The sequence below is a fragment of the Paeniglutamicibacter sp. MACA_103 genome, assembly GCF_045798555.1.
Classification (GTDB): Bacteria; Actinomycetota; Actinomycetes; order Actinomycetales; family Micrococcaceae; genus Paeniglutamicibacter.
In genome coordinates this window covers 1-57,050 of record NZ_JBIXLN010000032.1, presented here as the reverse complement: position 1 = coordinate 57,050, position 57,050 = coordinate 1, and the positions used below count along the sequence as shown (strand labels likewise).

Annotated in this window: 51 protein-coding genes and 1 riboswitch; of the genes, 37 read left to right on the top strand and 14 right to left on the bottom strand. The window is 65.4% G+C overall.

Translation table 11 applies throughout. The annotated features are described in order from the left end of the window. Positions 1-32 precede the first annotated feature (32 nt). The 9 genes from ACIPVK_RS15245 to ACIPVK_RS15205 all read left to right on the top strand — a co-directional run bounded on the left by ACIPVK_RS15245 (position 33) and on the right by ACIPVK_RS15205 (position 10,163). A complete protein-coding gene (locus tag ACIPVK_RS15245; protein ID WP_407612827.1) occupies positions 33-1,076 on the top strand; it encodes a LacI family DNA-binding transcriptional regulator in 1,044 nt (347 codons plus the stop codon). Then, entirely contained in the window at positions 1,073-2,047 is a 975-nt protein-coding gene (locus tag ACIPVK_RS15240; protein WP_407612826.1) for an ABC transporter permease, read from the top strand. The genes ACIPVK_RS15245 and ACIPVK_RS15240 overlap by 4 nt, the downstream gene beginning before the upstream one ends. 7 nt (positions 2,048-2,054) lie before the next feature. Then, positions 2,055-3,014 carry a carbohydrate ABC transporter permease gene (locus ACIPVK_RS15235; protein WP_407612825.1) on the top strand — a complete coding sequence of 320 codons (960 nt, stop codon included), beginning with the start codon at positions 2,055-2,057 and terminating at the stop codon, positions 3,012-3,014. A gap of 81 nt (positions 3,015-3,095) precedes the next feature. After that, positions 3,096-4,703: an ABC transporter substrate-binding protein gene (locus ACIPVK_RS15230; protein ID WP_407612824.1), complete on the top strand. Its 1,608-nt coding sequence runs from the start codon at positions 3,096-3,098 to the stop codon at positions 4,701-4,703. A gap of 98 nt (positions 4,704-4,801) precedes the next feature. Then, entirely contained in the window at positions 4,802-6,310 is a 1,509-nt protein-coding gene (locus ACIPVK_RS15225; protein ID WP_407612823.1) for a glycoside hydrolase family 32 protein, read from the top strand. Positions 6,311-6,335: 25 nt separating this feature from the next. Beyond that, positions 6,336-7,277: a carbohydrate kinase family protein gene (locus ACIPVK_RS15220; RefSeq protein ID WP_407612822.1), complete on the top strand. Its 942-nt coding sequence runs from the start codon at positions 6,336-6,338 to the stop codon at positions 7,275-7,277. A 147-nt stretch (positions 7,278-7,424) separates the two neighbouring features. Beyond that, entirely contained in the window at positions 7,425-7,970 is a 546-nt protein-coding gene (locus ACIPVK_RS15215; RefSeq protein WP_407612821.1) for a ferritin, read from the top strand. A gap of 462 nt (positions 7,971-8,432) precedes the next feature. Next, positions 8,433-9,620 (top strand): TerC family protein, encoded by a 1,188-nt coding sequence (locus ACIPVK_RS15210; protein WP_407612820.1) that lies wholly within the window; start codon positions 8,433-8,435, stop codon positions 9,618-9,620. A gap of 54 nt (positions 9,621-9,674) precedes the next feature. Continuing rightward, positions 9,675-10,163, top strand: coding sequence for a universal stress protein (locus ACIPVK_RS15205; protein ID WP_407612819.1), 489 nt, complete (start codon positions 9,675-9,677; stop codon positions 10,161-10,163). Between the two features lie 54 nt (positions 10,164-10,217). Here the strand turns inward: ACIPVK_RS15205 and ACIPVK_RS15200 are convergent, their stop codons facing one another. The 3 genes from ACIPVK_RS15200 to ACIPVK_RS15190 form a co-directional block, all read right to left on the bottom strand. Continuing rightward, positions 10,218-12,980 carry an aminotransferase class I/II-fold pyridoxal phosphate-dependent enzyme gene (locus ACIPVK_RS15200; RefSeq protein ID WP_407612818.1) on the bottom strand — a complete coding sequence of 921 codons (2,763 nt, stop codon included), beginning with the start codon at positions 12,978-12,980 and terminating at the stop codon, positions 10,218-10,220. 50 nt (positions 12,981-13,030) lie between these two features. Next, entirely contained in the window at positions 13,031-14,311 is a 1,281-nt protein-coding gene (locus tag ACIPVK_RS15195; protein WP_407612817.1) for a serine hydrolase domain-containing protein, read from the bottom strand. A gap of 126 nt (positions 14,312-14,437) precedes the next feature. After that, complete coding sequence (locus ACIPVK_RS15190; protein ID WP_407612816.1) at positions 14,438-16,321, bottom strand: biotin carboxylase; 1,884 nt, start codon at positions 16,319-16,321, stop codon at positions 14,438-14,440. Between ACIPVK_RS15190 and ACIPVK_RS15185 the strand changes: the two genes are divergently transcribed. Further along, positions 16,314-17,018, top strand: a complete 705-nt coding sequence (locus ACIPVK_RS15185) for a hypothetical protein (protein WP_407612815.1) — start codon at positions 16,314-16,316, stop codon at positions 17,016-17,018. The genes ACIPVK_RS15190 and ACIPVK_RS15185 overlap by 8 nt on opposite strands. 987 nt (positions 17,019-18,005) lie before the next feature. Here the strand turns inward: ACIPVK_RS15185 and ACIPVK_RS15180 are convergent. Next, complete coding sequence (locus tag ACIPVK_RS15180; RefSeq protein WP_407612814.1) at positions 18,006-18,521, bottom strand: peroxiredoxin; 516 nt, start codon at positions 18,519-18,521, stop codon at positions 18,006-18,008. A gap of 270 nt (positions 18,522-18,791) precedes the next feature. Here ACIPVK_RS15180 and ACIPVK_RS15175 point away from each other — a divergent pair, with 270 nt between their 5' ends. The 5 genes from ACIPVK_RS15175 to ACIPVK_RS15155 all read left to right on the top strand — a co-directional run bounded on the left by ACIPVK_RS15175 (position 18,792) and on the right by ACIPVK_RS15155 (position 23,908). Next, positions 18,792-19,784 carry a pyridoxal-phosphate dependent enzyme gene (locus tag ACIPVK_RS15175; protein WP_407612813.1) on the top strand — a complete coding sequence of 331 codons (993 nt, stop codon included), beginning with the start codon at positions 18,792-18,794 and terminating at the stop codon, positions 19,782-19,784. Beyond that, positions 19,781-21,394, top strand: a complete 1,614-nt coding sequence (locus tag ACIPVK_RS15170) for an FAD/NAD(P)-binding protein (RefSeq protein WP_407612812.1) — start codon at positions 19,781-19,783, stop codon at positions 21,392-21,394. Before ACIPVK_RS15175 ends, ACIPVK_RS15170 begins: the two co-directional genes overlap by 4 nt. After that, positions 21,394-22,806 (top strand): alanine racemase, encoded by a 1,413-nt coding sequence (locus ACIPVK_RS15165; protein ID WP_407612811.1) that lies wholly within the window; start codon positions 21,394-21,396, stop codon positions 22,804-22,806. Before ACIPVK_RS15170 ends, ACIPVK_RS15165 begins: the two co-directional genes overlap by 1 nt. Before the next feature lie 153 nt (positions 22,807-22,959). Then, positions 22,960-23,583, top strand: coding sequence for a methyltransferase family protein (locus ACIPVK_RS15160; protein ID WP_407612810.1), 624 nt, complete (start codon positions 22,960-22,962; stop codon positions 23,581-23,583). Between the two features lie 58 nt (positions 23,584-23,641). After that, on the top strand, positions 23,642-23,908 hold the full coding sequence (locus tag ACIPVK_RS15155) for a hypothetical protein (protein ID WP_407612809.1): 267 nt from the start codon (positions 23,642-23,644) through the stop codon (positions 23,906-23,908). Between the two features lie 32 nt (positions 23,909-23,940). Here the strand turns inward: ACIPVK_RS15155 and ACIPVK_RS15150 are convergent, their stop codons facing one another. The 4 genes from ACIPVK_RS15150 to hutH form a co-directional block, all read right to left on the bottom strand. Beyond that, positions 23,941-24,546 carry a HutD family protein gene (locus ACIPVK_RS15150; RefSeq protein ID WP_407612808.1) on the bottom strand — a complete coding sequence of 202 codons (606 nt, stop codon included), beginning with the start codon at positions 24,544-24,546 and terminating at the stop codon, positions 23,941-23,943. A gap of 55 nt (positions 24,547-24,601) precedes the next feature. Further along, positions 24,602-25,258, bottom strand: a complete 657-nt coding sequence (locus tag ACIPVK_RS15145; protein ID WP_407612807.1) for a LysE family translocator — start codon at positions 25,256-25,258, stop codon at positions 24,602-24,604. Between the two features lie 225 nt (positions 25,259-25,483). Continuing rightward, a complete protein-coding gene (locus tag ACIPVK_RS15140) occupies positions 25,484-26,107 on the bottom strand; it encodes a HutD family protein (RefSeq protein ID WP_407612806.1) in 624 nt (207 codons plus the stop codon). Between the two features lie 269 nt (positions 26,108-26,376). Further along, the gene (gene hutH / locus ACIPVK_RS15135; RefSeq protein ID WP_407612805.1) at positions 26,377-27,960 is read right to left on the bottom strand and encodes a histidine ammonia-lyase; all 1,584 of its coding nucleotides are present in this window, start codon (positions 27,958-27,960) and stop codon (positions 26,377-26,379) included. Between the two features lie 208 nt (positions 27,961-28,168). Here hutH and ACIPVK_RS15130 point away from each other — a divergent pair, with 208 nt between their 5' ends. Then, positions 28,169-28,897, top strand: a complete 729-nt coding sequence (locus ACIPVK_RS15130) for an IclR family transcriptional regulator (protein WP_407612804.1) — start codon at positions 28,169-28,171, stop codon at positions 28,895-28,897. Between the two features lie 144 nt (positions 28,898-29,041). On the opposite strand, the gene ACIPVK_RS15125 is transcribed toward ACIPVK_RS15130, so the two are convergent. Then, positions 29,042-30,241 (bottom strand): CaiB/BaiF CoA transferase family protein, encoded by a 1,200-nt coding sequence (locus ACIPVK_RS15125; RefSeq protein WP_407612803.1) that lies wholly within the window; start codon positions 30,239-30,241, stop codon positions 29,042-29,044. A 141-nt stretch (positions 30,242-30,382) separates the two neighbouring features. Between ACIPVK_RS15125 and ACIPVK_RS15120 the strand changes: the two genes are divergently transcribed. Next, a complete protein-coding gene (locus ACIPVK_RS15120) occupies positions 30,383-31,222 on the top strand; it encodes an IclR family transcriptional regulator (RefSeq protein ID WP_407612802.1) in 840 nt (279 codons plus the stop codon). 161 nt (positions 31,223-31,383) lie between these two features. Here ACIPVK_RS15120 and ACIPVK_RS15115 read toward each other — a convergent pair whose 3' ends face one another. Further along, the gene (locus tag ACIPVK_RS15115) at positions 31,384-32,838 is read right to left on the bottom strand and encodes a purine-cytosine permease family protein (RefSeq protein WP_407612801.1); all 1,455 of its coding nucleotides are present in this window, start codon (positions 32,836-32,838) and stop codon (positions 31,384-31,386) included. A 208-nt stretch (positions 32,839-33,046) separates the two neighbouring features. On the opposite strand from ACIPVK_RS15115, the gene ACIPVK_RS15110 reads away from it, so the two are divergent. The 15 genes from ACIPVK_RS15110 to ACIPVK_RS15040 all read left to right on the top strand — a co-directional run bounded on the left by ACIPVK_RS15110 (position 33,047) and on the right by ACIPVK_RS15040 (position 49,486). Then, the gene (locus tag ACIPVK_RS15110; RefSeq protein WP_407612800.1) at positions 33,047-34,234 is read left to right on the top strand and encodes an acyl-CoA dehydrogenase family protein; all 1,188 of its coding nucleotides are present in this window, start codon (positions 33,047-33,049) and stop codon (positions 34,232-34,234) included. Between the two features lie 173 nt (positions 34,235-34,407). Next, positions 34,408-36,084, top strand: a complete 1,677-nt coding sequence (gene hutU, locus ACIPVK_RS15105; protein WP_407612799.1) for a urocanate hydratase — start codon at positions 34,408-34,410, stop codon at positions 36,082-36,084. Between the two features lie 159 nt (positions 36,085-36,243). Beyond that, the gene (locus ACIPVK_RS15100) at positions 36,244-37,515 is read left to right on the top strand and encodes an allantoate amidohydrolase (RefSeq protein ID WP_407612798.1); all 1,272 of its coding nucleotides are present in this window, start codon (positions 36,244-36,246) and stop codon (positions 37,513-37,515) included. Continuing rightward, positions 37,512-38,771 (top strand): formimidoylglutamate deiminase, encoded by a 1,260-nt coding sequence (locus ACIPVK_RS15095; protein ID WP_407612797.1) that lies wholly within the window; start codon positions 37,512-37,514, stop codon positions 38,769-38,771. The genes ACIPVK_RS15100 and ACIPVK_RS15095 overlap by 4 nt, the downstream gene beginning before the upstream one ends. Next, entirely contained in the window at positions 38,768-39,967 is a 1,200-nt protein-coding gene (gene hutI, locus ACIPVK_RS15090; protein WP_407612796.1) for an imidazolonepropionase, read from the top strand. Before ACIPVK_RS15095 ends, hutI begins: the two co-directional genes overlap by 4 nt. Before the next feature lie 45 nt (positions 39,968-40,012). Further along, positions 40,013-40,513 (top strand): thiol peroxidase, encoded by a 501-nt coding sequence (gene tpx / locus ACIPVK_RS15085; RefSeq protein ID WP_407612795.1) that lies wholly within the window; start codon positions 40,013-40,015, stop codon positions 40,511-40,513. A gap of 307 nt (positions 40,514-40,820) precedes the next feature. Further along, entirely contained in the window at positions 40,821-41,699 is an 879-nt protein-coding gene (locus ACIPVK_RS15080) for an SIS domain-containing protein (RefSeq protein WP_407612828.1), read from the top strand. Positions 41,700-41,725: 26 nt separating this feature from the next. Next, positions 41,726-42,655, top strand: a complete 930-nt coding sequence (locus tag ACIPVK_RS15075) for an ROK family protein (RefSeq protein WP_407612794.1) — start codon at positions 41,726-41,728, stop codon at positions 42,653-42,655. After that, a complete protein-coding gene (locus tag ACIPVK_RS15070; protein ID WP_407612793.1) occupies positions 42,652-43,587 on the top strand; it encodes a 1-phosphofructokinase family hexose kinase in 936 nt (311 codons plus the stop codon). The genes ACIPVK_RS15075 and ACIPVK_RS15070 overlap by 4 nt, the downstream gene beginning before the upstream one ends. A gap of 48 nt (positions 43,588-43,635) precedes the next feature. Beyond that, positions 43,636-44,478, top strand: coding sequence for a ketose-bisphosphate aldolase (locus ACIPVK_RS15065; protein ID WP_407612792.1), 843 nt, complete (start codon positions 43,636-43,638; stop codon positions 44,476-44,478). 35 nt (positions 44,479-44,513) lie between these two features. Beyond that, on the top strand, positions 44,514-44,936 hold the full coding sequence (gene arfB / locus ACIPVK_RS15060) for an alternative ribosome rescue aminoacyl-tRNA hydrolase ArfB (protein WP_407612791.1): 423 nt from the start codon (positions 44,514-44,516) through the stop codon (positions 44,934-44,936). A 344-nt stretch (positions 44,937-45,280) separates the two neighbouring features. Further along, a complete protein-coding gene (locus ACIPVK_RS15055) occupies positions 45,281-46,546 on the top strand; it encodes an extracellular solute-binding protein (RefSeq protein WP_407612790.1) in 1,266 nt (421 codons plus the stop codon). Positions 46,547-46,710: 164 nt separating this feature from the next. Beyond that, a complete protein-coding gene (locus ACIPVK_RS15050) occupies positions 46,711-47,634 on the top strand; it encodes a carbohydrate ABC transporter permease (protein ID WP_407612789.1) in 924 nt (307 codons plus the stop codon). A gap of 7 nt (positions 47,635-47,641) precedes the next feature. Beyond that, positions 47,642-48,499 carry a carbohydrate ABC transporter permease gene (locus ACIPVK_RS15045; protein WP_407612788.1) on the top strand — a complete coding sequence of 286 codons (858 nt, stop codon included), beginning with the start codon at positions 47,642-47,644 and terminating at the stop codon, positions 48,497-48,499. Positions 48,500-48,682: 183 nt separating this feature from the next. Then, positions 48,683-49,486: a DeoR/GlpR family DNA-binding transcription regulator gene (locus tag ACIPVK_RS15040; protein ID WP_407612787.1), complete on the top strand. Its 804-nt coding sequence runs from the start codon at positions 48,683-48,685 to the stop codon at positions 49,484-49,486. Here the strand turns inward: ACIPVK_RS15040 and ACIPVK_RS15035 are convergent. After that, complete coding sequence (locus ACIPVK_RS15035; RefSeq protein WP_407612786.1) at positions 49,483-50,325, bottom strand: phosphotransferase family protein; 843 nt, start codon at positions 50,323-50,325, stop codon at positions 49,483-49,485. The genes ACIPVK_RS15040 and ACIPVK_RS15035 overlap by 4 nt on opposite strands. Positions 50,326-50,388: 63 nt before the next feature. On the opposite strand from ACIPVK_RS15035, the gene ACIPVK_RS15030 reads away from it, so the two are divergent. The 3 genes from ACIPVK_RS15030 to ACIPVK_RS15020 all read left to right on the top strand — a co-directional run bounded on the left by ACIPVK_RS15030 (position 50,389) and on the right by ACIPVK_RS15020 (position 51,998). Next, a complete protein-coding gene (locus tag ACIPVK_RS15030) occupies positions 50,389-51,201 on the top strand; it encodes a CPBP family intramembrane glutamic endopeptidase (protein ID WP_407612785.1) in 813 nt (270 codons plus the stop codon). A 140-nt stretch (positions 51,202-51,341) separates the two neighbouring features. Continuing rightward, positions 51,342-51,635, top strand: a complete 294-nt coding sequence (locus tag ACIPVK_RS15025) for a hypothetical protein (protein WP_407612784.1) — start codon at positions 51,342-51,344, stop codon at positions 51,633-51,635. A 93-nt stretch (positions 51,636-51,728) separates the two neighbouring features. Further along, positions 51,729-51,998, top strand: coding sequence for a hypothetical protein (locus ACIPVK_RS15020; RefSeq protein WP_407612783.1), 270 nt, complete (start codon positions 51,729-51,731; stop codon positions 51,996-51,998). A gap of 75 nt (positions 51,999-52,073) precedes the next feature. On the opposite strand, the gene ACIPVK_RS15015 is transcribed toward ACIPVK_RS15020, so the two are convergent. Next, positions 52,074-52,718, bottom strand: coding sequence for a VOC family protein (locus tag ACIPVK_RS15015; RefSeq protein ID WP_407612782.1), 645 nt, complete (start codon positions 52,716-52,718; stop codon positions 52,074-52,076). Between the two features lie 167 nt (positions 52,719-52,885). Next, positions 52,886-53,001: riboswitch (SAM riboswitch) on the top strand. 73 nt (positions 53,002-53,074) lie between these two features. Here ACIPVK_RS15015 and ACIPVK_RS15010 point away from each other — a divergent pair. Both ACIPVK_RS15010 and ACIPVK_RS15005 read left to right on the top strand, forming a co-directional pair. Continuing rightward, positions 53,075-54,418, top strand: coding sequence for a bifunctional o-acetylhomoserine/o-acetylserine sulfhydrylase (locus ACIPVK_RS15010; protein WP_407612781.1), 1,344 nt, complete (start codon positions 53,075-53,077; stop codon positions 54,416-54,418). A gap of 14 nt (positions 54,419-54,432) precedes the next feature. Further along, a complete protein-coding gene (locus tag ACIPVK_RS15005) occupies positions 54,433-55,593 on the top strand; it encodes a homoserine O-acetyltransferase (protein ID WP_407612780.1) in 1,161 nt (386 codons plus the stop codon). 72 nt (positions 55,594-55,665) lie between these two features. On the opposite strand, the gene ACIPVK_RS15000 is transcribed toward ACIPVK_RS15005, so the two are convergent. Both ACIPVK_RS15000 and ACIPVK_RS14995 read right to left on the bottom strand, forming a co-directional pair. Next, a complete protein-coding gene (locus ACIPVK_RS15000) occupies positions 55,666-55,833 on the bottom strand; it encodes a hypothetical protein (RefSeq protein WP_407612779.1) in 168 nt (55 codons plus the stop codon). Between the two features lie 201 nt (positions 55,834-56,034). Continuing rightward, positions 56,035-56,895, bottom strand: a complete 861-nt coding sequence (locus tag ACIPVK_RS14995) for an SGNH/GDSL hydrolase family protein (RefSeq protein WP_407612778.1) — start codon at positions 56,893-56,895, stop codon at positions 56,035-56,037. Positions 56,896-57,050 lie beyond the last annotated feature (155 nt).

Sequence of the window (57,050 nt, the reverse complement as noted above, 5' to 3'; positions counted from 1 at the left end):
CTGTTGAACACCAATGAACCAAGGAGGTAACCATGGCTGGATTGCGGCCCAATGCGGGACCGACAATGCACGACGTCGCTGCCGCTGCAGGCGTTTCCCAGGCCACGGTCTCGTTGGTGCTGAATTCGGCTCCGGGTTCCCGTTTTTCCGATGACACTCGCCAGCGAGTGCACGATGCCGTTGACAAGCTTGGGTACCGCACCAACGCCCACGCCAAGGTCCTTCGCGAAGGTGTTGCCGGCATGATCGGCTTCATCGGCGACTCGGTTGCAACCTCGCCGTTTGCCGGCGCCATCATCGAAGGCGCCCAAGAGCGGGCCTGGGAGGAAGGGCTGCTCCTTCTGACCGTCAACACCGGCGGCGACAAGGCGCTTGAAGCCGCATCGCTGGACACCATGCTTTCCTACCGCGTGGCCGGTGTCGTCTACGCCGCGATGTACCACCGCCGCCTCGACGTTCCTCAGGCGCTGGCCGGGGTCCCGGCCGTGGTGCTGAACTCACAGGACCGTGCGGGGAAGCTTCCCAGCGTCGTTCCGGACGAAGTGCAGGGTGGTTATGCGGCGACGCGCCACCTGCTGGAAGCAGGACACACCCGCATCGGACTCATCAATATCGAGAGCTTGGACAGCGAACTTCCGGCTGCTGTTGGCCGTTATGCCGGCTACGAGCAGGCCCTTGCGGAATTCGGAACGGAAGTGAATCCTTCGCTGGTCCGCTTTGGCCAGGGCGGCGAGATTCACGGCTACCAACACGCCATGGAACTGCTGACTTCTCCGCATCCGCCAACCGCAATTTTTTGTGTGAATGACAGGACGGCCTGGGGCGCTTACCAAGCGGCCTCGGAACTGCGGCTCTCGATCCCGAACGATGTTTCCATCGTCGGGTTCGACAACCAGTCCACCCTGGCTCCGCATCTACGTCCTGGGCTGACAACCCTTGAACTTCCGTTCGTCGCCATGGGCCGGCGCGCGGTGGACATTCTCCTCCAAGGAGCGGAGCCCGATGGTCGGGTCGAGCTCATGGACTGCCCCCTCGTTGAACGTAAATCCGTTACTCATCCCAAGGAGATGCCATGAGCCGCACCGATACGGCCAGACGCAGGCGTGGATCGGAGGTCATCGTGCCGAATCGGAGGATTTCCTTCTTGAATCGCCGGAAAAAAGTCTATGGGGCATGGCAGTTATACGTATTACTACTACCGGCCCTCATCTATGTCGCGGTCTTCAAGTACTGGCCCATGTACGGCGTCCAGATCGCTTTCAGGAACTACAACCCCGTTGACGGCTTCACCGGCAGCCCATGGGTTGGGCTGCAGCACTTCATCCGCTTCGTCAATTCCTATCAGTTCGGGCAAGTCGTCGAGAACACCCTTTGGGTCGCCGTTCTGGGCCTGCTGATTGCCTTCCCGATTCCGATCATTCTGGCCCTGTTGGTCAACCAGCTCCAGAGTGAGAATTTCAAGAAGTTCACGCAGACCGTCCTCTATTCGCCGGCGTTCATTTCTACCGTGGTCGTAGTGGGCATCATGTTTGTGCTCCTTTCCCCGCGGTCGGGCCTGGTGAACAATGCGATCCAGCTCGGTGGCGGAGAACCGATCTTCTTCATGGGGTCGGCGGAATGGTTCCGACCGATTTATGTCTTGTCCGATGTCTGGCAGAACGCCGGGTTCTCGATGATCGTGTACCTGGCGGCATTGGCCGGAATCGATCCGGCGCTGCATGATGCGGCCAAGGTCGATGGTGCCTCGAAGCTCCAGCGCATCAGGCACATTGACTTGCCGGGCATCATGCCCGTGGTCACGGTGCTATTCATCTTGGCCATCGGCAATCTGCTCAACGTTGGTTTCGAGAAGGCGTTGCTGATGCAGACGCCACTGAATCTCTCCAGCTCCGAGATCATTCAGACCTACGTTTACCACGCGGGCCTGCAGCAGGCCCAGTTCAGCTACTCGGCCGCCATTGGCCTATTCAACTCCGTCCTCAACCTGGCTCTGCTGTTGTTCTTCAACACTGTGGCTCGCCGGGCAAACCAAGCGACCCTGTGGTGATGCCGAAATGTCCCTGAAAACCATCCCCGTGAAAATCAGCTCCCCGCAGGGAATCAACCGCCCGGAGGCCAAGCGGCCTAAGTTGAGGGCCAGATACGGCGACCGCGCCTTTTCCATCGCTGCCACTTCGATCCTGATCCTGTCCATTGTGGCCGTGGTCTATCCGCTGTACTTCATCGTGATTGCCTCCATCAGCGACCCCAACGCCGTCTACGAAGGCAAGGTCTGGCTGTTCCCCTCCGGTGTGACCCTCGAGGGCTACCAGCGAATCCTTGCCGACAGCCGGATCTGGACCGGGCTGGGCAACACCATGGTGTACACCATCCTTGGAACGGCAATCAGTGTCAGCACGATCCTTTGCGGGGCCTATGCGCTCTCGCGCAAGGACATGCCAGGACGAAAATTCCTGATGCTGCTGTTTGTCATCACCATGTTTTTTGATGGCGGACTCATCACCAAGTACCTGGTCGTTCGCGACCTTGGCATGCTTAACACCATCTGGGCAGTCGTCTTGCCCGGAGCAGTGGGCGTGTGGAACCTGATCATCGCGCGTTCGTTCTTCGAACACACCATTCCGCACGAGCTGCGCGAAGCGGCCCAGATGGATGGTGCAAACGACTTCCGGTTCTTTTTCCAAATGGTGCTGCCCCTGTCCAAGCCGCTGATCATGCTCATGATCATGATCCACGTGGTGGCGCACTGGAACTCGTTCTTCGATGCGCTGATATTCCTCAACGACGATTCCAAGTACCCGCTGCAATTGGTTCTGCGCAACATCCTGATCCAGTCGGACGTCTCGTCATCGGGAACCACCGGCGGCGACATTGCCTCGTATGCAGCAGCGCAGCGGATCGCCGAACTCACCAAGTACGCCATGATCGTCGTCTCGAGCCTGCCGCTCATGATCGCCCTGCCGTTCATGCAGAAGCATTTCACCAAGGGCACCTTGATTGGCGCCGTCAAATAACGTCCCACCCCCCTCCGCACTACATCCATGGCTCGTGGCATTCGCTGCGCGTCAAAAGCACATCCCAGAATAGGAAAGACCATGGCAATCAGCCGCAGATATTCCTTCTTCACCGTCATCTTGGCCGGTACCTTGGCGCTTACCGCTTGCGGTGGCGGCAAAGCCGGCGACACGGAAATCAAGGATGCCTCCGCCGACTTCGGATTCCAGCAGACCGGATTCCCGATCGTCGACCAGCAGTTGAGCTTGACCTTCTCCGGATCCAAATCTGCCTTGGCGCCTGATTTCAACACCATGACCGTGGTGAAGAACTGGGAAAAGGACACCAACATCCACATTGACTGGGAGAACCTGCCCGAGACGGTCTTCCAGGAAAAGAAGAACCTCATCCTGGCCGGCGGGGACTTGCCCGACGCATTCTTCAACACCGGTTTGACCGACTCGGAAATAGCCACGTACTCCGCTAGCGGAACACTGATTCCCCTGGACGGATTGATCGAGAAGAACGCGCCGAACCTTTCCAAACTGCTCGCTGAACGGCCTGAGATCAAGGCGGCCATCACCTCCTCCGACGGGCACATCTACTCACTGCCGTCCGTGGAGGAACTTGGCCTGGTCCAGTTCCCCAACGAACTGGCCATCAACACCGCATGGCTGGACAAGCTGGACATCCCGATGCCCAAGACCGTTGATGAATTCCACGACGCCCTGGTTGCCTTCAAGGAGAAGGATGCATCCGGAACCGGCAAGACGATTCCGCTGAGCTTCATGCCGGGTTCCTGGTGTGGGGACATCGTTGACCTGATTGCCGCCCTGGGCGGCGTCCCGGACAATATGGATCACCGCATCGTCCAGGACGGCAAGGTCATCTACACACCCACGCAGGAAGGCTACAAGAAGGCGATCCAAACCCTGCACGAGTGGTATCAGGAAGGGCTGATCGATCCTGAGTCCTTCTCCCAGGACGACAAGGCCTACCTGGCCAAGGGCAAGGCCGCCAAGGAAAACCTTGGCTCCTTCGTCTGGTGGGAGATCCCGGAGATGGTGGGTGCCGACCGCGCCGACGACTACGCCCTGGTGCCGGTGCTTGAGGGAGTGGACGGCCAACGCATCGCGAGCCAGGCCAACAACCAAGAGATTTCCCGCGGTGCCTTCGCCATCACCAACGCCAACAAGTATCCTGCGGCCACCATGCGCTGGGCCGACAACCTTTATGACCCCCTCCAGTCGGCCCAGGCCAACTGGGGCCCGATCGGTGAAACACTCAAGAAGGATGCCAACGGGCTGCTGGTCCAGATCCCGGCGGCTGCCGGAACCAGCGAAGGCGAGCGCCGGCAGATGGTTGCACCGAGCGGACCGAAGGCCAACACGGCTGAGAACTTCAAGACCGTTGTAGCCCCCGAACCGCGTGCCGCCGCCCGCCAGAAGATCGTCGCCGAGAACTACAAGCCCTACGCCGGCAACGACGGTTACCCGCCCGTGGCACTGTCCAACGAAGAGCTTCAGCAGATCAGCACCATCGAGACCGATTCCGCTTCGCTCGTGGAACAGAACGTGGCCAAATGGATCGTCTCCGGTGGCATCGAGCAGGAATGGGACGGCTATGTCTCCCAGCTCCAAGGCATCGGTGTCGACAAGATGATCGAGGTCTACCAGCAGGCCTACGACCGTTACAAGTCGAACTCCTAACTCCACCCGCGTTGGGGTTGGCCGTAGCCACAGGCCTCGGCCGACCCCAACGCCAGCCGCCCTTGCTGCACCAACAAAGAAACGAGATCCGCCCCCTCATGACTGCCTCGACCGCAACAACGGCCGACACGTTCCGTCCCGCCCTGCACTACGCAACGCGGAACACCTGGCTCAATGACCCCAACGGCCTGATTTTCCATGGGGGGCTCTACCACCTTTACTACCAGAACAATCCGCTGGACAACGTCTGGGGCAACATGTCCTGGGGCCACGCCACCTCGCCCGACCTGCTCACCTGGACCGAACATCCCGTCGCGATTTCCTGCGACGAGCAGGAAGACATCTTCTCGGGCAGCATCGTCTTCGACCGGCACAACACCAGCGGATTCGGCACGGCCGAGACGGCGCCGTTGGTTGCCATGTACACCAGCGCCTTCAAACCCGCCTCCGCACACCATGGTGTCCAGGCACAGTCCCTGGCCTACAGCCTGGATGGCGGCTACACCTGGACCAAGCACACCGCCAATCCGGTGCTGGACCGCGGGTCAGCCGAATTCCGCGACCCGAAGGTCTTCCGCTACACCGGCGAGGACGGCAGCTACTGGGTGATGGTTGCCGTGGAAGCCACCGACTTCCAGGTGGTCTTGTACAAATCCGAGGACCTGGCCAAATGGGAGCTGCTCAGCACCTTTGGCCCGGCCAACGCCACCGGCGGCGTCTGGGAATGCCCGGACCTCTTCGCGCTTCCCTTGGACGGAGAAGCGGACAACCTCAAGTGGGTCCTTACGGTGAACTTGAACCCCGGCGGACCCAATGACGGCTCCGCCGGTCAATATTTCGTCGGAGAATTCGACGGGACCACATTCACCTCGAGCACCACGGTTACCGAAGGCCCCCAGGATCCAGCCCGTTTGGCCGAATACCAATGGCTCGATTGGGGCCGGGACTACTACGCCGCCGTTTCCTTCAGCGACGCCCCCGATGACCGCAGGTTGATGATCGCCTGGATGAACAATTGGCAATACGCCAATCAGATCCCCACGTCTCCGTGGCGAAGCCCCATGTCCCTGGCCCGCGTGGTGTCCCTGCGGACCGTCGACGGAAAGCCGCGCCTGGTCCAGCAGATTGCCGAGGATCCCGCCTCCATCTCCAACCTTGAGCCGTCATTCACTCTTGAATCGGCCGAAATCTCCAACGAAACACGGATCATCGATGGTGCGTCCGGCAGCGTCCAACGCATCGAACTCACGTTCACGCCGGGAACGGCCGACGACTTCGGGCTGATTGTCCGCGGCGACGAAACGCACGGGACACGCGTCGGCATCCTGCCTGCGCAGGGACGCCTCTTTGTCGACCGCACGGCATCGGGACAGTCCGACTTCCACGAGTCCTTTGCCTCCATCGACTCGGCGCCGATCCTGCCCATCGGCGGTTCATACCGGCTGACCGTCGTCGTGGATCACTGTTCCGTCGAGGTCTTTGCGCAGGGCGGACTCGTCACGATGACGGAGCTGATTTTCCCGTCCTCCACGAGCACCGACGTATCCCTCTATGCCTCCGGCGGCACGGCGACCGTGAGCAGCCTGAACCTGACGACCTTCTCGTGAGCGAGCATCCTGAATGAGACATGAAATGAACAACGCCGACCACCCCTCCGTGCCCCGGAACCCCCTGGACGTCATCGTCATCGGCGAAGCCCTCATCGACGTCGTTACAACACCCCAGGGAACCATTGAGCATCCCGGAGGATCACCTGCCAACGTCGCCTATGGGCTGGGCCGGCTCGGAGTCGAGGTCGACCTGCTGACGGCCATTGGGCCAGACGAGCGCGGCGTCGCCATCGAGGCGCACCTGGGGAGCGCCGGAGTGGGGCTGCTGCCGGGATCCACTTCGCTGCAAAGAACATCATCGTCCACGGTGACCCTGGCGGACGACGGGTCCGCCAACTACGAATTCGACGTTGCCTGGGAACTGGACCCTATTGCTCCGGCCCTGGCACCCAAATTGGTTCACACGGGTTCAATCGCCACGTTTCTGGCACCGGGTGCCGGTGCAGTCAAGGAACACTTGCGGCACTGGCACGGCGACTGCGCGATCACCTACGACCCCAATATCAGGCCTTCGTTGCTCGGCAGCCATTTCGAGGCGCTGTCGATCTTTGAGGACCTCATCAACCTCATCGACGTCGTCAAGCTCAGTGACGAGGACGCGAAGTGGCTGTATCCGCGCAAGGACATGGACGGGATCGCTACACACCTGCTGTCGATGGGCGCAGGATTGGCGGTCATCACCCGCGGCCCGCACGGGTCTCTGCTCGCGACGGCTTCGAACACCGTAAACGTCCCATCGGTGAGTTCCGTCGTCGCGGACACGATTGGTGCCGGCGACTCGTACACATCGGCCCTGATCATGGGGCTGCTCTCCCGCGGGATCGATGACTTGGCACCCGAAGACCTCGAGCAACTGGGGCGCACGGCATCGCTGGCCGCTGCCATCACCGTGCGGCGTCCGGGCGCAAATCCACCGACCATGGATGAGCTGCGGTCGCATCTGGGAGCGCCTGCAGCCAACTAGCCGCCGGATGCAGGAAACGGGTGTGGCGCGGCCCTTGACTCGGGGATCAAGGGCGGGGGACGCTCGATGTAGGTCCTCCGCCACCCCGACCGGCCGGCCGTGGAGCTACAGGTCCGCACCCGTGCACGCCTATTGAAGGAGAGCATCATGAGCCACCATTTCAACGAGCTGCTGACCCGCCAGTTGGGCAACGAATTCGCCGCTTCCCAGCAGTACATCGCCATCGCCACCTGGTTCGACGGGCAGGACCTGCCCCGGCTGGCCAAGCACTTCTACCGCCAGTCGCTGGAGGAGCGGAACCACGCCATGATGATGGTCCAGTACATGCTGGACCGCGGCATCAAGTTCGCCATCCCAGGAATAGGCGAGGTCCGCAACGACTTCGAATCGGCGGAGGAACCGCTGAAGCTTGCGCTCGCCCAGGAGCTCGAGGTCACCGAAAGCATCAAGGCGCTGTTCGCCGCGGCTCGGGCCGAGAGCGACCCGTTGGGCGAGCAGTTCATGCTCTGGTTCCTCAAGGAACAGGTCGAGGAGGTGGCTTCGATGTCCACGCTACTGAATATCGCGGAGCGGGCGAGCAGCCTCTTTGAGGTCGAGACGTTCCTGGCCCGCGAGTCCGTGGGCGATGCCGGGCAGTCCGATGGTGCAGGCGGGAGCGCAGGTTCACCGGAGGCCGCCGGGGGAGCGCTCTAGGATCTAGGCACGGCTGTCGCGGGAGAACTGCCCGTGGCTTGGTGCCGAGGTTCCCAGCGACCCCGATGACCAAGCATGGAGAAAGACCGAAGCCGCGGGTGTGCGGTGCCCGGGTCAAGCAACGACTCCCGGGGCACCGGCCCCTGCCGCGTCGCCAGATGCTTCCCGGCCGGACGGAGGCGGTGTCCAATGTCGGGGGCAGAGGCCGGGCGGGCGCGAGAAAGCACGGTGCGCGACAGCGCCCCGCACGGTTTCGCGAAGTCGTGACAAGGAACAGTTGCCCTTGGCAGGGGTTATCAAATGCCCAAGCGAGATGCTAGTTTCGTCGCATAGGCATTTCTCGGTTGCTGGTGATCGAGGATGCCGGATACGGCCCGACACCAGGTAAGTCCCGGCATCGGAAAGGGCAACGTCAAGCAATGCGCCGGGCCAGCTATCACCGCCGTCCGAAAGCAGGGACACATGAGCGTTTCACCCCTCATCTGGGGCATCACCATCGTCGTCATCCTTGCCCTGCTCGCCTTCGACTACTTCTTCCACATCCGCAAGGCCCACGTGCCCACGCTCAAGGAAGCCTCGATCTGGTCATCGGTCTATGTGGGGATTGCCATTCTGTTCGGAATCCTGGTTCTGGTCTTCGGCGGGACCACGATGGGGTCCGAGTACTTCGCCGGCTACATCACGGAGAAGGCCCTTTCCGTTGACAACCTGTTTGTCTTCCTTATTATCATTGCCAGCTTCAGGGTTCCCCGCGAGGACCAGCAGAAGGTGTTGCTCTTCGGCATCGTGTTCTCGCTGATCGCCAGGACGGGATTCATCTTCCTGGGCGCGGCGCTGATCAATTCCTTCGCCTGGGTCTTCTACCTCTTTGGCCTGATCCTGCTGATCACCGCCGGAAACCTGCTCAAGCCCGGGGACCACGCGACGGACCAGTCGGACAACTTCATCATGCGCCTGGCCAAGAGGTTCCTCCACACGACCGACCACTTCGATGGAGACAAGCTCTTCACCATGCACCACGGCAAGCGGGCGCTCACGCCCATGCTGTTGGTCATGGTGTCCATCGGCGGAACCGACATCCTGTTCGCGCTGGACTCCATTCCCGCGATCTTCGGCCTGACACAGAATGTCTACATCGTCTTCACCGCCACGGCGTTTTCCCTGATGGGACTGCGCCAGCTCTACTTCCTCCTGGATGGGCTGCTGGACCGCCTCATCTACCTCTCCTACGGCTTGGCCGCCATCTTGGCCTTCATCGGCATCAAGCTGGTGCTACACGCGCTTCACGAAAACAACCTGCCCTTCGTCAACGACGGCGAGCCCGTCCCGGTCATCGAAATCACCACGGCACTGTCACTGGGCTTCATCATCGGCGTCCTCGTCGTCACCGTTGTCGTCTCCCTGCTCAGCAAGGCCGGAAAGGCGCAGACCGCCATCAACAGTGCGCGGCGGCATGCGGTGAACTACATCGACCTCGGCTACACCGCCGATCCTGCCGAGCGCGAGCGTGTGTACCGACTGTTGAAGGACGAGGAAGCCCAGATCCTTGCCATGGACCCGAAATACCGGAACAAGGCCAAGGACGTCGACAAGATCCGTGAGCAGGTGGCCGAGGCACATCGGCTTCACGACGAACACATGCGGCCCTGAGTCCGCCCCCCGGGCACAACAAGCCACCGACCGAAGACCCAAGGAGAATCGGCAATGAGCACTGAAGGAACATTCAACGGCCCGAGCCACGCGCCGGAACCCGCGCCGGCCGGCAGCATTGTCGTGGGCCATGACGGGTCCAAGGGTGCCGACGATGCGTTGGCCATGGCGCTGGAACTGGCCCAGCAGCTGTCGGCACCCGTCGTCGTTTCGCGGGCCTGGTCCATCGCGACCGCGCCGCGCCCGGAGGGGTGGGAGTTCGGGTACGTCCCGGCGATGGACGAGTTCACGGCCGCGGTGCGCGAGGAACTGGAGCGTGACGCACACCAGGTCACCGAAGGGTTTCCCTCTGTCCCGGTCACCTACGAACCGGTCCATGCACCGCCGGCCAAGAGCCTCATTGCGATCTCGCACGAGGCCCGGATGCTGGTGGTGGGAACCCGCGGCCGCGGCGGGCTGACGGGGATGCTGCTGGGCTCGGTGAGCGAGCAGTGCGTGCGGCACGCGGTGTGCCCGGTGCTGGTCGTGCGGCCGCGCAGCTGAGAAAACGCCGAGGGAGGCACCGGCCGCATGGCCGATGCCTCCCGCTGCATGCACCTAGTCCCCGGAGACGGGGGCCGGGATCGCGTTGATGATGCGGAAGCCCACTTCCGGATCGAACCCGTGGATCTCGCGGGTGTCCAGTGCAGCCATGAAGGAAAGGATCTCCATGGTGAAGACCTGGCCGGGAACCAGGATCGGGAATCCCGGGGGATAGGGCGTGACGAAACCGGCCGAAACCACTTCCTCCCCGGCGCGCACCCTCGCGAACAACGCCGGCGGCATGATGTAGTCGCAGGCATTGTTCTTGTACGTGGTGAAGTACGCCGTGCGGATGTCCCCGTCCACCGTGTTCGCGCAACTGCGGTACAGATCGGCAAAGCGGCTGAAGTCCGGAAGCGGCGGCGGGGAGGCGACCAGTTCGGCGATCTTCTTCTCGCGGGCGGCCAACGTCCGCGGGCTCATGTCCGCCCGTTCGCGATCGAAGTGCTCGGCCAGCTTCAGCAGCACGTCGATGAGGTAGGCCACCGCGCTGCGCGAGGTGCCGATGTTGGTCATGAACAGCACGGTGTTCCGGCTGGTCTTGTTGACCTGGACGCCGTACATGTCCATCAGGTACTTGTGCTTGAACGTGTCGCCGTCCACCCCGGTGTTCCCGATGTGCAGCGTCAGCCGGCTGGGGTCCATCACGAATTCGTCGGTGCGCCAGGCCTCGTCCATGGCGGCGATCCCGTCGCGCAGCGGCATCGGCCGCCGGGTCTCGCGGAATTCCTCCGGGATCAGGTCGACAGTGGTCAGCACGCGGAAATATTTCTTCAGCAGCGGGTGGCGCGCCACCATCTGGGCCACTGACTGGGCCAAGTAGGCCTGCCGCTGCACCAGCTCGTAGCCCTCCAGTTCCGCCTGGCGCCGCCCGATGTCCAGCGAGGCCAGGATCTGGTAGTTGGGCGAGGTGGAGGTGTGGGTCATGTAGGCGGCGTTGAACGTCACCTCGTTGAGGTGGGAGAAGTCCTGGTCGTAGACGTGGATCATGGAACCCTGGCGCAGCGCGGTCAGCGTCTTGTGCGTCGACTGCGTGGCGTACACGCGCAGCCGCGCCGTCTCCGGGTCCGGCAGCAACCGGTTTTCCAGCCACACGGAATCCTCCGCAGGTTCCCCGGTCTCCGGATCGAAGAGCACTGCACGCTGGGCCTTGGCACGGGCAATGTATTGCGGGTCCTTGAAGTTCGCGCGGATCGTTGCCGCAGCGGCCATGGCGGTGCGCCGCCGGAAGATCGGGTGGAACCCGGCGAAGGCGAACCAGGCCTCGTCCCAGAGGAAGACCAGGTCCGGCTTGATGGCCAGGCATTCCTCCATCACGCGTTCGACGTCGTAGACGATGCCGTCGAAGGTGCAGTTGGTCAGCGTGATCATCTTGACCTCGTCGAGGCGGCCGGCACGGCGGTAGTCAAGCAACATGGACTTGATGGTCTTCAGCGGCACCGCCCCGTAGAACGCGTATTCGTTCAGCGGGTACGCGTCCACGTAGGCGACCTGGGCCCCGGCGAGCATCAGGGCATAGTGGTGGGACTTGTGGCAATTGCGGTCAGCGATGACCACGTCGCCCGGGGCCAGGATGGACTGGTGCACGATCTTGTTGGCCGTCGAGGTGCCGTTGGTGACGAAGTAGGACCGCCGGGCGCCGAAGGCGCGGGCCGCCAGGACCTGGGCTTCGCGGATGGAGGTGCGCGGGTCCAGCAGCGAGTCCAGTCCGCCGGAGGTGGCGGAGGTTTCGGCGTGGAGCAGGTTCAGTCCGTAGAACTCGCCCATGTCCTTGATCCACCGGGAGTTGACCACGGAGCCGCCGCGGGAAACCGGCAGTGCGTGGAAGACCGCGGCGGGCTTGCGGCTGTGGTGCTGGACGGCATCGAAGAAGGGGGTCTTGTAGCGGTCAGCGACCCCGCGCAGCAGTGAGAGGTGCAGCTCCATGGACTCCTCGCGGCGGAAGAGCCGGGAAAAGCGGCGGTTCGCCAAACCCGCGAGGTCCTCGATGGACACGTCGGCGACCAGGTAGAGGTCAAGTTCCGGGCGCAGCCTCTTGAGCATGTCGGCCAGCCGAAGGATGCGTTCCTTGGGCGGGAAGGCGGAAATCCCGGGGTCCACGAAGCCGTCAAGGAACCTGCGCAGGTCGTCGCCCGGACGGTGCCGGGCCGAGACTCCGAAGCCGGGGCGCAGGATGCAGGCCTGGATGGTGGGGTTCAGCAGCACCGCGATGAGGGCGTCCTCGAGGCTGGGCACCACGTTGATCTGGTAGGTGAAGGCGTCGGATTCCCTGCGTTGGCTCGCCATTTCGGCGATCAGTTCCTCGCGCACCGTCTCGGAGACGTCGTCCACGACCAGCACCTCGAAGCGCGGACGACGGTCGGCGACCGCCGGAACCGGCTGGTCAACCGGCTGGTCAACCGGCTGGGCATCCTGATCGGCAGCGACCGGGCTGTCGTCGAGCTCGTGCCTGAAACGCGTGAAGCCGCGGGTGACCGTCTCGATCAGGGACAGCGAGGTGTCGTAGTCGCCCTCCTCGATCCGCGCCCGCAGCTCGAGCACGTGCGCCTTGCCCGGCACCGCCCAGTAGGTTTCCACGGCTTCAAGCACGCGCAGCTGGCGCGTGACCTCGGCCAGCAGGCCCTTCTCAACCGCGTTCGAATCCGTGTCGGAAAGCGAGAGGGAGGGCAGTTGCTTGGCCGCGTAGCCAAGGTATTCCCAGGCGTCGGTGCGCAGCCGCCATACGCTGGAAGGTGTTGCATATTGTTCGGTGTCGATGGTCGACGATGGCGCTTTCAACTTCTGTTCCAATCCTAGGGTGTGCCCGTCACGGGCGTCACGAATCAAGCTCAAGGTTTCGCGTTTCCGACCACGGGATGCGGCTTCGTCCGCGTCGGGAGGGTGAACAGCGGCAGGAACTCCTGGCGCGGTGCCGGGGGCTCGGTGCCCAGTTCCGCGGCTATCGCGTCGAAGGCGCGCAGCGTGGAGAAGAGCTTGGCGGCGTCCTGCGGAAGCGGCCAGCTGGAAAGCTTGACCCCCACCACCTGGGCGGGGCGGTTGATGTAGACCATCTGCCCGTGGATGCCCAGGCACAGCACCACGTCGTTGCCCTCGTAGGGGAACCACATCTGGTTCCGGTACATACCGCCTGGCATGCGGTTGTCGCCCGGGCTGTTGGCAAAGGCCTCGCGGGAGTCCGGCGCCCCGGCCAGCGTCTGCTCGATCCAGGCCGAAGAGAGCACGCGCGTTCCGCCCAGGGCGAGCCCGTCGTTCAGGAAGAGCGAGCCGAAGCGGGCCATGTCGCGCAGCGTGGCGTTGATCCCGCCGTCGAACATCCCGGTGCCGTACTGGTCGACCCCGATCACGGCGTCGGCCTCGGCGCCGATCTTGCCCCACAAAAGGTGTGACATCAACGTGGGCATGGTGGACCCGGAGACCGCCTCGCAGATCCAGCCGAGCATGTCGGTCTCGCAGGAGCGGTATTCGAAGACGCCGCCGTGGTCCCACTTTTGCCGCAGCGTGGTCAGGTACGGGTACATGCCGGTGGGGCCGGGGACGGCCGGGGGAGCCCAGCCGATCGCCTCCTCCAGCATCCGCACCTCGGCGCGCGGGTCGAGGTAGTCCTCGGAGAACGCGATGCCCGAGCGCATGTCCAGCAGGTGGCGCACCGTGGCCCCGGCGTAGCCGGAGTCGGCCAGCGTGGGGATGTAGGAGGTCAGCTGCGCCTCGGGATCCAGCAGCCCGGCGTCGCACAGCGACCCGGCGACGGCGCCGACCAGCGACTTGCTCACCGACATCAGCAGGTGTTCGGTGCCGGCGTTCATCTCGCCGAAGTACTGCTCGGTGAGCACCGCCCCGCGGTGCAGCAGCATCCATCCGTCGGTGTCGCTCGAGCCCATGACCGAGCCCACGCTCATCGGCGCTTCCTCCGGGCCGGACGGGGGCAGCACGATCGAGTCGAGGTCGCGGTGGGTGGCGGGCAGCTTGGCCACCGGTCCCAGCCCCCGCGAAATCACCGCGGTGGGCAGGAACTCGGCCATGTGCTGGAAGGACCAGCGGAGGTTCTGCGGCAGTTGCCAGTTCTGCATGTCCACCCCGGATGGGTGGTAATCAAGGTTCGTGCCGTCCAACGACTGTGTCCTTCCATGGCTGCACCATTGCAGCATTTGATTTCCGCACGGCGGCGGCGTTGATGTTGTTGCACCGGTGCAGCTAGGCAGGCGCTGCATGGGTTGCAGCGCCTGCCTAGCGCGAGGCTACCACTGGGTCTTGACACCGATCCCGGCGGTGGCATCGGCCTGCAGTTCCCCGCCGACCGGCAGGCCGGCAAACCCGGCCCGGACGGAGTCGATGAAGTGCTTGGCCCGGATGGTCAGCTGGGTCGACCCGTTGCGCTCGAGTTGCAGGCGGCCCTTGGTGACCAGGATGCCCAGGTCGGCGCCCTTCCAGCGGTAGTCGCCGGGGCCGTAGATGCGCAGGAAGAATGCCTCCGACTCGTTCTGCAGCATGTGCCAGTCCATGGCGGGGCGGCTGTAGACCAGGGCGCCGCTGGCGTCCAGGACATACTGGCCGGTTGCCGGGGTGGCGGTGAGCAGCTCGACGGTCTCGGACGTCTCCTTGATGATCATCTGGCTCCACACGTCGGCGCCCGAGAGCGCCTCCCAGCGCGCGTTGATCTCGTCGATGTCCAGGTCGAATTCCACGTCCATGTATTCGAGCAGGTGGAAGAGGAACAGCGGAACGTCCGCGTAGGCCCCCGCCGTCACGTTGGTGATGGCCGATGCCCCCGAGATCCGCGGGTTCAGCTCGCCCAGGTAGACCTCGTCGGTGTCGGTGTCGACGAGCACGTCGACCTCGAAGAAGCCGCGGTAGCCTTCCTTGGACAGGCGGTCGCCCATGCGCTTGACCAGGTCCGTGGCCAGCGCGCGCTGCCGGTCGGTCAGCACGTCGGGGTGCATCTCGTTGCCGCACCAGCCGCCCTTGTACGGGGTCAGGTCGCTGTGGCCGGCCAGCTCGGTGAGGAAGGGGCCGACCAGGGTGCCGGAGCGCGTGAGCACGGCCTCGACTGCCACCGGCAGGTTGTTGATGCGGCGCATCACCTTGATGTCCTCGCCGACGATCTCGGCGCTGTGCTTGTCCCAGTCGGACTCGTTGTTGATGAAGAACGTCGTCTTGCCCGAGTCGCCGTAGGGCGTCTGGACGACCAGTTCGTCCCCGAGTCCGGCCTTGTCGGCAGCCGTGCGCAGGGCCGTCCAATCGGTGCCCGTGGTCAGGACGTTGGGCACCGAAGGCACCCCGGCCTCGTTGCCGAGCTCGGTGGTGACGATCTTGGAATCCAGCCGCGCGCGCAGCTCGGCCGAGGGAAGGATCAGGTCGTAGCCCAGCTCGTCGCAGATCTGCTCGGTTTCCTCGTCGAAGAAGACCATGGCGACCTTGGGCCGCACGCCGGGGCGCAGGTCCTTGGTCATGCGGGCGCGGACCTCGGCGTTGAGCAACAGCCAGTTGTTGATCTCTTCGCCGGAGCCGAACTCGCGGTAGGGCTTGTGCACCGGGGTGAAGACCCGCGGGTGGGCTCCGTCCCAGGCATCGTAGTAGCTGACGTAGGTGAAGTTCCGCACCCAGCGGTCCAGGCCCAGCAGGTTGAACGGGGTGGCGCCGATGAAGAAGACCGGCACGTCATTGGTGCGGAAGAAGTGGCGGACCTCGGAGATGTTGCGCAGCGTGTGCAGCACCGTGTCGCACGGCACGGTGGAGGCGAAGGCGGCATCGGTGCCGATGGTTGCCTCGGGTGCCTCGGGGCCGGTCGGGGTGGCGCGCGGCATCGGGTCCGCCACCGGGGTCGCGGCCTGGGAGGCGGCCGCGGAGCCCTGCTTGTCCGGGGTCGTGTTCGTTGCCGGAATGGAACGCGCAGTCGTGGTCGCGATGGCGGGCTCTTGCTTGCCTGCGGGCTTGGCGTCGGCCTTGACTGCGACCGTGGCGGCTGGCTTCGAGTCGGCGGCCTTGCTGGCCGGGACGGAAGTTGCCGACGGCTTATCCGTGGCCCGGACGGGCTCTTGCCCGGCGGTGGTCTTGGGTGCGGCGTCGGCGGCCTTGACGACCGGAATCGGTGCCGAAGGGACAGAGGCTGCGGCGGTGGTCACAGGCTTTGCGGTCGTGGACTTTGCCTCGGTGGTGGGCTCGGCTGCTGCCGGAGCGGTCTTGGTTGCCCCGGTGCCGGCCTTTGCGCTCGGGGACGAGGTCGTCGCGGTTCCGACTGACTTGGTTGCGGTGTCGGTCGTCTTTGCAGCCGTTTTTGCGGCGGGGGTCTGGGTGGCCGTGGCCGGCTTTGCGGCAGTTGCCGACTTTGCCGCGCCTGGCGTGGCAGCGGCAGGAGCTGTGGCGGCCGCGGTGGAGCTGGAAATGGTGGGCTCGGGGGTCTTCGCAGCCGTCTTGGATGCGGTTCCCGGGATTGTTGCGGCGGTCGTAGATTTTGCTGCGGTGGCTTTGGCCGCCGTTGCCGGCTTGGCCGCGGCAGTCGTTGCCGCCGGCTCCTTGTCCGCTGCAGAGATGGTTCGGGAAGATGCGGCGGCCGGCTTTTCGGTCGCGGCCTTGGCGGGCTTCGCCGCGGTCGACTGGGAGGTCGGCGTGGTGCGGCCCGCGGTCTTTGCGGGTGCGGCCTGTGCTGTAGCGGACTTGGCCGAGCCAGTGCCAGCTGCGGACTTCGTCGGCTTCGCTGCAGACGTCTGTGCGGACGGAATGGTCGCGGCTGTCGTCGATGCTGGCTTTGATGCAGTTGGTTCCGTCGAAGCGGATTTCGCGGCTACTGCCCGGGTGCCCCGGACCGGTGTGGCTGCCTGAGTGGAGCCTGCTGCGATCTTTGCCGAGGCAGCGTTCTTGTCAACCGGGCTTTTGTCTGTCGTCGGTTTGGCCACCACCTTGTTGAGCTGACTTGGCTGGCCGATCTTCTTACCGGTCTTGTTCGCGTGTGCGGTCATTGTCCAACTCCTTTCATCGGGGAGATAGCCGAATCCTGAGGAGGAGGGTGTGCCCCTGGGGTGTCTGGGCCGTGCAGTCGGTGTGATCACCTCCTGCACTGATACCCGACATCATGGGGCGCTTGCCGCCTCCACCCGGTCGGAACGCGGCGGGCGCGACAGACCGACCGGTGGGGATTCTTCATTTCCATCTGCTGGTCCGATAAACGTAGGTGGGAGAGGTGAACGCGGCCTAAACAGCAGGTGATGAATTCCGCACCACCATTGGGGTGATATGGGAATGCGACGTTGAAGTGCGGATTAACGGTTCCAGAGCAGGGCAGTGAACATTAGGGAATAAGGAACCCGTGAGGTTGTGATTGGGATGCACGGATCGTGAATCGACGTGCTGTGATGTGGGTTACCGAAGAGTTTTTTTCGTCACTGTTTTGCCTTTGTTTTCGCATGTGTTTGAGGGCCTCAGGGCGGGCTAAAGGGGTTGAAGATGAATTTTTAGTGGTGACTGAAAGATTTCATTGTGTTACATATTGTGTTACCTATGACACGCGTTTTAAGGAGTTCGGGTATCCGATGCTTGGTGTGAAGGCACGGGGAATTGGGGGCAAATTCGTCGATTATTCAGAAGGGTGGTTCAATCCTCTCGCTACGAGATCGCTCCACGAAGCATCGACTGCATGGAGTCGGATCGGCGGCATCACGGCGCGACGGGAACCGAACGGCCCATACGTTGCAGCGGCGGTGTCAATGATTCCTGAATCACGTTGGTAGCCAGGGTTGACCGCACGTGTGTTGCCAGCATCCGGGAAATCGGGGCGACCCTCCAATACCTGGCGGGAGCCGAATCTGGAGCCTATCGACTCAGCTTGAGTTGTGCGAGAAGGCGGCGCGGGTGGGCGGCTGCATCTGAGACGCCAACGTACGCGTGGGCGATCGTGCCGTCAGTGACGACCAAGGTGCTCCGTACGTGGAGCCTGTCGCCGCCAAACTCAAAAGTGGGCAAGCCCAGCTCGGTGGCCAGGGTGAATCCGGAGTCCGAGAGCAGCGGGTAGGGCAGGTGCAGGCGGTCGACGGCCTCGCGCTGATAGTCGGTGTCCTGGCTGGAGAGCCCGTAAATGCGGAACCCGAGGGCTGCATAGTCCGCAGCCAGGTCGCGGAACTCGCATGATTCGGGCGTGCAACCCTTGGCGCCGGGCACCAGCGCCCATTCGGGCGGCTCCGCGCGGTCGGGGCGGCCGGTCCGTGGGTAGATGAACAAGACGAACGAGCCGGAGGCGAAGTCTTCTGCAGACATCGCCATGCCCGTGGTGGCCGGCAGCGAGACATTCGGGAAGCGTCGCCCGACCAGTTGTTCGCCGGTGGTTTCCATGGCATCAGTTTCCCACGTCGGACCGGTGTTTTCTGCGTGTCTGCCGGGCAAAGTGATTTTTGGGTGTTGGTCTGTTCAGAACCAACGTCCGCTCCTAGACTGGCCACAGTCGTAACCCGATCCCTCGGGGTTGTTCACCCGTTCACCTGCTTGGCACGGCGTTTCCCCACGTCGAGGTGAAACGCCGGCCAGCCACGGCTCCTGCCCGGTCCCTACCGTTCCAGGGCGCCGGGCCGGATGGATCTGTCCAAATCGATGTGAGGAGCGAACATGTACAGCGTTGGAACACTGAGCCCGATGAGTTCCCCGACGGTAAAGCTGCAGCGACTCTTGGAGGCGCCCGGGATAGAGGTCTTTGCCAAGCTCGACCTGCTCCAGCTCTCGGGAAGCACCAAGGAGCGAACCGCCAACAGCCTCATCGAATCGCTTCTGTCCTCGGGCCGTCTCGAGCCCGGGGGCCTGATCGTGGAGTCAACCTCCGGGAACCTCGGCATCGCGCTGGCCCGGCAATCGGTGGTCCGCGGGATCGGGTTCGTGGCGGTCGTCGACGAGAACGCCAACCGCTCGGCGCTCGAGATCATGCGCGCCTACGGGGCGAGGATCGAGCTGGTGCCCACCCCGCCCGACGGCAACAAGCTGGCCGCCCGGCGGCAACGGGTCCAACGACTGCTGGCGGAGCACCCCGGGGCGGTGACCACAAACCAATACGGATCGCCCGACAACCCCGACGCGCATTTCACCACCACGATGCCCGAGTTCATGGAAGCCGTGGATGGGCGGCTGGACATGCTGTTCGTGGCCACCAGCACCACGGGCACGCTCCTGGGCTGCCAACGGTACCTGCGCCAACACCGCCTGGAGACCAAGCTGGTGGCGGTGGACGCGGTCGGATCGGTGCTCTTTGGCGGGGACTCGGGCCTGCGGCGCTTCCCCGGGCTGGGGGCCGGAATCGTCCCGGAGCTGGCCTTGCAGGCCGATCCCGACGTGGTGTGCCGGGTCGCGGAAATCGACATGGTCCGCGGGTGCCGCAAGCTGGCCAAGCGCGAGGGGATCCTCGCCGGGGCCTCGACCGGTGCCATCGTTGCGGCGATGGAAAGGCAACTGCCGGGAATCGAGGCCGGCTCGCGCATCGGATTCCTGGTCCACGACTCCGGAGTGCCGTACCTGCACACCGTCTACGACGACGACTGGGTCCGCACCAACCTCGGCTTCGAACCGGAGCCCGACACCCTTCCCACGATGCAGGGCACCAGTCCCCGATGACACGAGTGGCGTTCATCGGGGGAGGGCCCAAGTGCCTGTTTGCCTTGCTCGAACTCAATGAGAGGTTGTCCGGCGTGGCGGCCGAAGGGCTGCGCATCGATGTTTTCGACCCCTACCCGCCCGGCTCCGGCAGGGTCTGGCAGGAGGGACAGCCCACGGCCTTGCGGCTCAATGTCGCGGCGGGCATCGTTGACGCCGGATCCACCTCGGGCACGGAGACCTTCGCGCACTGGGTGGCGCGGGTGGAGCCGCGGTACACGGCGGAGCGCTTCCCGCCCCGGGTAGTCGTTGGAAGGTACCTGCGGGAGCAGTTCCGGCTTCTGGGCGAGGCCGCAGGATTCAGCCTGGTCCATGTGCCGTCCCGGGTCACGGGCCTGTCACGCGCCGGGGAGCGGTGGGAAGTCTTCACGGACGCCGGCTCCCGGCTCTATGACGAAGTGGTGCTTGCGACCGGACACGGGCTTCCCGCGGATTCGCCCGGGAAACCGCCGGCCCCGGCGTGCAACCGGGACCCGCTCATCGGGGAGTACCGGGCACTGGGGGAGGAAAGCATCCCGGCAGGCAGCCGGGTCCTGATCCGGGGTGCCGCCTTGACCGCCTATGACGCGGTCCTGCTGTTGACAGAGGGCCGCGGCGGGGAATGGGTGGAGGCCGAAGGCCCTGGTGGCCCGGCGCTGCGCTACGTTCCCGGCGGCCGGGAGCCGGCGAAGATCACCATGGCCTCGCGGAGCGCATTGCCCATGGATCCCAAGCCCGGGGACGTGCCGGAGCACATCCGTGCGTGCATCGATGCGCATCGGGAACGGGTCCTTGCGTGGGGCCGCGGCCTCGAGCGGCTCCCGGCAGGCAATGGTGCCGCGTACACCGGGTTGTTTCGGATCCTGCTTTCCTGCGCCGTCAAATGCGCGGAGCTGTGCGGGGTGCGTGTCACGCCCCTTGAGCTGTGGCGCACGGCCCTGACCGGGCGCGGGGAGGACACCGGAGGCTCCGAATCGGCCGCCGAGCACATCCGCCGGAGCCTTGCGGTGAACCGCGGGCAGGCGCCGGCAGACGCTCAATGGCTGTGGGCCCGGGTGTTTTCGGGCTTGTATCCGGAGGTGGTGCAGGCCGTCGCGCGGGTGCGCTGGCGGCCCGCGGAAGAGCGGCGGTTCAGGCGCGTGTCCCGGGCGCTGGAGCGCATGGCCTTCGGCCCGCCCGAATACACGGCGCTGAAGCTTTTGGCGCTCTTCGACGCCGGGCTGCTGGAACAAGGCCAGTTTCCGCCGCGGCCGCCGGAGGGCACGGTCCTGGTAGACGCAGTCACCCCACCGGCAGGTGTTTTGGCCTCCGCGGCGCCCGGCGGCCGGGCCATCTCCCCGGTCATCGCCGGATTGCTCGCGGCCGGAGAGGTGGTGGTGCGCGAGGGGGAGCGGGGACTGTTGACCGATGCCGACGGAACCTGCATCGACGCACGTGGCAACCGCAACGAGACCCTGGCCGCGCTCGGCCGCCCCACCGAGGGCCCCACGCTGGGCCACGACACCCTCAACCGCACGCTGCATGCCGAGCGCCGGCGCTGGGCCCGGCGCATCGCGCTGCAACGGATGCCCCAACACCTTGGAGAACGATGATGAAACCCCTGATGCACGGCACCGCACCGCTCACCGCGCGCCTCGAGCCCTGGATGGAACGGCTGCTCGCGGATGCCGAGGGGTGCCGGGACCTTATCGCGACCTTCGGGTCCCCCCTCAACCTCCACGACTTCTCGGCCCTGGGCCGCAACGCCGACCAGCTGCGCGCGGCAGCAGCCAGGCACGCGGTGGATTTCCAGGTGTACCTGGCGCGCAAGGCCAACAAGACCATCGGCGCCATCGACCAGGCGGTGGCCACCGGATGCGGGATCGACGTCGCCAGCTTCCATGAACTCGACCAATGCCTGGGCCGCGGCGTGGACCCCGGGCGGATCATCGTCACCGCGGCCGTCAAGTCGCAGGCCTTGCTCCGCCTGGCCCTGGAAAACGACGTGGTGGTGAGCCTCGACAACCGGGACGAGGCAGCGGACCTCCAGGAAGCCGCCGGTTCCCTGGGGGTGCGTGCCCGCGTCGCCTTGCGATTGGCCTCGTCCAACACCCTGCTGCCGCCCACGCGCTTCGGCCTGCGGAGCGCGGACTGGCTCGAGTTCCTGGGCGGGCGGCATGACCGCGCGGGGCTGGAGGTCGCCGGCATCCACTTCCACCTCAACGGCTACAGCGCCGGGCATCGTGCCCTGGCGCTGGCGGAGTCCGTGGAGCTGGTCGACGCGCTGGCGGGCCTGGGGCATGCACCGGCTTTCATCGACATGGGCGGCGGCATCCCCATGTCCTATCTGGACAGTGCCGCCCAATGGACCGGCTTCTGGGAGGCGCTCGCCGGACAACCGGCCGGGAGCGAGGACATCACCTGGAAATCCGATTCCCTGGGGGCAGTGGGGACCGGACCGAGCAAGGACGTCTACCCCTACCACCAGTCCCCGGTCCGGGAGGAATGGCTCGACTCGGTCCTTGCCTCCCGATCTTCCGGGACCGGGAGCAGCATCGCCGAGCTGCTGGTTGAGCGGAACCTCCAGCTGCGCTGCGAACCGGGGCGTTCCCTGCTGGACGGGTGCGGCCTGACGCTGGCCACCGTGGCGTTCGGGAAGGAACGCAGCGACGGGGTGCCGCTGCTGGGGCTGCACATGAACAGGACCCAGTGCCGATCGACATCGGCCGACTTCCTGCTCGACCCGATCCTCATCCATGCTGCCGAACCGCGGCGGCCCCGCGAACCTTTCAGCGGTTTCCTGGTGGGTGCCTATTGCATCGAGGAGGAACTGATCCTGCGCCGGAGGTTCGAGTTCCCGCTCGGTGCCGCACCCAACGACGTCATCGCTTTTCCCAACACTGCGGGCTATCTCATGCACATTGTGGAGAGCGCATCCCACCAGTTGCCTTTGGCGGTCAACCTGCTGTGGGACGGGGACGCCTGGGTGGCCGACGAGATCGAGGAGCGTGTGCTGCGTGCCTGATGCTGGGATCCGGAGGCAGGCTAGTCCGGTAGCGCGTCCGGTTCTATCCTGCCCCCCCGGGGTGGGTTGCATTCCGGGAGGACCATCCCGGCCGACAAGTTCATCCCGGCAGGTGAGTGCGACCCGCGCTGCCCGCAGGCCATCGGAAATACAGTGACGGCCTCCTCCGCAAGCTCCCTGGCCGGGCGGTGGAAGGAGCTTTACGGCAACCTCCCGCTGCCGCTGCCTATCGTGGCCGCGCTGGCCCTGGATCTCCTTCTTGGCCGGCTCCGTCCGGTGCCGCTTCCCGGCTCCCGATCCCTCCACCGGATGGCGGGAGCGGGACTGGTGCTCGCCGGAGTCGGCCTGAATCTTTGGGCTCTGGCTGAACGGCGACGCCGCTCGGCGGGCCCATTCGTGCTGGAGCGGCCGGAGGAGCTGGTCATCACCGGTCCGTATGCGATCACCCGCCATCCCATGTATGTCGGCTGGTGGCTCATCCAACTGGGCGCGGGCACCTTGGCTGGTTCGTCCTGGGTCCTCGCGACGCTGCCGGCCGAACTGCTTGCGGAACACCGCGGTGTCGTCGGCGAAGAGGCCATGCTGGCAGAGCTCTTCGGACGGTCCTACCTTGATTACGCGGAAAGGGTTCCGCGCTACCTCGGGTTCCCGAAACGGAACAGCGCGGCAGAAGGGTTGGGCGCAAGATGCACGATTCCCCTTCAGCCCGGTTCCCGAGCGCACGGCAGCCATCGGGAGTGTGTCCAGAAAGTCGGTATGGCCTGTGGTGGCGAGTGACCAATTCCGACGGGCCTAGTGAAGACTGGGGGTACCAGTTCACGAAAGAAGGCAACACATGATCAATCTTAAGCAGGACACCGACGGCAACGTCCGGATGAGCCGACACTTCCCCGCAAAGCTCACCATCTCCATCACCTTCGCCGACGGGACCCGGGAAGAGGTCACCGGCAGCCGGATGAACGAAATCTACGACGCAGCCCTGGCCGAGTTCCGGTTGCAGAACAAGATGGATGCCAAGGGCTTCAATCGCTCGCCGGCCAAGGCCATCCACCGCAAGAATGCCGTCGGTTTCGTGCCGGTCAAGCCGGGCCTGAACAACTAGCCGAGGCCTTCAGCAGCCCTCGGCCCGGGTCATCACGGCAGGTCGAGGGACACCACGGCCATGAAGCCGCGGCCGCTGATGCGCGGGGAGTCCTCTTCCCCGCCGATCACGGTGTCGCGCAGTTCGAGCGCTTCTTCCGATTCCCCGCGCAGCACGACGGCCTTGCCCTGCAGCATCACGCCGAACTGGGCACCGAAGAGATGCTGTTCGCGCTTCTTGGACAGCTCCACGATGCGCACGTTGCCGCGCACCGCACCGGCGCGCGTGATCAGGTTCAACGCCAGCACGTCTCCCGTGGGCAGGGCCGCGGAGACGGCGCTGCCGCCGGAGAACCTCAACGGTCGAAGGGCCTCCACCGCATGGGCCGAGCCGTCGATGGTCAGTTCCAGCAGCTCGCCGGCGATCACGGTCAGCGTGCGGTCGAAGCCGTCGTAGGGGGTGAATTCCCCGGATGCCTCGATGGAGGCCACGCTCAGGCGCCAATCCCACTCATTGCCTTCGGCCGGCAGCAGGGCCGCCTCGGTTCCGAGTTTTCCGGCGGCGATTTCCCGGACTTCCCCCTGGGCCCATTTCCGCTTGGTGGAGTCGGCCAGGTGCAAGATGGTTCCGGATGCCAGGGACCGGTTCGTCGTCGTCATGAAATGAAGTCTAGTGGGAGGCCGGGACTTGCCCCCTCCGGCCCGCTGCGCTGGGCTAGAAGAACGCCCCGAGGAGAACCACGATGCCCATGATGGCCAGGGCCCCCGAAGAGACGCGCTCGAGCCAGACGCCGACCGCCGGGCTCTTGAACCAGGCCATGGCCCGGGCAGCGATCGCGGTCAGCAACATCATGTAGGCACCGCCCATGAGCGCAAACACCGCGCCGAGCAACAACGCGGAACCAAGCATGTTGGACCCGACGGGGATGAACGGCGGCATGAGCGCCAGGAAAAGCAGGCCCAGCTTCGGGTTCAAAGCCGAGGAGAGCATCCCGGCCCGCAGGGACTGCAGCATGGTGAATTCGGTGCCGGTGGCGGCCACCGACCGGGTGGCGGTGCGGGCAGTGGCCGCCGACGCGCCGGCCAGGAAGCGGGCCTTGATCAGGGAGCCGAGCCCCAGATAGAGCAAGTAGAGGCCGCCGATGATGGCGATTGCCTGGTGGACTGCCGGGTACGTCTGCAACAGCGCGGCCACGCCGAGCCCCGCAAGCGCTGCCCAGCCCATGATGGAGACCATCATGCCCAGCGCGGCGACGACTCCATTGCGCGGGCGGTTCAGGGCATAGCGAAGTGTCAGGAAGGTGTCGGGCCCCGGGGCAAGCACCACGACAAGGGCGACCCCGGCAAAGCCAAGGAGAGACGAAGAAGGCATGGGAACCATTATCCCAAAACATGCAAGAAGCACCGGACCGAAGTGCTCTGCGCGTTGCTACGTGCACTTCGGCTGTGCATCGGTCTCTTGACGGACGGGTCGAACATGCACGTGGACCGTCATGCCGTCCTTTTGCCGGCCGGAAGGGACCGAAGGTGTCGCCCGCCGCTCGGGCTCGGCCAGCGACTTCTTGATGACGCCCCGCCCGCCGAGGGCCCTGTGCCCCTATGCCTCGGCCGGTTCCAGCGAAACCACGGCCACGAAGCCGCGGCCACTGATGGAGGGTGTCGATTCGTTGCCGCCCATGATCGTGTCGTAGCGTTCCAGGACCTGGGCTTGGTTCCCGCCAGCCAGCACCGTGGCCTGGCCCTGCAGAAGGACGCCGAGCCTGCCACCGGCGAGCTGCAGCGGGTGCTCCGGTGACAATTCCTCGATCGAAACATGCCCGGTCACCGTCCCGGTGCGGGTCATCAGGTTGAAGTCCCTGATCGGCCCGAAGGGCAGTGTCGCGCTGGTGGCCGACCCGCCGTCGAAACGCAGCGGCCTGTACCTCTCCAGCACCTGCCCGGCCCCGTCGATGGTGATCGCCAGGCCTTCGCCCTCGATGACTGTAAGAATCCGTGTCATCCCGACGAACGCCGAGAACGGACCTTCACTTTCCACGTCGGCAATGCTTAGTCGCCAGTCCCACTCATCGCCGGAAACCGAATCCGGGAATCCGCTGACGCCCAACTTCCCCGAAGCGATCTGCCGCGTCACCCCGCCGCCGTTGCGCCAGGGTGCGGGTTTGATCCCGGCGTAGGCGATGACGGTGCCGGGGGAGAGGTCCTGGTTCTGTTCGGTGCTCATCGGGTGGTTCCTTCGTGGCATCGGGTGCAAGTCCAAGGCCGGCCGGTGCTGCAGGGCACGGTTGCCCATGCGTGCGAGGTCATGTTCTCTTTCACGGGATCTTTCGATCTTGGCGCGGGGCCGCGGCCCCCTGGAGGTTGGCCGATGGCCATGGCCGGCAGCGACGGGGCGACGTTGCGGAAAAAGCGACACTGCTCCTGACCGGCGCAACCCCGGCGATGGGGTGCGGCCCGGGGGCGCAGCCTGCTGCGCCCCCGGGCCGCACGTGATCAGGCCAGCGGAACCTCGGTCACCGAGTTGGCCGCGGCCAGCAGGGAACCGTCAACCACCAGCTGGAAGACGGCCTCGATCTCGGGGGAGATGAAGCGGTCGGTGCCCGGACCCTCGACCTTGGTGCGGATGGCCTCGCGCACGGCGGTGATGACCGGGGAGGACTTGGAGGACTCCAGGCCGCCGTCGCGCATGTCCAGGGCGCGGGCGCTGGTGAGCAGCTCGATGGCCAGTACCCGGGCCAGGCCGTCGATGCCCTTGCGCAGCTTGAGCCCCGCGTGCCAGCCCATGGAGACGTGGTCTTCCTGCATGGCGGAGGACGGGATCGAGTCCACCGAGGCCGGGACGGCCAGGCGCTTGAGCTCGGAGACGATGCCGGCGGCGGTGTACTGGGCGATCATGTGCCCGGAGTCGACCCCCGGGTCATCGGCGAGGAAGGCATTGAGGCCGTGGCTGCGGGCCGTATCGAGGAAGCGGTCGGTGCGGCGCTCCGAGATGGAGGCGAGGTCCGCCACGGCGATGGCCAGGAAGTCCAGCACGTAGCCCATCGGGGCGCCGTGGAAGTTGCCGTTGGACTCGACGCGTCCGTCGGGGGTGACGACCGGGTTGTCGATGGCCGAGGCGAGTTCGATGGCCGCCACCGATTCGGCGTGGGCCAACGTGGCCCGCACTGCACCGTGTACCTGGGGTGCGCAGCGCAGCGAGTAGGCGTCCTGGACGCGGGTGAACTTGTGGGCACCGGCCTTCTGTTCGGCCAGCAGCGCGGAGCCGGCGAGCACGGTGCGCATGTTTGCCGCGGAGTCGATCTGGCCCGGGTGCGGGCGCAGCGTGTGCAGGTCGGGGGCGAAGACATCGTCGGTGCCCAGCAGGCCCTCGACGCTCATGGCGGCGGACAGGTCGGCGATGCTGACCAGCTCGCGCAGGTCGCTGGCCGCCATCAGCAGCATGCCGAGCATGCCGTCGGTGCCGTTGATCAGTGCCAAGCCTTCCTTTTCGGCCAACACAACGGGCTCGATGCCCGCCGCCGCAAGCGCGGAGGAGGCATCGACGAGTTCGCCGTCGGCGTTGCGGACCTTGCCCTCGCCCATGACGGCGAGGGCGCAGTGCGAGAGCGGGGCCAGGTCGCCGGAGCAGCCCAGGGATCCGTATTCGCCGACGACCGGGGTGATCTGTGCGTTCAAGAGCGCGGCATAGGTGCGGGCGACGACCGGGCGCACGCCGGTGCGGCCCGTGGCCATGGTGGAGAGGCGGTTGAGCATCAGGCCCCGGATGACTTCGCGGGGCACCTCCGCCCCGGAGGAAGCGGCGTGCGAACGGATCAGCGAGCGCTGCAGCTGGGCGCGCAACTCGATCGGGATCTGCTTGGTGGCCAGGGCACCAAACCCGGTGGAAACTCCGTAGTGCGGGACGGTGTCGGTGACCAGTGCGTCGATGACGGCGCGGGATTCCTCCATGGCGGCGATCGACTCGGCAGAGAGCTCGACCGGCTCGAGGTGGCGGGCCACCTTGACGACTTCGCGCGGAAGCAAGGCTCCGGTCGAGACCGTGACCGCACCGGTTGAGAGAGTGATGCTTGCGTTCATTTGCTTTTCCTTCTGACAGGTCATTTTCCGTGGAGTTGCCGAGTCGTATGTCGCCCCGCTCTTGCCAAGGAGTGAAACTAGCGTTTCAATAAGTGAAACGCATGAATGGTGTTGGGGCAAGCCCCCCGCGCATGTGAATTGATCCAACGGAGCCGAAGGCTTCGGCGAAAACGACGTCCCGCAAACATATTTGACGGAGGAACCAACCGTGGCTGAACCAGCGACCCGAACCGTAGACCGTGCCCTGCAACTCTTGGGGGCGGTATGTGACGCCGGCGCTGTGTCCTTGGCGGGTGTTGCCCGCGAGACGGAGCTCTCGGCCTCCACCGCGCTTCGGTTGCTTCGCACCTTGGAAAGCAGCGGGTTTGTGCGCAAGGACCAGAATGGTGAATACCGCCCGGGTTTGCGGTTGGTCCAGTTGGGTGCGCAGGCGCTGAGCCACGAGTCCCTTGTCCATCTGGCGGCTCCGGCATTGCAACGTCTCGTGGATGCCACGGGGGAGTCGGCATACCTTTCGGTGCGCGGACACCACGGCACCGGGAACGACCACGCCGTCTACCTGGCCATTGCGGAGGGCACCCACTCGGTGCGCCACGCTTCCTGGGTGGGCCGCAGCGTGCCGCTGTCCGGATCCAGCCTGGGTGTGGTCTTCGCGGATGAGACTCCCGAATGCGGTTACGCCGTCTCCGACCGCGGTGTCGAAGAAGACGTAACCGCCATTGCGGCGCCGCTCCAGCAACTGGGCGCTCCCGGAGCCAGCGGCTACGGGCCGGTGGCCGCCATTTCCGTGGTGGCGCCGAGCTACCGCATGACGCGTGGGGAAGTGGAACGCATCGGAAAGTTGGTTGCGGCCGAGGCACACTCGTTCTTCGGGCCGGCCCCCGCCAACCCTTCCTCCGCGGGAGGGCCACAGCAGCTGGCTGCCGTCCGGCAGTAGCCGCGATCCGGAGGCACGCCGCCCAGCATCACCCGTAGAAAACCAAGGCAGGGCATCCCACGGCGCCCTTGCGAGCAGGGGAGGGCGGGATCCCGTGGCCGCTGACCTTCGCGGGGGACGTGGCGGCGTGCCCCCCGGGTCGCGTCAGACCAATCGTGCTGCCTTTTGGGGGAGGCCGGTGCGCTCCGGGCCCGACATCCAATCATCGATCAGGTCATTGTGCTGTCCCAGGGTCGGGGCGGGGGACGGGGCAACCGAACCTGATAGGCGCAGCGGCGAGGCAAGGGTCTTGAATCCGTCCGATTCGGTGGCCACGTTGCCGCGGTGCACGGCGTGTTCACTGTTGAGCGCCTCGTTGACGGAGTAGACCTTGGACACCGGCACCTGGTGGGCGGACAGCAGCTCAATGGCTTCCTCGTCGGTGTATGCTCCGAGTGCTTCCTCCAGTGCGGCGCGGAATTCCACCGGGTGGGTGTTGCGAAGGGTTTGCTGTTTGAACCGTTCGTCCGCCAGCCACTCCGGGCGCCTCAGGGCCTCTGTGAGCCGGGGAAACAAGCGGTCCCCGGCGATGGCAATGGCAATGGACCCGCGGCCGGTTTGGTAGGTGCTGAACGGGGTGGACATGGCGTGGTCATTCCCGCAGGCGACGGGCTCTTCCCCGTGCAGGGCGCGCATTCCCACTGATTCCAGTACCGAAACCAGGGTGTCCAGCATGGCCACGTCGATGTGCTGCCCCTTTCCGGTGTTGTTGCGTTCGTTGACGGCGGCAAGCGCCGCAATGGCGCCATACAGGCCGGGGACCAGGTCCCCGAGACTGACGCCGGTCCGGGTGGGTTGCCCGCCGGGCCATCCGGTAACGGACATCAAGCCGCTCATGGCTTGTGCGATCAGGTCGTAGGCAGGGGCTTTTTGCAGGGGCCCGTCCTGGCCGAAACCGGAGATGCTGACGATGATGAGTCGGGGGTTCTCGGCCAGCAAGTCCGGGGCCGAGACCCCGAGCCTGGCCATGACACCCGGTCGAAAATTCTCGATCAGGATGTCGGAGCGACGGACCAGCTCCAGCAGTCGTTCACGTTCGGAGCTGGATTTCAGGTCCATGGTGACGCCGTATTTGCTGCGGTTGAACAGGCGGTAATAGGCGGATTCCCCGTTGTACCAGGGGCCAAAGTGGCGCGAATCGTCGCCGTCAGGGCTTTCCACCTTGATGACCTCTGCCCCCAGGTCTGCCAGGATCATGGCGCAGAACGGCCCGGCCAACACGCGGGAGAGGTCCAGGACCCTCAGCCCCTCGAGGGAACCGGGGCGGTTCAAGGCGGCGGCTTCTGGGAAGTTTGCAGTCGGCATGGAAACGTATTCCTTCTCGTTGTCGTGACCCGGCTCACCGGGAGGCGTTAGTACCATCGCAACATTGAATCCGCTGCGCGATCGGTTTGTGGCGCACAATCTTGTCTGTAATCACAGACAAGTGCGCACTAGGATGGGAGGATGGCTATGCAGAAAATGCCGCAGGTTCCAGCGGCGAAGAACGTTTTGGCGGTGCTGCGGTATGTCGCTTCGCAGGCCGGACCTGTCGGGGCCGGTGCCATTGCCCGCGACACTGACCTTCCGCGCTCCACCACCTACCACCTATTGACGGCCTTGATCGAGGACGGGTTCGTGGTGCATCTGCCAGAGGAGCGCAAGTATGCGCTGGGGGTGACCGCCCATGAACTTGGTACGGGTTATTCGCGTCAGGCACCGCTGCAGAGGATTGCCCGCTTTCCAATCGCCCAACTGGTTGAACGGACCAAGCAGACCGCTCATTTGGCCATCATGCACGGCCGCGAGGTGATTTACGTGATCGAGGAACGCGCCAGGAGGCAGGCGGATCTGGTCACCAATCCGGGCGTCAGGCTGCCCGCCCACCTGACGGCCAGTGGCCGCGCGATGCTGGCATTGGTCTCCCGGGAACAGCTGGCGGCCCTGTATCCCGGTCCGGAGGCTTTTCCCACGCGCTACGAAGCGGGTGTGCACTCCGTGCCGGCATTGAATGAACTCCTGGCCGAAATCCGCGCCGTGGGCTACTCGTGGGAGCAAGATGAAATTACGGAGGGGTTCTCCAGCTTGGCCGTGCCCGTTCGGGACCATAGCGGCCACGCGGTAGCCAGTGTCACCTTGACGGTAGCCAACCGACCGATCCTGAGCCCCGCGGCTGCCGCACGGAACGCGGCCCAAGGGATCGTCCCGGAACGAACCGTCCATCTCGACGAGCTGGTCGACAGGTGGCTTCCCGAGGTGATCCGGACCGCCACGGAAATTTCGCGGCGCCTGCGCCCGAGCGGCTGAAGCCAAGGTCGGGGCAAAGCGGAGGGCTTGGCACACGAAAAGACCCCCGGGCGGGGAAGGAGCCTAAAGGGGTTCCTTCCCCGCCCGGGGGCCCTGCCGCGTTGCGAACCGGTGCCTTCGCGGCGCGTTACGTTGTTCGGCTGGTGCGAGGCTCCGAGGGATCAGACTGCCGGTGCCGGGGCGTCCACGTCCGAGTCCTTCGGGTAGATCATCGTCGCCGGAGGGCTCTGGAACCTGCGGGCCACCGGGTGGTAGACCAGCGCCGTAACGACGAGGCCCACGAGCCAGGAGATGTCGGCACCGCCCAGCATTTTGGTCAGGGGGCCGGTGTACATGTCCTGCGCCAGAAACGGAATCTGCACCACAATTCCCAGCAAGTAGGTTAGCAACGCAGGGATGTTCCATGCGTGGTACCGGCCCTTGGTGTCATAGAGCGCCGGAACGTCGACCTTTTCCCTTGAGATCAGGTAGTAGTCAACCAGGTTGATGGAGCTCCACGGGATGAAGACCATCAACAGCAGGAGCACGAAATGCTTGAAATTGGAGATGAACTCGTCGGTGGCGGCTATGGCGATCAGCACGGAGACGGCGATGAAGCCGATAACGTAGGCGAAGCGCACCCATGGGGCAAAGCGCAACTGGCGGGTAAAGGCGCTGACGGAGGTCAGGATGGTCATGTATCCGCCGTAGGCGTTGAGCGTGTTCACGGTCAACTTGCCCACTACGATCACGATGTACATCAGCACTGCGATCGCGCCGCCTCCGGCCAGGTTGCCCACGAAAGCAACCTGGCCGTCCAGGAATCCCTGGCCTTCGGGCATGGCAACTGCCGCGAACAGGGCGCCGAGGATCATCGACCACTGGGCGCCAAGCACCGAGCCGGACATGCAGCAGAGGAAGGTCTGGCGGGCCGGGGTGTTGGCCGGAAGGTAGCGGGAGTAGTCGGCGACATATGGGCCATACGTCAGCTGCCAACCGGCACTCAGCGAGATGGAAAGCAGGAATGTCGGGAATGCGAAGCCGTCCGTGCCCAGGATGGAGACCACGTCGTGTTTGAGGAAGAGCTGGATTCCCAGATAAGTGAAGCCGAGGATACCCACCACGGTGGAGATTCGTCCCAGAGCGTGAATGTACTTGTAGCCCATGGTGGCCACAAGGACGGTCAACGCGCCGAAAATGATCACGCCTACGGCCGGCTGGCCCGTGGGGATGATTTGCTCCACGGCTTGGCCGGCCAACACGGCGCCGGTGGCCGCGAAGCCCAGGTACATGACGATGACGAGCACGAGGGGGAGCACAGCGCCGAGTACGCCGAACTGTGCCCGGCTGGAAATCATCTGGGGCAGCCCCAGCTTGGGGCCCTGGGCCGCATGAAGGGCCATCACGGCACCACCGAGGATGTTGCCGATGAGCAGGCCAACGATGCCCCAGAAAGCGTTGGCGCCGAAGATCACGGCCAAGGCGCCGGTCACGATCGCAGTGATTTGCATGTTTGCCCCGAACCACAGCGTGAACTGTCCAAAGGGCTTCCCGTGCCGCTCGGCGCGCGGCACAAAGTCGATGGTCCGGCGTTCAAACACCGGTCCCGTCTTACTGACTGTTTCGATCCTAGACATCTTGTTCCTCCAGCGAGCTCTGAACGGTTGTTTGCCCCCATCCGCCACCAATCATGTGCCCTGATGCACATCCGAAGGTGACTTGTCTCGCGAAACTTGTCTGCGATACCAGACATAACTGCATTTTGTGTGATCTGGTTCATGCCGCATCGGAGCCAGCCGCTAGGTTCGAGGGGAACCCGGCCCACCTATTTGGAGGAAAATAATCATGAGCAACCACACCGACGCCACAGAGCTGCCCTATGCTGACGGCGATTTCTTCTTCTTTGAAAGCCTGTTGCCCCCAAACGAGCTTGAGCGGCTCAACACCATCCGAGATTGGATGGAGGCCGAGGTTCGTCCCATTTCACGCGACTACTGGAACCGCAGCGAATTCCCTGTCCATCTGATCCCCAAGGTGGCCGAGCTGGACATGATCAGCCCCGTGCGTCGCCAGGGATACTCGCACTTGCTGGCAGGCATGGTCACCGCCGCAATCCACCGGGTTGACGCTTCCTTCGGCACCTTCTTCAGCGGACACGACGGCTTGTTCACCGGCTCGATCGAGTTGCTCGCCTCCGAGGAGCAGCAGCAGGCCTGGTTGCCGGACATCTACTCGTTGAAGAAAACCGGCGTTTTTGCGATCACCGAGCCGCTGGCCGGTTCGGACGTGGCCGGAGGAACGCAGACCACTGCGGTGCGCGACGGCGACAACTGGATCCTCAACGGCGAAAAGCGCTGGATCGGAAACTCGACCTTCTCCGACTACGTCATTGTCTGGGCCAAGGATGTCCAGGACGGGCAGGTCAAGGGATTCTTGGTCGACACCGCAACGGCCGGTTTCACCGCCACCTTGATCGAGAACCGCATTGCCTTGCGCTCGGTCCAGAACGCCGACATCGTTCTCAAGGACGTCGTCGTGCCCGATTTCTTCAAGTTGGCCCATGCCAACAGTTTCCGGGACACCAACAAGGTGCTCAAGACCACCCGCGCCACCGTCGGGTGGCAGGCGGTCGGTGTCCAGATGGCCGCCTTCGACGTTGCACGCAAATACGCGGTGGAACGCCGGCAGTTCGGCAAGCCGATTGCCAGCTTCCAGCTCATCCAGGAGCAGCTTGTCACCATGCTCTCCAATGCGCAGGCATCCATGGGCATGATGGTTCGCCTGGCGCAAATGGAAGATGCGGGCACCACGCGCAACGAACACTCCGCGCTGGCCAAGGCCTTCGTGACCAAGTGCATGCGCGAGACCGTAGCGCTGGGGAGAAGCGTCCTGGGCGGCAACGGCGTGCACGTCGACTATGAGATGGCGAAGATCTTCTGCGATGCGGAGGCCATCTACACCTACGAAGGCACCTACGAGATCAATACCCTGGTGGCCGGTCGCTCCATCACCGGCATCGCGGCGTTCGTCTGAGGGCCGTCCACCACCGTTTCCTGCCGAATCCGTCCGTTGTCTCGGAACACAGACAACATGGGCGGCCGATCCCTAGAATCGCGCAGGATGCCGGTGCTTGGATGGGTACATAAGGACATTTTGCCGGCCCACTTCGGTCGTTAGGCAAAGAATCAACAGCTTAGGAAGACAACATGGCAACCATGCACGATCCGTCCCGCGTTATCCGCGCTCCGCGCGGCACCACGTTGACCGCGAAGTCCTGGGCCACCGAGGCCCCGCTGCGCATGCTGATGAACAACCTGGACCCGGAGGTCGCCGAGCGCCCCGAGGACCTGGTCGTCTACGGCGGCACGGGACGCGCGGCCCGCTCCTGGGAGGCCTACGACGCGATCATCAAGACGCTGACGGACCTCGAAGAGGACGAGACGCTGCTGATCCAGTCCGGCAAGCCGGTCGGGGTATTCCGTACCAACAAGTGGGCGCCGCGCGTGCTGATCGCCAACTCCAACCTGGTGGGGGACTGGGCCAACTGGCCCGAATTCCGCAAGCTGGAGGCCGAGGGCCTGATGATGTACGGACAGATGACAGCGGGGTCCTGGATTTACATCGGCACCCAGGGCATCCTGCAGGGAACCTATGAGACCTTCGCCGCGATCGGCGTGAAGCGCTTCAACGGGACGCTGGCCAACACCTTGACCCTGACCGGCGGCTGCGGCGGCATGGGCGGGGCGCAGCCGCTGGCCGTCACCCTCAACGGCGGGGCGGTGCTGATCGTGGACGTCTCCGAGGAGCGCCTGCGCCGCCGTGAATCCAAGCGCTACCTCGACGAAGTGGAGCTGGACCTGGACACCGCCCTGGCCAAGGTCACCGCGGCCAAGAACGAGGGCCGCGCGCTCTCGGTCGGCTACGTCGGAAACGCCGCCGAGGTCTTCCCGGAACTGCTGCGCCGCCAGAAGGCCGGCGAAGTTTCCTTCGACATCGTCACCGACCAGACCTCCGCGCACGATCCGCTGAGCTACCTGCCGGTGGAATACACCCTGGAGCAGTGGGACGCCGAGGCGCAAGCCGACCCGGCGGGCTTCACCAAGAAGGCACAGGCCTCCATGGCAGCCCACGTCGAGGCGATGGTCGGTTTCCAGGACATCGGAGCCGAGGTCTTCGACTACGGCAACTCCATCCGCGACGAAGCCCGCCAGGGCGGCTACGACCGCGCGTTCGAATTCCCGGGCTTCGTCCCGGCCTACATCCGCCCGCTCTTCTGCGAGGGCCTTGGCCCGTTCCGCTGGGTGGCCCTCTCCGGGGACCCGGAGGACATCCGCGTGACCGACGAGGCGCTGAAGGAACTCTTCCCCGAGAACGAACACCTGCACCGCTGGCTGGATGCAGCGGCCGAGCACGTGGAGTTCGAGGGCCTGCCGGCGCGCATCTGCTGGCTGGGCTACGGCGACCGCGCCAAGGCCGGGGTGCTGTTCAACAAGCTGGTCGCCGAGGGCAAGGTCTCCGCCCCCATCGTGATCGGCCGCGACCACCTCGACTCGGGCTCGGTGGCTTCCCCCTACCGCGAGACCGAATCCATGAAGGACGGCTCGGACGCAATCGCCGACTGGCCGCTGCTCAACGCGCTGACGGCCACCAGCTCCGGTGCCACCTGGGTCTCCATCCACCACGGCGGCGGGGTCGGCATCGGCCGCTCCATCCACGCCGGGCAGGTCTCGGTGGCCGACGGCTCCGAGCTGGCGGCTGCGAAGCTGGAGGCGCTGCTGACCAACGACCCGGGCATGGGCGTGATCCGCCACGTGGATGCGGGGTACGATCGCGCCATCGAGGTCGCGCAGGAACGCGGCGTTCGCATCCCTATGTCCGAGTAACATCGGGTCGACAACACCCCGGGCATCACAGCCCGGCAGCAACGTCATGTGGGCGCAGCGATGGCCGCGCCCACATGTCGTTGCAACCGCCAGCCCGCCGAAGAACACCCGAACCCGTTGAAGACGAACACGTGCGAGACGAAAGAGACGACAAACCCAGTGAGCACAGTAAATTCCCTGTTGGCAGCGATCAGCGACGAGGGGCGGGACGCCAAGCGCGGCGGATACTCGCGCCCGGTGTACTCCTCCGCCGAGATCACGCTGCGCGAATGGTTTGTCGCCGAGGCCCAGTCCCGTTCCCTGGAGGTCTCCACCGACGCCAACGGCATCATCTGGGCCTGGTGGGACCTTCCCGGCTCGGCCAAGGACGCGGCCTCGCGCCGCGGCGCCCTGGTCACCGGGTCCCACCTGGATTCGGTGCCCGGCGGCGGGGCCTTTGACGGGCCCCTCGGGGTGGCCAGTGCGCTGGCGGCCTTCGACGTGCTCGCCGGGCGCGAGGCCGCCGGGGAGCTGCAGCGCAACCGCGCGCTGGCGCTCACCGTCTTCCCGGAGGAGGAGGGCTCCCGCTTCGGGGTCGCCTGCCTGGGCTCGCGGCTGCTCACCGGCGCGATCGACCCGGCCAAGGCGCTGAACCTGCGCGACGCCGCGGGCAACACCTTTGCCGACGTCGCCGCGGCCAACGGACTGGACCCCGCCCGCATGGGTAGGGACGACGCCGCCCTGGCCAACATCGGTGACTTCATCGAACTGCACGTGGAGCAGGGCCGCGGGCTGAACACCGAGGAGCACACCGATGCCGCGGGCCGCGGACCCGCCGTTGCCATCGGCAGCTCCATCCTGGGCCATGGGCGCTGGCGGCTGAGCTTTTCCGGGCAGGGCAACCATGCCGGAACCACGCTGATGGTCGACCGGGCGGACCCCATGGTTGCCGCCGCGCAGCTGGTGGTCAAGGTCCGCGAGGTCGCCCGTGCCCAGGCAGACGCCCGCGCCACGGTGGGCCGGCTCGAACCGGTTCCCGGCGGGACCAACGTGATTGCCTCCCGGGTGGACCTGTGGCTGGACGTGCGCCACCCGGACGACGCGGTCACCGCGATGTTGGTGGAAAAGATCCATGGCCAGGCCCAACGGATCGCCGCCTTCGAGGGCTGCACCGTGCTGCTCACCGAGGAATCCCTCTCCGGGACCGTGAACTTCGATCCGGCGCTGACCCGGGCGCTGGAAAAGTCCGTGCACCGGCTTGTCCCCGCCGCGCCGCTGCTGCCCACCGGGGCGGGGCACGACGCCGGCGTGCTGGCCGCGGTGGTTCCCTCTGGCATGCTCTACGTGCGCAACCCCTCGGGCATCAGCCACTCGCCGGAGGAATACGTGGAGCACGACGACGCCACGGCGGGGGTCGCGGCCCTGGCCGACGTGCTGGAGGACCTGCTGTGAGCCCGGAACCGACCACGCCGCCGAACACCGTCCGGGTGCCGGCCCCGGTGAACGCACACTCCCACGCCTTCCACCGGATCCTGCGCGGCCGCACGCATGAGGGCCCGGGCGGCGGAGCAGGGGACTTCTGGACGTGGCGCGAGCACATGTACACGTACGCCCATTCGCTGACCCCGCGCCTCTACCAACAGCTTGCCACCGCGGTCTTCGCCGAGATGGCGGTCGCCGGGTACAGCGCCGTGGGGGAGTTCCACTACCTGCACCACCAAAACGACGGGACACCCTACGGGGCGCAGGGCTCGGACGCGGAGCCACACGCCATGGAGCTCGCCCTGGGCCGCGCGGCCCTGGCGGCGGGCATCCGCCTGGTGCTGCTGGACACCTGCTACCTGCAGGGAGGGCTGGCCGCCGACGGATCGGTGCTGGAACTCGATGAGACCCAGCGGCGCTTCAGTGATCGAACCGTGGAGGCCTGGCTGGAGCGCCACGGGCGCCTGGCAACCGCCTTGGGGGAACTCGACGCCGGGGCAGGGCTGCTCACCCTGGGTGCCGCGGTGCACTCGGTGCGCGCGGTGGCCCCCGCCGACCTGGGGAAAATCGCCGCAGGCCTGGACCCGGCGCTGCCGCTGCACGTGCACCTCTCGGAACAACCGGCGGAAAACCACGCATGCCAGGCCGCCCATGGAACCAGTCCCACGGGGCTGCTCCAGGAGACGGGACTGCTCGGCGCGCGGCTCTCCGCGGTGCACGCCACCCACCTGGACGATTCGGACATCCAGGCCCTGGGCGCGGCCCGCGCCGGGATCGTCATGTGCCCGACCACGGAGGCGGACCTGGGCGACGGGATCGGCCCGGCCCGCGAACTTGCCGACGCCGGCGCGCACCTGTCCCTGGGCAGCGACCAGCACGCGGTGCTCGATCCCTACCTCGAGCAGCGCGCCCTGGAACACGCCGAACGCTTGCGCAGCGGCAAGCGCGGGCGGTTCTCGCCCGCCCAGATCTCCGCCGCCGCCCGCGAGGGCGGGCTGAGGTCCCTGGGACTGGAGGAGAACGACGATTTCCTGGTGGTGCGCACCGACTCGGCGCGCACCGCCGGCTCGCGGCCTGCCCAGCTCCCGCTCACCGCCACGGCCGCCGACGTGGCCGAGGTCCACATCAACGGGCAGCTGGTCGCCCGCAACGGAATCCACACCCGGCTGGGCGACCCGGCCGAGCTCTACGCCGCCTTCTTCACGCAGAACCCGGAGTTTTCATGAACACCACGCTGATCACCAACCTGTCCGAGGCCTTCACCGCCGACGCCGCCGGGTCCGTCATCAAGGACGCGGCAATCCTCATCGAAGGCGAGAAGATCGCCTGGATCGGGGCGGCGGCCGATGCCCCGCAGGCCGATGAGACCATCGACGCCGGTCACCGGGCGGCGCTGCCGGGCTGGGTGGATTCGCACAGCCACCTGGTCTTCGCCGGGGACCGCAGCGCCGAATTCGTCGCCCGCATGGCCGGCAAGGACTATGCGGCCGGCGGCATCGCCGTCACCACCGCGGCGACGCGGGCGGCCAGCGACTACGACCTCACCCGCCTGGTCATGGGCCGCGCCGCGGAGGCGCTTGCCGGGGGCACCACCTACCTGGAGACCAAGACCGGCTACGGGCTCGGCGTCGAAGAGGAGGCCCGGCATGCCCGCATCGCCTCCACCGTGGTTGACCAGGTGACATTCCTGGGCGCCCACCTGGTGCCCGCCGGCATGGATGCGCAGGACTACACGGACCTGGTCTGCGGCGAGATGCTGGAGCGGGTCCGGCCCTACGTGCAGTTCGCCGACGTCTTTTGCGAGCGCGGGGCATTCAACGAGGCCCAGTCCCGCCAGGTCCTCACCGCGTCCCGGAATGCCGGCTTGGGGTTGCGCGTCCACGGCAACCAGCTGGGCCCCGGCCCGGGAACACAGCTGGCGGTGGAGTTCGGTGCCGCCAGCGTGGACCACGTGAACTACCTAGATGAAGCGGATGTGACGGCGCTGGCCGGATCCTGGAAAAACTGGGATGCCGGCTCCCGGAGCGGGACGGCCGGAACCGTGGCCACCTGCCTGCCGGCCTGCGACCTCTCGACCCGCCAGCCCTTGGCACCGGGCCGCGAACTGATCGATGCCGGGGTGCAGATCGCCCTGGCATCGAACTGCAACCCGGGGACTTCCTACACCTCGTCCATGGCGTTTTGCGTGGCCACGGCCGTATTGCAGATGCACCTGAGCATCGAGGAAGCCATTGTCGCGGCCACCTACGGGGGAGCGCTGGCCCTCGGCGTACAGGATCTGGTCGGCTCCCTCGAGGTGGGCAAGCGGGCGGATATCCAGTTGCTCAACGCACCCTCGGTGGCGCACCTGGCCTACCGGCCGGGCATGAACCTTACGGGTCCGGTGTTCCGTGCGGGAACGTTGGCGGCGGGACGCCTCTAGCGAACCGCTTCGTGATGGGAGGCACCTTCGTGATAGACAAGGAGCATGGCTATTACTGCACTCAAAGGTACCCCTGTCCAGACCGTTGGCGAACTGCCCGCCGTTGGCGAAACCGCTCCTGACTTCACGCTCACCGGTGCCGACCTCGGCAACGTGACCAGCTCCGAGCTGCGCGGCAAGCGCGTCGTGCTGAACATCTTCCCGTCCATCGACACCGGCGTCTGCGCCTCCTCGGTCCGCAAGTTCAACGAACTGGCCGCAGGACTCGACAACACCGCCGTCGTTTGCGCCTCGGCCGACCTGCCGTTCGCGCTGGGCCGCTTCTGCGGTGCCGAGGGCATCGAAAACGTTGTTCCGACCTCGACCTTCCGCTCCGATTTCGGCGCCGAATTCGGCCTCACCCTGGGTGACGGCCCGATGCAGGGCCTGCTGGCCCGCGCGATCGTCGTCCTGGACGAGAAGGGCGCGGTCCTGCACACCGAGGTCGTCCCCGAGATCACCACCGAGCCGAACTACGACGCAGCCGTCGCGGCACTCTCCAACTAACGCGTAGGCCGAGGGGCCGGGGCAGGATCCAGGATTTTCCCTGGGTCCGGCCCCGGCCCCTTTTTCGTCTTCGGCAGGCCGGATCGGGCACGGAAATGGCCAGCTGACCTAGCGGGACCGATTCATGTGACGACTTTGTGTGCGCGTCAAGCAAGACATGTCCGTGAGACTTTTTATGATCGCTAGACAAGTCAAACGATCATAAGCAATCATAGAAGGCAGGAGCATGCCATTTCCGGGCCCAATCGTGGGCGCCGGGACTTAGAAGGAGACAGTCGTGAGCGATACCAGCCAGCTTGGCCACCACATGGACGCCGAACTCACCTCGCAGCCGGAGATGTGGGAACGGGCAATCGCCCAGTCCAAGGCCGAGAACCTGCTTCCGGCAGACGGATTGCGCGTCGCTGTCGTTGGGTGCGGCACCTCCTGGTTCATGGCCCAGGCCTACGCCGCCGCCCGCGAATCCGCCGGCAGGGGCGTGACCGATGCGTTCGCCGCATCCGAAGCCTTCATCGCCACCCGCGACTACGACGCGTTGGTTGCCATCACCCGCTCGGGCACCACCTCCGAGGTCCTGGAACTGCTGGCGGAACTGGACGGATCCATCCCGACCGTCGCCGTCATCGGAGACACCACCTCCCCGATCGTTGCCAAGGTCGACGCCGTGATCGCCCTGCCCTACGCGGACGAGGAATCGGTGGTGCAGACGCGCTTCGCGACCACCGCGCTGGCCTACCTGCTCACCAGCGTCGGAGTGGACCTGGCCGACGCCGTGGCCGATGCCCGCACCGCGGTCACCGCCCAGACCCCGGCCGAGCTACTGGAAGCCGAGCAGTTCACGTTTCTGGGCCGCGGCTGGACCGTTGGCCTGGCCCACGAAGCGGCGCTGAAGATGCGCGAGGCCGTGCAGGGCTGGACGGAGTCCTACCCGGCCATGGACTACCGCCACGGCCCGATCGCCATTGCCGCCCCGAACCGCGTGACGTGGATGCTCGGCGAGGAGCCCGAGGGCCTGGCCGGAGACATGGTGCGCACCGGGGCCCTGTACCTCAACAACGACGTGCACCCGCTGGCCGAGCTGGCCCGCATCCACCGTGTCACCCTGGACCGCGCCCGCGCCCGCGGCATGAACCCTGATGCGCCGCGCAACCTGACCCGTTCGGTCATCCTCTCCGACGAGGCCTAGGGAAGCGACCGGGAGTCCCTGACACCATGAACCCTCCATACCTGCTCTTCGACGTCGGAGGCACCGACGTCAAGTCGGCGCTGGCCGACGATGCGGGAAACCTGCTGGGCATCCGCCGGGTTCCCACCCGGCGCGGCACCGCGAATCCCGCGGAAACACTGATCGAACAGCTCCACGTGCTGGGGGCCGAACTAAGGGCGGAAACACCGTTGGTTCGCCCCGAGGCCGTGGGGTTGCTCGTGTGCGGGATCGTCGACGAGGAGCGGGGGCGCGGGGTGTTCTCCGCAAACCTTGGGTGGCGCGATGCCCCCCTGCGCGACATGGCGGCCCGCGCCTTCTCGCTTCCCGTCGGCTTTGGGCACGACGTGGCCATGGCCGGAGCCGCCGAATTGGAATTCGGGGCCGGCGCCGAACTGGGAGCCAAGGTCCGCAATGCCGTCATGCTGGTCATCGGGACCGGCATTGCCGCCGCGCTCTTCATCGACGGACGCCCGGTTTCCGCCGGGGGATATGCGGGGGAACTCGGCCACGCGGCGGTGCCGGGCGGGCTCGATTGCCCGTGTGGCGCCCACGGATGCCTGGAAACCCTTGGCTCTGCAGGTGCCATCGCCAAGCGCTACTCGCAGGCCAGCGGCACCCAGGTGCGCGGCGCCCGCGAAGTGCTCAAAGCCATGCAGTCGGGGGACCCGACCGCGGCAAGGATCTGGGACGAGGCCGTGGAGGCCATCGCCTTTTCCATCGCGCAGCTCAGCGCCTGCATCGCACCGGAGACGGTCGTCATCGGCGGCGGGCTCGCCCAAGCCGGGGAGGCGCTGCTGGAACCGCTGCGCCACTCGGTGCGCCGCAGGCTTTCCTACCATCGGGAACCGCTGATCGTCCCCGCCCGGCTTGGAGGGGATGCCGGCCTGCACGGCGCCTTCCTGAAAGCCTCCGAGGCCTTGGGCAGGAAACCATGATCCTGACGATCACGCCGAACCCCGCCGTCGACGAGACCTACGGACTCGAGGTCCTGGACGTGGGCGGGAGCAACAGGGTCGATGCCCCGGTGCGCAGGGCAGGCGGCAAGGGCCTGAACGTGGCCCGGGTCGCTCATTCCCAGGGAGTACCAGTCCTCGCGGTCGCGCCGGTGGGGGGACCCAACGGGCGGGTGTTCACCAGGGAGCTCGAATCCGCGGGAGTCGCGCATTCGCTGATCCCGGTCGCCGCAGAGACCCGACGCAGCTTCGCCCTGGTCGAGCACGCCACGGGACGCACCACGGTTCTCAACGAACGCGGAGGCGCGCTGGGCGCGAACGAATGGGACGCCATCCGCGCCCGTGTCATCGCGCTGCTGGACCAGGGGGCAACGGTTCTGGCTGCCTGCGGGTCGTTGCCGGAGGGAGCAGATACGGACTTCTTTCCGTGGTGCGTGCGGGAAGCGGCACGCCGTGGCATCCCCAGCATCATCGACACCTCCGGTCCCGCGTTGCTGGCCGCTGCCCGCGCCGGTGCCACGGTGCTCAAGCCCAACCACCACGAGCTGGCCGAAGTCACCGGCACCGATTCGTTGGCGGGCGGAGCCGCGATCCTGTTGGACGCCGGGGCCAAGCACGTCTACGCGAGTGCCGGCGAAGCGGGCCTCTTTCATTTTGCCGTGGCAAGGCCCGGGCATTGGGCATCGGCCCGCCTGCCCGAACCCCTGGCGGGCAACCCCACCGGTGCCGGGGATTCGGCGGTCGCCGCCATCGCCGTGGGCCTGCACCGGCGCGAGGACCACGATTCGGTGGTCCTTCCCCGGGCGGCGGCCTGGTCGGCCTCCGCGGTGCTCATGCCGACCGCGGGGGAGCTGCACCCCTCGCACCCGGAATTGGCCCGGGCCCTCGTTCTTGCCACGTCCGAATCTCCATAAAGCCCGTCCCCCCATGCTTCGCCCTCCCTTTGAAAGGACGCATCCACGGTGCCCTTGGTCAATACCGCAGAAATCATCAATGCCGCCCGTACCGCCAAGATCGGACAAGGCGCCTTCAACGTCATCCACCTGGAAAGTGCCGAGGCACTCATCCGGGGAGCCGAGCTGGCGCAAACCCCGGTGATCCTGCAGGTCTCCGAAAATTGCGTGACCTACCACGGCGGCCTGGAGCCCGTCGCCCTTGCGACGCTCGCCGCCGCCCGCACCGCGAGCGTGCTCGTTGCCGTCCACCTCGACCATGCGGAATCCGAGGACCTGGCCCGCGCGGCGGTGGACCTGGGCTTCGGCTCGATCATGTTTGACGGAGCGCACCTGGAGTACGACGACAACGTTGCCGCCACCAGGCGCGTGGCCGAATACGCGCATGCGGCCGGCGTCTACGTCGAGGCCGAGCTCGGCAAGATCGGCGGCAAGGACGGAGCGCACGCGCCGGGCGTGCGCACGGATCCCGCGGAGGCGGCATCCTTCGTGGGTGCCACCGGCGTGGACGCCCTGGCCGTGGCGGTGGGTTCCTCCCATGCGATGCTCGATCGCTCCGCGGCACTGGACCTCGACCTGATCGCACGGATCCGTGCCGCCCTGGATGTGCCACTGGTGCTCCACGGGTCCTCGGGGGTCAGCGACGAAAACCTCGTGGCGGCCATCGACGCCGGCATGACCAAGATCAACGTCTCCACGCACCTGAACGGCTTCTTCACCCGGGCCGTCCGCGAATACCTCGAGGAGAACCCCTCGGTGGTCGATTCGCGCAAGTACATGGCCCGTGGCCGGGATGCGATGGCCACCGAAGCCGCTCGGCTGCTGCGCCTTTTCGCCGGGCAGCCACGCTGAATTCGCCGCTGGCCGCTTCGTGCAACACTTAATGCATGGATCTGTTGGTGTCGCCCGCGCTTACGATTCCCTCGGCGGAATTGGGCTGGCGCTTCTCGCGTTCCTCCGGGCCCGGCGGCCAACACGTCAACACCTCGGACAGCCGCGTCGAACTCTTCTGGAGCGTCACGGACTCCTTGGCGCTCACCGATAGCCAGCGAACGATGCTGGCCGCCCGCCTGGAGCGTCGCCTCGTCGCCGGGGTGCTCACCGTGACGGCCTCCGAACAACGCTCCCAACTTCGCAATCGCGAAACCGCCCTGCGCAAGCTCTCCGAGCTCGTGGCCGCCGGACTCGCTCCCGAACCCGCGAGCCGGCGCGCGACCAAGCCCACCCGGGGCTCGAAGAAGCGGCGCCTCGCCGCAAAGAGCCGGCGTTCGGAAACGAAACGGCAGCGCCAGCGCCCCTCCTCCGAGTAGCTCCCGCGCCCGATTTCCTTCGGTTCCGCATTCCCACAGGCTTCCTGCCACTCCGGGGCGTTGGCTCCCTTGCCGAGTCCGCGGCTCGGGGAGGAGAACCGCCACACCCACTCGCGCTTGCGGCAGAAACCCGGTGGTGACAAGGCCTTGCCCGGACTTCCGCGTCCACGGCCGAAAATTCCCGAGTTCGGGCTTCCCACCACTTGACTGAGTGTCCGTGGTCACAGCATAATCAAGGGAAGATGTGCGTTATTGATCGTTCTAATTGTGAATAAAGCACATAACATCATTTTTGTCGTTGTGAAGTGCCAAACGATCACACCGACCACATGGAGCGAGGACCGATGAAAAAGCGCACTCTCCGAGGAACATTCATTGCCGGTGCCGCGGCCGCAGCATTGCTGCTGACCTCTTGCGGTTTCGGCGGCGGCACCACGGACGGGGGCGGCGAGTCCGGCGCCCCCGGCGCCGTCACCACCCTGGACATGCTGGTTCCCAGCTATTCCACCGGAACCAAGGCCCTGTGGGAGGGCGTGATCAAGGACTTCGAGGCGGCCAACACCGACGTGAAGATCAATCTTGAAATCCAGTCCTGGGAAAACCTGGAAAGCGTGTTGAAGACGAAGGTCCAGGGCAACAAGGCACCCGACATCTACAACGGCGGCGCCTTCGCCGAATTCGCCGCCGAGGGCCTGCTGGCCCCGGCCGCCGACATCGCCTCCGAGGCGACCGTGGCCGACTTCCAGCCGTCGTTTGCCGACAACGAAAAGCTCGAAGGGACCCAGTATGGCCTGCCGCTGATTGCCTCGGCCCGCGCACTCTTCTACAACAAGACGTTGATGGAGGAAGCCGGGATCTCCTCGGTCCCCAAGACCTGGGACGAACTCCACGACGCAGCCATGGCCGTGAGCGAGAAGACCAAGGCCGACGGCTACGGCATGCCGCTGGGCAGCGAAGAAGCGCAGGGCGAATCGATGATCTGGTTCGCCGGCAACGGCGGCAACTTCGGCGACACCGCCAGCATTGCCGTGGACACCCCGGCCAACGTCGAAGCCACCGAGTACATGCAGAAGATGATCAAGGACGGTGCCACGCAAAAGAACCCGGGCGCCACCCAGCGCACCCCGATGCTCAACACCTTCGTCCAGGGCAAGCTCGGCTTCGCCTATGGGCTGCCGCAGACCGTTGGCCAGATCGAAAAGGAGAACCCCGACCTTGAGTACGGCATCGCGCCGGTGGCCACCAAGTCCGGTGCGCCGGCAACCCTTGGCGTCGCCGACCGCCTGATGTCATTCAAGAACGACGGTTCCAAGACAGCGGCCGTCAAGAAGTTCATGGACTACTTCTTCGCCGCCGACGTCTACACCGATTGGGTTTCCACCGAGGGCTTCCTGCCGACCACCAAGTCCGGCTCCGAGAAGCTGGCAGGCGACGAAACGCTCAAGCCGTTCCTCGACATGTTGCCCAACGCGGTCTTCTACCCGACCACCAACCCGGCATGGAACGCCACCGACGGCGCCTTCAAGTCGTTGATGGGGCAGATCGATACGGGCAAGAGCGCTGCGGATGTCCTGAAGGAAATCCAGGCCAAGGCCGACGCAGCCAGCTAGCCGCACCGCCCCCGGCCCCGGACGAGGCCCCGGCATCCGCCGGTCACGTGCACCGGGCCGGGCTCAACCCGGCCAAGACGGGCGGGGCTCACCTCCAACGAGGGAGCCCCGCCCGCGGTTGAAGTACACAATTTTCCGCCCCCGTAACGCAGGAGATCCCCGCCATGAGCGTCGCAACCTCCCCGAAGCGCCGGTCCGCGCGCACATCCGCCAGGGAGGGCGGGTCGTTCCTCGCGGCCCTGCCGTGGATCGGCCCGGCGCTCCTGTTGATCCTGGCCATCGTGGTGTTCCCCGCCGGGTACATGATCTATAACTCCACCCGGAAGATCTCACAGGTCGGCACCGACCTCGAGGGCGTGGGCTTCGCGAACTTCTCCAAGGTCTTCGCCGACCCGGCGCTGCCGCGGATCCTGCTGAACACCGTGGTCTGGGTGGTGGTCGTGGTGGCATTCACCGTGGTGATTTCCCTGGCGCTGGCGCAGTTCCTGAACAAGCCCTTCCCCGGGCGGACCCTGGTGCGCATGGCGGTCATTGTCCCGTGGGCGGCATCGGTGGTCATGACCACCACCGTGTTCTACTACGCGGCGGATCCCAACTACGGGATCTTCAACAAGTTCCTCATCGACATCGGCGTCCTGGACGAGGGGTACGGGTTCACCAAGAACGCCGTCCCGGCGATGGCCGTGGCCATCGTGGTCGCGATCTTCGTGTCGATCCCGTTCACCACCTACACGCTCCTGGCCGGCCTGCAGGCAATCCCCAACGAGACGCTGGAGGCCGCCCGCATGGACGGGGCGAACCGCTGGGGAACCTACCTCTTCGTGATCCTGCCGCAGCTGCGCGGGGCGCTGGCGGTGGCCGTGCTGATCAACATCATCAACGTGTTCAACAACCTGCCGATCCTGAAGATCATCACCGGATCCATTCCCGGCTACAGCGCGGACACGCTGATGACCTACATCTTCAAGGTCCTGCAATTCGACCGCCGGCTGGACATCTCCTCGGCGCTCTCGGTGGTGAACTTCGCGATCGTGCTGGTGATCGTCGCGATCTACGTCAAGACCGTCAAGCCCATGAGGGAGGTCTAGGAATCCCATGTCGATCCTGATCACCGAGGACCGTGCCTCCCGCCGAACCGTCATCTGGCGCATGGTCGTGGGCCTGCTCGTCGCCATCGCGTTCCTGATTCCCTACGGGATCATGTTCTTTGGGTCGCTCAAGACCCAGGCCGAGATCCTTGCCATCCCGCCAAGCTACCTGCCGCGGGAAGGGGCGCAGTGGTCGAACTACCTGACCATGTGGGACACCCCCGAAACCCCGGTGGCCTTCAACCTCATCTCCACCATCGTCATCTCCCTATGTGCCACCTTGCTGGTGCTGCTGGTGGCCACCCCGGCCGCCTACTACACCGCGCGCTTCAAGTTCCCGGGCAAGATGGTCTTCATGTTCCTGGTGATCGTCACCCAGATGCTGCAGCCGGCGGTGCTGACCGCGGGCCTGTTCAAGCAGATGCTTGCCATGAACCTCTACGACACCTGGCTGGCCATGATCCTGATCAACGCCGCCTTCAACCTGGCCTTCGCGGTGTGGATCATGCATTCGTTCTTTGCCTCGGTTCCCAAGGAGGTCGACGAAGCGGCGCAGATCGATGGGGCCGGAAAGATCCTGGTGCTCTTCCGCATCAACCTGCCGCTGGTCTGGCCGGGCATCGTCACCGCGGTGATCTTCACCTTCGTCTCCTGCTGGAACGAATTCGCCGCCTCCCTGGTCATCCTCTCCACCGCGGAGAACCAGCCGCTGTCGGTGGCGTTGACCAGGTTCGTGGGACAATACTCCACGGCCTGGCAGTACGTCTTCGGCGTCTCGATCGTGGCCATCATCCCGGTGATCGTCCTGTTCATGCTCATTGAGAAGCGCCTGATCGGCGGCCTGGCCGCCGGAGCTGTAAAGTAGGTTCCCGTGCCGCGGCGCGGTTCGCCAAACCCGTGGTGACCTCATCCTCCGCCGTTCGGCGGAGCCGGATGCACCAGCGGCGGAAGCCGCGAGTGGTCCGGGCCGCGGGCAACGGACGGCTTCCTTGCCACGGATCGGCCGGTGGATCCCCACCCGGCCACATGACGACAGACGGGTGAAAAGGTGAAACGCGAAGAACGCCTCAACGCCATCCTCGAACTGCTTTCCCGGTTCGGGAAGATCGAGGTCGACGACATCGTGCACAAACTCGAGGTCTCGCCCGCCACCGCACGCCGGGACCTGGACTCGCTGGCCGCCTCCTCGCTGCTCTCGCGCACCCACGGCGGAGCGGTGTCCAACACCGTGGCCTACGACCTGCCGGTTCGCTACCAAAAGGAAGACGCGGCGGTGCAGAAGCATGCCATCGCGGTGCTCGCCGCCTCCATGGTCACCCAGGACATGGTGGTGGGCCTTTCCGGCGGCACCACCTCGAGCGCCATTGCCACTCAGCTGGGGATGCGCCGCGAGCTGGTCAACGACTCCGGGCGGACCACCTTCACCGTGGTGACCAACGCCGTCAACATCGCCTCGATGCTGGCGGTGCGCACGCACGTGAAGGTGATGGTCACCGGGGGAGTGCTGAACCCGCGGTCCTACGAACTGGTCGGCCCCTTTGCGGAACAGTCGCTGGAAAAGGTCACCTTGGACGTAGCCTTCGTGGGCATCAACGGCCTGGAGGCGAACATCGGGCCGACGGTCTCGGACGAGTTCGAGGCCTCCATCAACGACCTGATGATCCGCCGGGCGCGCCGCAGCTACCTGGTGTGCGACTCCTCGAAGATCGGGCACAGCGCCTTTGCGACCCTGTCCCGGTCGACGTTCAGCGCATTGATCACCGATGACGGGATCACCGAGGAACAGAAGCGCGAGTTGGTGGAGTCGGGCATTCCCGTCATCATTGCCGAATCGAGGCCGGGCGCGCGCTAGCCGCGGGCTGCCTCGGCAGCGGCCATGAGGCGCGGACGGATCTTCCCGATCAGCGCAGCGGAATCCCGCCCCGGATTCAGCGAGGCGTCGTAGACGCTTTCCAGGGACATGGCTCCGAGCCAGATGCGGGCGCGCCAGGCCACGTCCAGGCTCGGGGCAATGTCCTCGAGCAGGTGGGCTCCGTGCCACAGGCCAAGGTAGGCGGTGTTCAGCGCCGGGTCCCAGGCGGCGGCCAGGTCCCAGTCGAGGATGCCGAGCAGTTCGCCGTCGCGCCAACGCATGTTGTGGCCGGCGAGGTCTCCGTGGACCAGCGCCGGCGCCACCGCCTCAAAGCCCGGGAGGGCGTCCAGGACCCGCTGCGCGGCCCCGGCCAACTCCGCGGGCAGGGCCTCCAAGGTGGCCTCGATCTTTGGCGCGGTCCACGGGCCCCGGAAGGAAAAGGGCGGGGCCAGCAGCGGGGCAAGCGGCCCGACCTCGACGGCCGCGAGCTCCTCGAGCACGGCGCGCAGGCGGGTGGCGTCACCGGTGTGCGGCAGGTGCGGAGCACCCGGGACGTAGCGCTGGATGACGGCGGAGCACCCATCGCCGTGCCAGACCTCGCTCAACGCGGCGGGCAGCTGGAAGCTGAAACGGCCCTCCAATGCCTGGACCAGATCCACGCGCCGTTGCATCTGCCGGGCCGCTTCCGCGGTGCGGCTCATCCGCATCACGGCTTCGCCCTCGGCCACCAGCACCAGGTGGAATTGTCCACCCTCATCCACGCGCGCGGCCTTCCAGTCCGGCCCCGGATAAAGGGCGGTGGCCAGCTTGTATTCGCGGGGCAGGGCTTCTCGGGTCACCCATCCATCCTTGCAGGTCAACAGGTGTGTGGGTACACAGGATCACCACGTAGGATCGAAGGCATGAGCTCAGAAGCGTCGGGGAACACCCGGTTCAGCGAAGCATCGGGGAGATCGAAGGCAGACGCCGGGACCCGCCGTGGGCTGAGGATCGAGCTGCTCATCGTCCTGGGCTTGTCCCTGGGCCAATCGGGCATCTACGCGATCGTGAACCTCATCGACAAGATGACCAGGGCACCCCTGGGCTCACAGACCACGTCGCTGAACAATTCGCTGAACCAGCGCCAGTACTTCGACCTGACCTACCAATTGCTGGACATCTTCTTCGCCCTGGTGCCGGTGATGCTGGTCCTTTACCTGCTCTGGCGGATTCCCGGGGGCAACCCCTTTGCCCGGCTCGGCTTCGACCTGGTGCGGCCGTTCAGGGACCTGGGCTGGGGGACCGGGCTGTTTCTGGCCATGGGCATCGGAACCCTCGGCGTCTACGCGTTGGGGCGTGCACTTGGGCTGACCACGATCATCGTGCCGGCGGCGTTGGATGACTATTGGTGGACTGTACCGGTCTTGGTCTTCTCCGCGATCCGCCACGGCATCCTGGAAGAAGTCATCGTCGTCGGGTACCTCTTCGAGCGCCTCGGTCGCCTGGGCTGGGGGAAGTGGCAGATCATCTTCGCCAGTGCCGTGCTGCGGGGCAGCTACCACCTCTACCAGGGCATTGGCCCCTTCATCGGAAACGTCGCCATGGGCGTGGTCTTCGGCTACGTGTATTCGAAGCGGGGCAGGGTCATGCCGCTGGTCATCGCCCATGCGTTGTTGGATATCGCGGGATTCGTCGGCTATGCGCTGGTGGGCACGGCCATCGGGCTGGGTTCCTGAAACACGGTTTGATTACGTTCTTTGTGAAAGCTTGTGCTTCCGGGGCCCGTTGCTAGGCTCAAGGCAGACAGGCCCCAGAAAGCTCGCGCCACCAACTTGCTGCGCTGCCGGGGCAGGGCCCCGCAACCAAGGAGCTGGACATGCCCCAGGCCATGAGTTCTCAGAAAATGTTCCGCGTTGGATTGGTGTTGGGGATTCTGGGAGCCCTCTTTTATCTGGTCGCATCGCCGCTCTTGGGCTGGCTGATCAATGAAAGCAACATCTACGACCCGCTGAGGGGATTCGTGGGCGGACTTGCCGCAGTGCTCCAGCAAGGTGCCTTCTACGGCGGACTGTTCCTGTTGGCCGGTTCCTTCGTGGTTCGTTCGGCGGAGGAGGCCGTGGCCGCCGTCCGAAAAGACAAGCATGCGCAGCCCGAACGGCCTCGGGATTAGGTGCCGGAACCGGCCGAGAGAACTGTCTGCCATTGGTAGACGGTGAGTGCCGGGAAACGTGGAGAAAGTCGAGAAGCAACGATGCCCCAACTTTTGAGTTCCAAAACGATGCTCCGCCTCGGCTTCGTACTGGCTGCCGTCGGTGCGATCGTGGCCGTGATCGGCAATCCGATCTGGCCGTGGTACTACGACACGATGTTGCCGGGAACCGAACTGGTCTACTGGATAACCGGACTGCTGCAGCAAGTCCTGCTGGTCGGCGGACTGTTGATGGCGATCGGGTCCATCATGGTGAAGCACTTCGAAATACTGAAGGACGAACTGCTGGACGTCGTCGACGAAGCTGTCGGCGGAACGGACTAGGTATTAAGCAAGGTGGGGATCGGCCGGATGAACCGGTCGATCCCCACCTTGATTGTGGTTCCTCGCGCTGCGTCGTTACAGCGTGATTTGACCCTTGGGCGTTTCAAAGGTCACCGAGAGGATTCCCGGCGTTCCGTTGGGAGCCTGCCAATCAACAGCGACCTCGCCAACGGGCAGCTGCTCGGGCTGTCCGAGCCAGTCGGCGACGCGTTCGCTGGAGCCGGCAATGCTGATCGAGGAGATCTTGCCCTGTGGTTCCAGTGCCTTTGACGGGTGCAGGTCCTCGGTCCCGTCGTCCCAGCGCAGCAGGTACGGAACCTGCGGATCGGCGATCAGGCCGTTGATGCCGATCTGGCGCCAGGTCAGTTCCTGCCCGTCCGGGAATTTCCGGTTTCCCGGAACGGAGCCCCGGCCCAGGCGTTCTTCCGCCGGAGCCAGGTCATCAACCGCAACGCACCAACCCATCCAGCCGCCACCGAGTTCGGAACGGGCCCGTACGGCCTGGCCAAACGGTGCCTTGTCCGATGCCGGGTGGTTCAAGACCTCGACAACTTCCAGGTACTGGTTGTTCTTCAGCGGGAAGATGACATTGCGCGTACCAAAACGTGGGTGCACACCGCCCTTTACAGATTCGAGTCCAAGGGCCTCGCCGATCCGAGCGGCAGTTGCCGCGAGGCCGTCGGGTCCACAAGCGTAAGTTACATGGTCCAACCTCATCATGTGCCTATCATGGCACTTTGTGATCTGGCTCTCGACTTAGGCTGCCCTAACTTGCTTTGGGGCAGCTTTCCCCAAACGGCCGCGGGGTAGTGCGGTTGCCTTTCGGCTTGTCACAATTTGAGACGTGGTTGCGAAGATATGAAGCCCTGCGCCAGACTTATTGCCAAGGTCATGAGTTTCAGCAGAAGGCCCCGGCTTGCTGAACGGCAACCCTCCGCCGCGGTGGGGTGCCCCGGGTGAAGACCAGGCCCTACGTCAAAAAGACGTGGGACAAGCGCGGGATTGCCCCCAGCCAAGGCACGGCCTCTGCCGGAGTCGGCTTCGGGCATACCCCTAGAATCCTTGAAGGGGAAGAGATGTCTAACAACTGGTCCTTTGAAACCCGTCAGATCCATGTGGGGCAGGAACCCGACTCCGCAACCGGCGCACGCGCCCTGCCGATCTACCAAACCAGCTCGTTCGTGTTCCCGAGCGCCGAAAGCGCCGCAGCACGCTTTGCCCTGGCCGAGCTGGAACCGATCTACACGCGCATCGGCAACCCGACGCAGGAAGCCGTGGAGCAGCGCATCGCCAACCTCGAAGGCGGCGTGGGAGCATTGTTGCTGGCTTCTGGCCAGGCGGCCACCACGTTCTCGATCTTGAACCTCGCCGAGGCCGGCGACCACATCGTGGCCAGCCCGAGCCTTTATGGGGGAACGCAGAACCTCTTCAAGCACACCCTGCGCAAGCTGGGCATCGAAGTCACCTTTGTTGCCGATCCGGATGACCTCGACGGGTGGCGCGCAGCGGTGAAGCCCAACACCAAGGCATTCTTCGGCGAAGTGGTTTCCAACCCGCGCCAGGACGTGCTCGACATCGAAGGCGTCTCGGCCATCGCGCACGAGGCGGGTGTGCCGCTGCTTGTCGACAACACCCTGGCCACTCCGTACCTGATCCGTCCCATCGAGTGGGGAGCGGACATCGTGATCCACTCCGCCACCAAGTACCTCGGCGGACACGGCACCGCGATCGCCGGTGTCATTGTGGATTCGGGCAACTTCGACTTTGCCGCCGATCCGGAAAAGTTCCCCGGCTTCAACACCCCCGACGAGTCCTACAACGGGCTGGTGTTCGCCCGCGACCTCGGCGTCAACGGTGCCCTGGGTGCCAACCTGGCCTTCATCCTCAAGGCCCGCGTGCAGTTGCTCCGCGACCTCGGGTCGGCCGTTGCACCGTTCAACGCGTTCCTTATCGCCCAGGGCCTGGAAACGCTCTCTCTGCGCATGGAGCGCCACGTCTCCAACGCCGTGGAGGTCGCGCAATGGCTTGAGGCCCAGCCGCAGGTTGAGCGTGTCATCTACGCGGGGCTCCCCTCCAGCCCGTGGTTCGAGCGGGGCCGCAAGTACGGTCCGCGCGGAACCGGAGCCATTGTCGCCTTCGAGATTGCCGGGGGAAGCGTGGCGGGCCAGGGTTTCGTCGACGCGCTGGAACTGCACTCACACGTGGCAAACCTCGGTGATGTGCGGTCGTTGGTCATCCACCCGGCCTCCACCACCCACGCGCAGCTGACCGAGGCCGAACAGCTTGCGGCCGGGGTGTCCCCGGGCCTGGTCCGCTTGAGCGTCGGCATCGAGAACGTTGCCGACATCATCGCCGACCTGCATGCAGGCTTCGAGGCCGTGGCCTCGTTGGGTGATGTCGAGTTGCAGGGCACCCGGTGAGCGTGGAGACGAACGTGGTCCTTTATGACGCAGAAACCGCAGCGGCGTTGGACTATGCCCCCGATGGCATCCTGCGGCACCTGCACACCGGTGCCTACACCTTCGAAACGGGTGCGACGCTGCCGGAAATCGTGCTGGGGTACGAAACCTGGGGCACGCTGAATGCCGATGCCTCCAACGCCATCTACATCGCCCATGCACTGACCGGCGACAGCCACGTTGCGCGCGGCGCCTCGACGGAACCGGGCTGGTGGGACGGTTTTGTGGGACCGGGCAAGACGGTGGACACCGAGCGCTACTTTGTGGTTTCGGCGAACATGGTTGGCGGCTGCTCCGGAAGCACGGGGCCGGCCAGCCTTGACCCGGATGGCGTGGCCTGGGGATCGCGGTTCCCGTTCACGACCATCAAGGATTCGGTGCGCCTTGAGGCACGCCTGGCCGACGAGCTGGGAATCACCACGTGGCACACCGTGCTGGGCGGATCCATGGGCGGGGCCCGCGCACTGGAGTGGGCCGTCGAGTTCCCAGAGCGCGTGAAGAACTGCGTGGTGGTGGCCTCCTCGGCCGAGTCGTCGGCCGAGCAGATTGCCTTCGCCCAGGCGCAAACCGCCGCGATCAGGTTGGACCCGGAGTTCGCCGGAGGCGACTACTACGCCAATGAACTCGTCCCTTCGGCGGGGCTGGGGATTGCGCGACGCATTGCCCACATCACGTACCGCACGGCGGCCGAACTGGACGTCAGGTTCGGGCGGGCACCGCAAGGGGACGAATTGCCGGTCTCAAGCCCCGGCCTGGACCGCGGGCGGTACCAGGTGGAAAGCTACCTGGACCACCAAGCCAGCAAGCTGGTGGGCCGCTTTGACGCCAACAGCTACTTGGTGTTGACCGAGGCGCTCATGAGCCACGACGTTGGCAGAGGCCACGGTTCCATCGAGTCTGCCTTGGCACGACTTGGAGACGTGAATTTCCTGGTGGCCGCCGTGGATTCGGACCGCCTGTACTGGCCCGAGCAATCGGAGCGCCTGGCCAAACTGCTGCCGAATCCGTGCAAGGTCCAGTACATCACGTCGCCAATTGGCCACGACGGCTTCCTGACCGACATCGAGCAACTCAGCGATGCCCTCGAGGAGAACATTTTCGCGCGGGAGTCCGGCCTGCAAGCCGACGCCGGCTAGGAAAACGGACATGGCTCCGGTTCAGGGTTTGTTCCGCGGCCGGAGCCATTCGTTTTCCATGAGGTATGAGACCTAGTCGGTCAGGATCCTCAGACGCGCGACGGCGAAGACTCCCATGAGCACGGGCATTGCATCGAAAACGACGCCCATCCCTCCGGGAAGATCCGACGCGTCCGCTCCCACGTATCCGAAATCCACGGCGTCCCCGGGCGCCGACAGTTCGGTGGGAGATTCATCCATCGTGATGGAGTCTGAGTCGTTGACTGGGTGCCCTCCTCATAATGTCGCTTGCCGCTGCAAACTTGCCTGGCCCCTTGCTTCCAGCACTAGTCAAACACCCGTCGGCAAAAGTCTCGACGGATTTCACCAACCGTTTTGCATTCGTGATGTGCGGCGATGGAGTCCAGGCCGAGGTCCCCGCGGGCCCTGGCCGCCAATCAGTTAGATTGCGGGGCCGTTTCCCAGGGAGGCGTTCGGCGGCTGTTCGGTGAACGGAGTGGCAAGCGGACGCTTCGCCGAAATGCCGTCGCCCGAGGATTGGTGCCGAACGCGACGAATGACCCACGGGGCCAGGTGCGTGCGCGCCCAAATGAGGTCGTCACGCCGTGCCTCTCGCCAGTTCTTGAGCTGGGCCTCGCTGGGTTCAAGTTGTTTCAGCTTGTGCGGCACGTTGAGCGCGTCCAAGGCCATCGCCGCAATGGTGTGGTGACCCAGGGGGGAGAAGTGCAAGCGATCGTCCGCCCACATGCGGGGTTGGTGCAACTCCCGCAGGGACCACATGTCCGCCACCACCGCGTCGTAACGGGCGGCTATGGTTCGCACGTTTTCGTTGTAGATGGCCACCTTGCCCCGAATTCCGCCAAGCACCGGGGTGTCACGGATGTCGGGACCGGTGAAGAGCAGGATGGTTGCATTCGAGGTGGCCAGTACGCGCATGAGCGCGTCAAGCTTGTCCGCGATGGCATCCGGATCCCCGCCCGGACGAATCACGTCATTGCCGCCGGCGCACAAACTGATGAGGTCTGGCTTGAGCTCGAGGGCGGCCCCGGCCTGCTCATCGAATATCTGCGTGATGAGCCGTCCGCGGATGGCCAGGTTGGCGTAGGCAAAATCATCGACGTCGTGGCTGAGCTGCTCGGCAACTCGATCCGCCCAGCCACGGTAGCTCCCCGGATTGCGCGGGTCATCGTCGCCGACGCCTTCGGTGAAGGAATCTCCCAATGCGACATAGCGAGTCCATGGATGACGGGCAGTACCAGGATCGGTGGAGGCCGGGGAGGAAGTCTCGATGCTTTTGTTCACAAAGATATTCTTATCAAAGAATACGTAAGTTACCTAAGCGTAGGTTGAGCGGCAAATCGCCGAATGCCGCGAATTTCTGCTTGACTGGTCTGGTGAGCGAAACAAGTTGGAACCCCACTGTCATTTGGTCCCGCCCGGAATCCGAGCGCGCCGGC

Excerpts from the sequence above, each read along its gene's own strand:
- ACIPVK_RS15245 (WP_407612827.1), top strand. The coding sequence starts at position 33 with ATGGCTGGATTGCGGCCCAATGCGGGACCGACAATGCACGACGTCGCT.
- ACIPVK_RS15240 (WP_407612826.1), top strand. The coding sequence starts at position 1,073 with ATGAGCCGCACCGATACGGCCAGACGCAGGCGTGGATCGGAGGTCATC.
- ACIPVK_RS15235 (WP_407612825.1), top strand. The coding sequence starts at position 2,055 with ATGTCCCTGAAAACCATCCCCGTGAAAATCAGCTCCCCGCAGGGAATC.
- ACIPVK_RS15230 (WP_407612824.1), top strand. The coding sequence starts at position 3,096 with ATGGCAATCAGCCGCAGATATTCCTTCTTCACCGTCATCTTGGCCGGT.
- ACIPVK_RS15225 (WP_407612823.1), top strand. The coding sequence starts at position 4,802 with ATGACTGCCTCGACCGCAACAACGGCCGACACGTTCCGTCCCGCCCTG.
- ACIPVK_RS15220 (WP_407612822.1), top strand. The coding sequence starts at position 6,336 with ATGAACAACGCCGACCACCCCTCCGTGCCCCGGAACCCCCTGGACGTC.
- ACIPVK_RS15215 (WP_407612821.1), top strand. The coding sequence starts at position 7,425 with ATGAGCCACCATTTCAACGAGCTGCTGACCCGCCAGTTGGGCAACGAA.
- ACIPVK_RS15210 (WP_407612820.1), top strand. The coding sequence starts at position 8,433 with ATGAGCGTTTCACCCCTCATCTGGGGCATCACCATCGTCGTCATCCTT.
- ACIPVK_RS15205 (WP_407612819.1), top strand. The coding sequence starts at position 9,675 with ATGAGCACTGAAGGAACATTCAACGGCCCGAGCCACGCGCCGGAACCC.
- ACIPVK_RS15180 (WP_407612814.1), bottom strand. The coding sequence starts at position 18,521 with ATGGAAACCACCGGCGAACAACTGGTCGGGCGACGCTTCCCGAATGTC.
- ACIPVK_RS15175 (WP_407612813.1), top strand. The coding sequence starts at position 18,792 with ATGTACAGCGTTGGAACACTGAGCCCGATGAGTTCCCCGACGGTAAAG.
- ACIPVK_RS15170 (WP_407612812.1), top strand. The coding sequence starts at position 19,781 with ATGACACGAGTGGCGTTCATCGGGGGAGGGCCCAAGTGCCTGTTTGCC.
- ACIPVK_RS15165 (WP_407612811.1), top strand. The coding sequence starts at position 21,394 with ATGAAACCCCTGATGCACGGCACCGCACCGCTCACCGCGCGCCTCGAG.
- ACIPVK_RS15155 (WP_407612809.1), top strand. The coding sequence starts at position 23,642 with ATGATCAATCTTAAGCAGGACACCGACGGCAACGTCCGGATGAGCCGA.
- ACIPVK_RS15150 (WP_407612808.1), bottom strand. The coding sequence starts at position 24,546 with ATGACGACGACGAACCGGTCCCTGGCATCCGGAACCATCTTGCACCTG.
- ACIPVK_RS15145 (WP_407612807.1), bottom strand. The coding sequence starts at position 25,258 with ATGCCTTCTTCGTCTCTCCTTGGCTTTGCCGGGGTCGCCCTTGTCGTG.
- ACIPVK_RS15140 (WP_407612806.1), bottom strand. The coding sequence starts at position 26,107 with ATGAGCACCGAACAGAACCAGGACCTCTCCCCCGGCACCGTCATCGCC.
- hutH (WP_407612805.1), bottom strand. The coding sequence starts at position 27,960 with ATGAACGCAAGCATCACTCTCTCAACCGGTGCGGTCACGGTCTCGACC.
- ACIPVK_RS15125 (WP_407612803.1), bottom strand. The coding sequence starts at position 30,241 with ATGCCGACTGCAAACTTCCCAGAAGCCGCCGCCTTGAACCGCCCCGGT.
- ACIPVK_RS15120 (WP_407612802.1), top strand. The coding sequence starts at position 30,383 with ATGGCTATGCAGAAAATGCCGCAGGTTCCAGCGGCGAAGAACGTTTTG.
- ACIPVK_RS15115 (WP_407612801.1), bottom strand. The coding sequence starts at position 32,838 with ATGTCTAGGATCGAAACAGTCAGTAAGACGGGACCGGTGTTTGAACGC.
- ACIPVK_RS15110 (WP_407612800.1), top strand. The coding sequence starts at position 33,047 with ATGAGCAACCACACCGACGCCACAGAGCTGCCCTATGCTGACGGCGAT.
- hutU (WP_407612799.1), top strand. The coding sequence starts at position 34,408 with ATGGCAACCATGCACGATCCGTCCCGCGTTATCCGCGCTCCGCGCGGC.
- hutI (WP_407612796.1), top strand. The coding sequence starts at position 38,768 with ATGAACACCACGCTGATCACCAACCTGTCCGAGGCCTTCACCGCCGAC.
- tpx (WP_407612795.1), top strand. The coding sequence starts at position 40,013 with ATGGCTATTACTGCACTCAAAGGTACCCCTGTCCAGACCGTTGGCGAA.
- ACIPVK_RS15080 (WP_407612828.1), top strand. The coding sequence starts at position 40,821 with ATGGACGCCGAACTCACCTCGCAGCCGGAGATGTGGGAACGGGCAATC.
- ACIPVK_RS15075 (WP_407612794.1), top strand. The coding sequence starts at position 41,726 with ATGAACCCTCCATACCTGCTCTTCGACGTCGGAGGCACCGACGTCAAG.
- ACIPVK_RS15070 (WP_407612793.1), top strand. The coding sequence starts at position 42,652 with ATGATCCTGACGATCACGCCGAACCCCGCCGTCGACGAGACCTACGGA.
- arfB (WP_407612791.1), top strand. The coding sequence starts at position 44,514 with ATGGATCTGTTGGTGTCGCCCGCGCTTACGATTCCCTCGGCGGAATTG.
- ACIPVK_RS15055 (WP_407612790.1), top strand. The coding sequence starts at position 45,281 with ATGAAAAAGCGCACTCTCCGAGGAACATTCATTGCCGGTGCCGCGGCC.
- ACIPVK_RS15050 (WP_407612789.1), top strand. The coding sequence starts at position 46,711 with ATGAGCGTCGCAACCTCCCCGAAGCGCCGGTCCGCGCGCACATCCGCC.
- ACIPVK_RS15045 (WP_407612788.1), top strand. The coding sequence starts at position 47,642 with ATGTCGATCCTGATCACCGAGGACCGTGCCTCCCGCCGAACCGTCATC.
- ACIPVK_RS15030 (WP_407612785.1), top strand. The coding sequence starts at position 50,389 with ATGAGCTCAGAAGCGTCGGGGAACACCCGGTTCAGCGAAGCATCGGGG.
- ACIPVK_RS15025 (WP_407612784.1), top strand. The coding sequence starts at position 51,342 with ATGCCCCAGGCCATGAGTTCTCAGAAAATGTTCCGCGTTGGATTGGTG.
- ACIPVK_RS15015 (WP_407612782.1), bottom strand. The coding sequence starts at position 52,718 with ATGATGAGGTTGGACCATGTAACTTACGCTTGTGGACCCGACGGCCTC.
- ACIPVK_RS15010 (WP_407612781.1), top strand. The coding sequence starts at position 53,075 with ATGTCTAACAACTGGTCCTTTGAAACCCGTCAGATCCATGTGGGGCAG.
- ACIPVK_RS15000 (WP_407612779.1), bottom strand. The coding sequence starts at position 55,833 with ATGGATGAATCTCCCACCGAACTGTCGGCGCCCGGGGACGCCGTGGAT.